This is a genomic window from Micromonospora sp. NPDC047812 (assembly GCF_040704175.1).
GTDB lineage: Bacteria > Actinomycetota > Actinomycetes > Mycobacteriales > Micromonosporaceae > Micromonospora.
This window is the reverse complement of sequence record NZ_JBEYRY010000002.1, coordinates 1,284,610-1,342,280: the sequence shown is the minus strand read 5'-3', so window position 1 is coordinate 1,342,280 and position 57,671 is coordinate 1,284,610. Positions and strand designations below refer to the sequence as shown.

General features: G+C 72.9%; 49 protein-coding genes, 2 tRNA genes and 1 pseudogene (2 of these 52 only partly in view). 30 read left to right on the top strand and 22 right to left on the bottom strand.

Going from position 1 to position 57,671, the window contains the following annotated elements:
- Together AB0883_RS14085 and AB0883_RS14080 are read right to left on the bottom strand one after the other, a co-directional pair.
- Positions 1 to 166, bottom strand: partial view of a methylated-DNA--[protein]-cysteine S-methyltransferase gene (locus AB0883_RS14085; RefSeq protein WP_366641521.1) — the 5' end (the start) only. 314 nt of this gene lie to the left of the window's left edge; only the first 166 of its 480 coding nucleotides appear in the window; it begins with the start codon at positions 164 to 166; its stop codon lies beyond the left edge, outside the window.
- Positions 167 to 264: 98 nt separating this feature from the next.
- Entirely contained in the window at positions 265 to 669 is a 405-nt protein-coding gene (locus AB0883_RS14080; RefSeq protein ID WP_366641520.1) for a hypothetical protein, read from the bottom strand.
- A gap of 119 nt (positions 670 to 788) precedes the next feature.
- Here AB0883_RS14080 and AB0883_RS14075 point away from each other — a divergent pair, with 119 nt between their 5' ends.
- The 4 genes from AB0883_RS14075 (at position 789) to AB0883_RS14060 (ending at position 4,568) form a co-directional block, all read left to right on the top strand.
- Entirely contained in the window at positions 789 to 1,304 is a 516-nt protein-coding gene (locus AB0883_RS14075; protein WP_366641519.1) for a SigE family RNA polymerase sigma factor, read from the top strand.
- Positions 1,301 to 2,437, top strand: a complete 1,137-nt coding sequence (locus AB0883_RS14070; RefSeq protein WP_366641518.1) for a hypothetical protein — start codon at positions 1,301 to 1,303, stop codon at positions 2,435 to 2,437. The genes AB0883_RS14075 and AB0883_RS14070 overlap by 4 nt, the downstream gene beginning before the upstream one ends.
- Before the next feature lie 62 nt (positions 2,438 to 2,499).
- Positions 2,500 to 3,021: a hypothetical protein gene (locus AB0883_RS14065; RefSeq protein ID WP_366641739.1), complete on the top strand. Its 522-nt coding sequence runs from the start codon at positions 2,500 to 2,502 to the stop codon at positions 3,019 to 3,021.
- A gap of 29 nt (positions 3,022 to 3,050) precedes the next feature.
- Positions 3,051 to 4,568 carry a flotillin family protein gene (locus tag AB0883_RS14060; RefSeq protein ID WP_101413437.1) on the top strand — a complete coding sequence of 506 codons (1,518 nt, stop codon included), beginning with the start codon at positions 3,051 to 3,053 and terminating at the stop codon, positions 4,566 to 4,568.
- A gap of 153 nt (positions 4,569 to 4,721) precedes the next feature.
- On the opposite strand, the gene AB0883_RS14055 is transcribed toward AB0883_RS14060, so the two are convergent.
- A complete protein-coding gene (locus AB0883_RS14055) occupies positions 4,722 to 6,182 on the bottom strand; it encodes a CCA tRNA nucleotidyltransferase (RefSeq protein WP_366641517.1) in 1,461 nt (486 codons plus the stop codon).
- A 134-nt stretch (positions 6,183 to 6,316) separates the two neighbouring features.
- Between AB0883_RS14055 and murJ the strand changes: the two genes are divergently transcribed.
- The 7 genes from murJ (at position 6,317) to AB0883_RS14020 (ending at position 14,837) form a co-directional block, all read left to right on the top strand.
- A complete protein-coding gene (gene murJ, locus AB0883_RS14050) occupies positions 6,317 to 8,059 on the top strand; it encodes a murein biosynthesis integral membrane protein MurJ (protein WP_366641516.1) in 1,743 nt (580 codons plus the stop codon).
- A gap of 461 nt (positions 8,060 to 8,520) precedes the next feature.
- The gene (locus AB0883_RS14045) at positions 8,521 to 10,125 is read left to right on the top strand and encodes a protein kinase family protein (protein ID WP_366641515.1); all 1,605 of its coding nucleotides are present in this window, start codon (positions 8,521 to 8,523) and stop codon (positions 10,123 to 10,125) included.
- Between the two features lie 64 nt (positions 10,126 to 10,189).
- A complete protein-coding gene (gene sigM, locus AB0883_RS14040; protein ID WP_366641514.1) occupies positions 10,190 to 10,960 on the top strand; it encodes an RNA polymerase sigma factor SigM in 771 nt (256 codons plus the stop codon).
- Positions 10,957 to 12,036 carry a hypothetical protein gene (locus tag AB0883_RS14035; RefSeq protein WP_366641513.1) on the top strand — a complete coding sequence of 360 codons (1,080 nt, stop codon included), beginning with the start codon at positions 10,957 to 10,959 and terminating at the stop codon, positions 12,034 to 12,036. Before sigM ends, AB0883_RS14035 begins: the two co-directional genes overlap by 4 nt.
- Positions 12,037 to 12,213: 177 nt before the next feature.
- The gene (gene trxB, locus AB0883_RS14030; protein ID WP_121397414.1) at positions 12,214 to 13,167 is read left to right on the top strand and encodes a thioredoxin-disulfide reductase; all 954 of its coding nucleotides are present in this window, start codon (positions 12,214 to 12,216) and stop codon (positions 13,165 to 13,167) included.
- A 32-nt stretch (positions 13,168 to 13,199) separates the two neighbouring features.
- Entirely contained in the window at positions 13,200 to 13,523 is a 324-nt protein-coding gene (gene trxA / locus AB0883_RS14025) for a thioredoxin (RefSeq protein WP_088996685.1), read from the top strand.
- Between the two features lie 150 nt (positions 13,524 to 13,673).
- Positions 13,674 to 14,837, top strand: coding sequence for an N-acetylmuramoyl-L-alanine amidase (locus tag AB0883_RS14020; RefSeq protein WP_366641512.1), 1,164 nt, complete (start codon positions 13,674 to 13,676; stop codon positions 14,835 to 14,837).
- Positions 14,838 to 14,867: 30 nt separating this feature from the next.
- Here the strand turns inward: AB0883_RS14020 and AB0883_RS14015 are convergent, their stop codons facing one another.
- Positions 14,868 to 15,533 carry a GNAT family N-acetyltransferase gene (locus tag AB0883_RS14015; RefSeq protein WP_366641511.1) on the bottom strand — a complete coding sequence of 222 codons (666 nt, stop codon included), beginning with the start codon at positions 15,531 to 15,533 and terminating at the stop codon, positions 14,868 to 14,870.
- Positions 15,534 to 15,827: 294 nt separating this feature from the next.
- On the opposite strand from AB0883_RS14015, the gene AB0883_RS14010 reads away from it, so the two are divergent.
- Both AB0883_RS14010 and AB0883_RS14005 read left to right on the top strand, forming a co-directional pair.
- Complete coding sequence (locus tag AB0883_RS14010; RefSeq protein ID WP_366641510.1) at positions 15,828 to 17,141, top strand: PLP-dependent aminotransferase family protein; 1,314 nt, start codon at positions 15,828 to 15,830, stop codon at positions 17,139 to 17,141.
- Between the two features lie 7 nt (positions 17,142 to 17,148).
- Positions 17,149 to 18,147 (top strand): D-alanine--D-alanine ligase, encoded by a 999-nt coding sequence (locus tag AB0883_RS14005; RefSeq protein ID WP_366641509.1) that lies wholly within the window; start codon positions 17,149 to 17,151, stop codon positions 18,145 to 18,147.
- Between the two features lie 67 nt (positions 18,148 to 18,214).
- Here AB0883_RS14005 and AB0883_RS14000 read toward each other — a convergent pair whose 3' ends face one another.
- The 10 genes and pseudogenes from AB0883_RS14000 to rpmH form a co-directional block, all read right to left on the bottom strand.
- Positions 18,215 to 18,790 carry a DinB family protein gene (locus AB0883_RS14000; protein WP_366641508.1) on the bottom strand — a complete coding sequence of 192 codons (576 nt, stop codon included), beginning with the start codon at positions 18,788 to 18,790 and terminating at the stop codon, positions 18,215 to 18,217.
- Positions 18,791 to 19,010: 220 nt separating this feature from the next.
- Positions 19,011 to 19,604: pseudogene (locus AB0883_RS13995) on the bottom strand (hypothetical protein); the annotation flags it as partial.
- A gap of 1,698 nt (positions 19,605 to 21,302) precedes the next feature.
- Positions 21,303 to 22,349, bottom strand: coding sequence for a ParB/RepB/Spo0J family partition protein (locus tag AB0883_RS13990; RefSeq protein ID WP_366641507.1), 1,047 nt, complete (start codon positions 22,347 to 22,349; stop codon positions 21,303 to 21,305).
- Positions 22,350 to 22,376: 27 nt separating this feature from the next.
- Entirely contained in the window at positions 22,377 to 23,681 is a 1,305-nt protein-coding gene (locus AB0883_RS13985; protein ID WP_366641506.1) for an AAA family ATPase, read from the bottom strand.
- A gap of 276 nt (positions 23,682 to 23,957) precedes the next feature.
- The gene (rsmG, locus tag AB0883_RS13980) at positions 23,958 to 24,677 is read right to left on the bottom strand and encodes a 16S rRNA (guanine(527)-N(7))-methyltransferase RsmG (protein ID WP_366641505.1); all 720 of its coding nucleotides are present in this window, start codon (positions 24,675 to 24,677) and stop codon (positions 23,958 to 23,960) included.
- Positions 24,678 to 24,909: 232 nt separating this feature from the next.
- Positions 24,910 to 25,500, bottom strand: coding sequence for a R3H domain-containing nucleic acid-binding protein (locus tag AB0883_RS13975; protein ID WP_121397405.1), 591 nt, complete (start codon positions 25,498 to 25,500; stop codon positions 24,910 to 24,912).
- 215 nt (positions 25,501 to 25,715) lie between these two features.
- Entirely contained in the window at positions 25,716 to 26,699 is a 984-nt protein-coding gene (gene yidC / locus AB0883_RS13970) for a membrane protein insertase YidC (protein WP_366641504.1), read from the bottom strand.
- A 3-nt stretch (positions 26,700 to 26,702) separates the two neighbouring features.
- On the bottom strand, positions 26,703 to 26,942 hold the full coding sequence (yidD, locus tag AB0883_RS13965; RefSeq protein WP_207914193.1) for a membrane protein insertion efficiency factor YidD: 240 nt from the start codon (positions 26,940 to 26,942) through the stop codon (positions 26,703 to 26,705).
- A gap of 44 nt (positions 26,943 to 26,986) precedes the next feature.
- Complete coding sequence (gene rnpA / locus AB0883_RS13960) at positions 26,987 to 27,403, bottom strand: ribonuclease P protein component (protein WP_366641503.1); 417 nt, start codon at positions 27,401 to 27,403, stop codon at positions 26,987 to 26,989.
- 35 nt (positions 27,404 to 27,438) lie between these two features.
- Complete coding sequence (rpmH, locus tag AB0883_RS13955; protein ID WP_089002791.1) at positions 27,439 to 27,576, bottom strand: 50S ribosomal protein L34; 138 nt, start codon at positions 27,574 to 27,576, stop codon at positions 27,439 to 27,441.
- Positions 27,577 to 28,209: 633 nt separating this feature from the next.
- Between rpmH and dnaA the strand changes: the two genes are divergently transcribed.
- The 5 genes from dnaA to AB0883_RS13930 all read left to right on the top strand — a co-directional run bounded on the left by dnaA (position 28,210) and on the right by AB0883_RS13930 (position 34,681).
- On the top strand, positions 28,210 to 30,048 hold the full coding sequence (gene dnaA / locus AB0883_RS13950; protein WP_366641502.1) for a chromosomal replication initiator protein DnaA: 1,839 nt from the start codon (positions 28,210 to 28,212) through the stop codon (positions 30,046 to 30,048).
- 830 nt (positions 30,049 to 30,878) lie between these two features.
- Positions 30,879 to 32,012 carry a DNA polymerase III subunit beta gene (dnaN, locus tag AB0883_RS13945; protein ID WP_366641501.1) on the top strand — a complete coding sequence of 378 codons (1,134 nt, stop codon included), beginning with the start codon at positions 30,879 to 30,881 and terminating at the stop codon, positions 32,010 to 32,012.
- Positions 32,013 to 32,053: 41 nt separating this feature from the next.
- Positions 32,054 to 32,926, top strand: coding sequence for a phosphogluconate dehydrogenase (NAD(+)-dependent, decarboxylating) (gene gnd / locus AB0883_RS13940; RefSeq protein ID WP_366641500.1), 873 nt, complete (start codon positions 32,054 to 32,056; stop codon positions 32,924 to 32,926).
- A 17-nt stretch (positions 32,927 to 32,943) separates the two neighbouring features.
- Entirely contained in the window at positions 32,944 to 34,077 is a 1,134-nt protein-coding gene (gene recF, locus AB0883_RS13935; RefSeq protein ID WP_366641499.1) for a DNA replication/repair protein RecF, read from the top strand.
- On the top strand, positions 34,067 to 34,681 hold the full coding sequence (locus AB0883_RS13930; RefSeq protein ID WP_366641498.1) for a DciA family protein: 615 nt from the start codon (positions 34,067 to 34,069) through the stop codon (positions 34,679 to 34,681). The genes recF and AB0883_RS13930 overlap by 11 nt, the downstream gene beginning before the upstream one ends.
- Positions 34,682 to 34,684: 3 nt before the next feature.
- Here the strand turns inward: AB0883_RS13930 and AB0883_RS13925 are convergent, their stop codons facing one another.
- Positions 34,685 to 34,912, bottom strand: a complete 228-nt coding sequence (locus AB0883_RS13925) for a hypothetical protein (RefSeq protein WP_121397396.1) — start codon at positions 34,910 to 34,912, stop codon at positions 34,685 to 34,687.
- Positions 34,913 to 35,007: 95 nt separating this feature from the next.
- On the opposite strand from AB0883_RS13925, the gene AB0883_RS13920 reads away from it, so the two are divergent.
- Entirely contained in the window at positions 35,008 to 35,490 is a 483-nt protein-coding gene (locus AB0883_RS13920; protein ID WP_121397395.1) for a MarR family transcriptional regulator, read from the top strand.
- On the opposite strand, the gene AB0883_RS13915 is transcribed toward AB0883_RS13920, so the two are convergent.
- Positions 35,475 to 36,029, bottom strand: a complete 555-nt coding sequence (locus tag AB0883_RS13915) for a hypothetical protein (protein ID WP_366641497.1) — start codon at positions 36,027 to 36,029, stop codon at positions 35,475 to 35,477. The genes AB0883_RS13920 and AB0883_RS13915 overlap by 16 nt on opposite strands.
- A 508-nt stretch (positions 36,030 to 36,537) precedes the next feature.
- On the opposite strand from AB0883_RS13915, the gene gyrB reads away from it, so the two are divergent.
- From gyrB to AB0883_RS13885, 6 genes are all read left to right on the top strand, one after another.
- A complete protein-coding gene (gene gyrB, locus AB0883_RS13910; RefSeq protein WP_366641496.1) occupies positions 36,538 to 38,484 on the top strand; it encodes a DNA topoisomerase (ATP-hydrolyzing) subunit B in 1,947 nt (648 codons plus the stop codon).
- A 130-nt stretch (positions 38,485 to 38,614) separates the two neighbouring features.
- Positions 38,615 to 42,394 carry an intein-containing DNA gyrase subunit A gene (gene gyrA, locus AB0883_RS13905; RefSeq protein WP_366641495.1) on the top strand — a complete coding sequence of 1,260 codons (3,780 nt, stop codon included), beginning with the start codon at positions 38,615 to 38,617 and terminating at the stop codon, positions 42,392 to 42,394.
- A 4-nt stretch (positions 42,395 to 42,398) separates the two neighbouring features.
- On the top strand, positions 42,399 to 43,310 hold the full coding sequence (locus AB0883_RS13900) for a DUF3566 domain-containing protein (RefSeq protein ID WP_366641494.1): 912 nt from the start codon (positions 42,399 to 42,401) through the stop codon (positions 43,308 to 43,310).
- Between the two features lie 209 nt (positions 43,311 to 43,519).
- Positions 43,520 to 43,593, top strand: a tRNA-Ile gene (locus AB0883_RS13895).
- Between the two features lie 42 nt (positions 43,594 to 43,635).
- Positions 43,636 to 43,764 carry a DLW-39 family protein gene (locus AB0883_RS13890; RefSeq protein ID WP_210834795.1) on the top strand — a complete coding sequence of 43 codons (129 nt, stop codon included), beginning with the start codon at positions 43,636 to 43,638 and terminating at the stop codon, positions 43,762 to 43,764.
- Between the two features lie 41 nt (positions 43,765 to 43,805).
- Positions 43,806 to 43,881 (top strand) — tRNA-Ala (locus tag AB0883_RS13885).
- Positions 43,882 to 43,929: 48 nt separating this feature from the next.
- Here the strand turns inward: AB0883_RS13885 and AB0883_RS13880 are convergent.
- The 4 genes from AB0883_RS13880 to sigJ form a co-directional block, all read right to left on the bottom strand.
- The gene (locus AB0883_RS13880) at positions 43,930 to 44,568 is read right to left on the bottom strand and encodes a class I SAM-dependent methyltransferase family protein (protein WP_366641493.1); all 639 of its coding nucleotides are present in this window, start codon (positions 44,566 to 44,568) and stop codon (positions 43,930 to 43,932) included.
- Positions 44,565 to 45,320, bottom strand: coding sequence for an HAD family hydrolase (locus tag AB0883_RS13875; RefSeq protein ID WP_366641492.1), 756 nt, complete (start codon positions 45,318 to 45,320; stop codon positions 44,565 to 44,567). The genes AB0883_RS13880 and AB0883_RS13875 overlap by 4 nt, the downstream gene beginning before the upstream one ends.
- A 134-nt stretch (positions 45,321 to 45,454) precedes the next feature.
- Complete coding sequence (locus AB0883_RS13870; protein WP_366641491.1) at positions 45,455 to 46,645, bottom strand: FAD-dependent oxidoreductase; 1,191 nt, start codon at positions 46,643 to 46,645, stop codon at positions 45,455 to 45,457.
- A 92-nt stretch (positions 46,646 to 46,737) separates the two neighbouring features.
- Positions 46,738 to 47,682 (bottom strand): RNA polymerase sigma factor SigJ, encoded by a 945-nt coding sequence (sigJ, locus tag AB0883_RS13865; RefSeq protein ID WP_366641490.1) that lies wholly within the window; start codon positions 47,680 to 47,682, stop codon positions 46,738 to 46,740.
- An 84-nt stretch (positions 47,683 to 47,766) separates the two neighbouring features.
- Between sigJ and AB0883_RS13860 the strand changes: the two genes are divergently transcribed.
- Positions 47,767 to 48,753: an L-threonylcarbamoyladenylate synthase gene (locus AB0883_RS13860; RefSeq protein ID WP_366641489.1), complete on the top strand. Its 987-nt coding sequence runs from the start codon at positions 47,767 to 47,769 to the stop codon at positions 48,751 to 48,753.
- Positions 48,754 to 48,902: 149 nt separating this feature from the next.
- Complete coding sequence (locus tag AB0883_RS13855) at positions 48,903 to 49,322, top strand: CBS domain-containing protein (protein ID WP_366641488.1); 420 nt, start codon at positions 48,903 to 48,905, stop codon at positions 49,320 to 49,322.
- A 103-nt stretch (positions 49,323 to 49,425) separates the two neighbouring features.
- Here the strand turns inward: AB0883_RS13855 and AB0883_RS13850 are convergent, their stop codons facing one another.
- Both AB0883_RS13850 and AB0883_RS13845 read right to left on the bottom strand, forming a co-directional pair.
- Positions 49,426 to 50,229, bottom strand: a complete 804-nt coding sequence (locus tag AB0883_RS13850; protein ID WP_366641487.1) for an MBL fold metallo-hydrolase — start codon at positions 50,227 to 50,229, stop codon at positions 49,426 to 49,428.
- A 58-nt stretch (positions 50,230 to 50,287) separates the two neighbouring features.
- Positions 50,288 to 54,739, bottom strand: coding sequence for an HAD-IC family P-type ATPase (locus AB0883_RS13845; protein ID WP_366641738.1), 4,452 nt, complete (start codon positions 54,737 to 54,739; stop codon positions 50,288 to 50,290).
- 310 nt (positions 54,740 to 55,049) lie between these two features.
- Here AB0883_RS13845 and AB0883_RS13840 point away from each other — a divergent pair, with 310 nt between their 5' ends.
- The 3 genes from AB0883_RS13840 to AB0883_RS13830 form a co-directional block, all read left to right on the top strand.
- Positions 55,050 to 56,444, top strand: coding sequence for an MFS transporter (locus AB0883_RS13840; RefSeq protein WP_366641486.1), 1,395 nt, complete (start codon positions 55,050 to 55,052; stop codon positions 56,442 to 56,444).
- 139 nt (positions 56,445 to 56,583) lie between these two features.
- Positions 56,584 to 57,222 carry a GAP family protein gene (locus AB0883_RS13835; RefSeq protein ID WP_366641485.1) on the top strand — a complete coding sequence of 213 codons (639 nt, stop codon included), beginning with the start codon at positions 56,584 to 56,586 and terminating at the stop codon, positions 57,220 to 57,222.
- A gap of 126 nt (positions 57,223 to 57,348) precedes the next feature.
- On the top strand, positions 57,349 to 57,671 hold the start of the coding sequence (locus AB0883_RS13830; RefSeq protein ID WP_366641484.1) for an NAD(P)H-binding protein. 463 nt of this gene lie beyond the right edge of the window; only the first 323 of its 786 coding nucleotides appear in the window; its start codon is at positions 57,349 to 57,351; its stop codon lies beyond the right edge, outside the window.

Here is a 57,671-nt window from a genome sequence, read left to right as displayed (position 1 = left end):
CGCCCGCGAAGTACGCCCGCAGCTCCGCCAGCGCCTGTCGGGCCGCCTCGTCGCCCGGTTCCTCGGTGGCTCCGTCGACCCGGCCGAAGTGGGCCCGGCGCACATGGGTCCCGTCGGTGGCGACGGAGAACTCGCCGATCGGGGAGTCGAGCACGGTCCAGCGCATCCCCCCATTGTCCCCCGGCGCCCCGACAGGGCTCCCGCCCGAGCCGCCGGGGGGGGGTCACCGTGCATCCGGGCCGCCGACGGGAGACGTCCGGCCGGTCAGAGCAGGGTGAAGCCGAGCAGCAGGGCACCGGCGCCGAGGCTGGCACCGCCCGCCACGGTCAGCCAGATCAGCTTGTTCGGCTTCGTGTCCCGCGGCCGGGCCACGGAGAGGAAGAAGCCGAGCGGCATCAGGATGGGCGCGGCCACGAGCAGGGTGCGGATGAGCGTACGCGTGCCGTCGGACGCGTCGGCCTGGTCCACGTAGGGCAGCACGGCCAGCGCGAAGAGGACCAGCACCCCGGCGTGCGCGTGCCCGGCCGTCCAGAGCCCCCGGCGCACCGGATTGTCCAGGTAGCCGGCCTTGCGCCGGGTGAGGTGCATGAGCAGGGTCAGCCCGCCGTACGCGATCGTGACGACGGTGATCAGCAGGATGCCGGCGGTGGTCAGGGTTGCCGAGGACACGGGAACCTCCTTCTTGTCGATGTCAAGATTGGTGCTCCGCCCGAATCTTGTCAACAGCTAGATTGCTGGCGAGGCAAAGTTCGGACGCCGGTAGGCGTCAGAGCTACCGGAGGTGGGCGGTGACCGAAGGGACCGACGGGGAGTTCACCGCGTTCGTCAACGAACGGGGAAACGTCCTGCTGCGCATCGCGTACGCCCTGGCCGGCGACCAGCACGGCGCCGAGGACCTGCTGCAGAACGCGCTGGCCAAGGCGTACGCCCGGTGGCCCCGGATCCGCGGCGACGCCGAGCCGTACGTGCGACGGATCCTCTACCACGACCAGGTCTCCGGATGGCGGCGCCGGTCCCGGCGGCCGGAGGTGCCGGTCGCGGTGCTGCCCGAGCGGGTCGGGAGCCGGGACAGCGGGCAGGACGCCGACCTGCGGATGCTGCTGCGCGACGCGCTGCTGTCGCTGCCGCCCCGACAGCGCGCCGTGCTGACCCTGCGCTACCTGGAGGACCTCAGCGTCGAGCAGACCGCCGCGCTGCTCGGCTGCCGGGCGGGCACCGTCGCCAGCCAGACCTCGAAGGCGCTGGCCAGACTGCGACGACTGGTACCCGCCCTCGACGACAGCGTCACGGAGGAGGTCCCATGAACGGCTCCGGGGAGGACGTCCTGCGTTCCGCCGTACGGGAGATCGCGGCCGAGGCCCGGGCGGTGCCCGACCTCGCCGACCGGGCCCTGCTCCGGGGCCGACGGCTGCGTCGCCGACGCCGCACGGCCGCGGCCGGCGGCGCCCTCGCGGCACTGGTCGCCCTCGTCGGGCCGTACGTCTGGCTGCGCCCCGGCGCCACCCAGGACACGGCCGCCGCGCCGGTCGTCACCTTGGCGGCGACGGTGTCGGCCGCTCCGCGCACGATGCCCGTCGTTCCCGCGCCGACCGGCGACTGGACGCGCGCGGTCGTGACGCTGCCCGGCGACTGGGTGCTCACCGGCGCCACCTCCACCGGCACCCCCGCCGAGCGTGGGTACGCCCTGGACCGCGAACGCGGCCGGTACGTCGCCGTCGACCGCCGGTACGAGGAGACCTGGGCCGCGCCCCGGGGCGGGACCGCCGCCGTCGTCGACTACGAACGCGCCGGCCAGATCGGCCTGCTCGACCTGCGCGACGGGACGGTCCGCTGGGTCCGCACCGGCAGCCACATCATGACCCCGCACTGGTCGCCCGACGGGCGGCGGCTGGCGCTGACGCTGCTGGACAAGGAGAGCGCCCGGTTCTCCCTCGGCGTGCTCGACGCGGCCACCGGCGCCTACCGCACCTTCCCGGTGGACACGAACCGTTACTTCTGCACCGACCAGTGCTTCTTCACCTGGGCCCGGGACGGCCGGGAGGTCGCGCTCCAGCAGACCGACCCGGACGTCCCCCGCTCGGAGTCCCGGCCGCACGCGCGGCGGGGCGTGCAGTTCTTCTCCGCCACCGACGGCCGGCCGACGCGGTTCGTGCCCGTCCCCGGCGACCCCGCCGGCCCCTGGTCGTGGTCGCCGAACGGCCGGCTCGTGGTGATCAAGGGCCAGGACGGCCCGGAGGTGGCGGAGGTGGCGACCGGGCGGGTGATCGGCCCGGCCCCCGCCCAGGACGCCGTGTGGGTGGCCGACGACCAGCTGCTGTACCGCGTCGGCTGGACGGCCGAGATGGCGCTGGTCGACCTCGACGGACGGGAACTGGCGCGGCAGGCCCTCCCCCCGTCGCTGGAGGTCAACCTCACCCTGGCGGTCGCGCCCCGCTGAGCGCCCGGGTCGCGGCCCGGGCGAGCCGACGCCCCCGGCCGACGTTGCGGGCCACCGATACCGTGCAGGCCGTGGCCACGGGGACGCTGATCTTCCTCATCATCGGCGGCGCGGGCGTCGCGGTGCTGGCGCTCGCCCTGCTCGGCGGCGAGCTGCTCCACTTCGGCAACCCGGACTTCGACGGTCCGGTGTCGGTGGAGGCGGTCGCCGGGTTCACCGGAGCGCTCGGCTTCGGCGCCGCAATCGTCAACGAGCTGATCGGTGGGCGTACCCCCGGCATGATCGCGGTGGCCCTGGCCGGCGGCGTCGTCGCGGCCGTGCCCACCGCCTGGGCCGCGGCCCGGCTGAGCCGGGCGGCCCGCGACATGCGCACCGATCCCACCCCCACCCGCCACCACCTGGTCGGCGCCCTCGGCCTGGTGGTCACCCCGGTGCCCGCCGACGGCTACGGCGAGGTCCGGGTCCGGGTGGCGGGCCAGCCGGTCAAGCTCAACGCCCGCGCCGACCGACCGATCCCGGTCGGCGCCCAGATCTTCGTGGTCGAGGCGCTCAGCGAGACCAGCGTGCACGTCGAGACCTACTGAACCCCCTCGTAAAGAAACAGGACGGTCACATGCCCCTACTCATCGCCATCGGCGGCGCGGTCCTCCTCGTCCTCGTGCTCGTGCTCTTCGTGCTCTCCCGCATCAAGGTCGCCGGGCCGAACGAGGCCTTCATCGTCACCGGCCGCAAGGGCCGCACCACGCAGACCGCCGACGGCGGCCGGTCGACCGACAACTCCGGGCAGAAGGTCGTGCTCGGCGCGTCCGTGTTCGTCCTGCCCGTGGTGCAGAAGCTCCAGTCGCTCGACCTGTCCAGCCGGCGGATCGACGTCGGCATCAAGGGCGCGGTCAGCAAGCAGGGCATCCGCGCCGACCTGCACGGCGTCGCGATCGTCAAGGTCGGCGGCACCGAGGACGCCATCCGCGCCGCCGCGCAGCGCTTCCTGCACCAGCAGGACGAGATCGAGGACTTCACCCGGGAGGTGCTGGCCGGCGCGCTGCGCTCGATCGTCGGCCGGCTCACCGTCGAGGAGGTCATCCGGGACCGGGCGGCGTTCGCCAGCGCGGTCGCCGAGGAGGCCGAGCACTCGATGACCAACCAGGGCCTGGTGCTGGACACCTTCCAGCTCCAGGACATCCTGGCCGAGGGTTCCTACCTCCAGGACCTGGGCCGGCCGGAGGCGGCCCGGGTGCTCAAGGACGCGGCCATCGCCGAGGCGCGGGCCCGGCAGCAGGCCGAGCAGGAGCGGCTGCTCGCCGAGGAGGCGATCGCCGAGGCCAACCGGAACCTGTCGCTGAAGCAGGCCGCCATCCAGGCGGAGATCGACGCGGCCAAGGCGAAGTCCGCCGCCGCCGGGCCGCTGGCCCAGGCCGAGCGCGACCAGGCGATCCTCTCCGAGCAGCAGAAGGTCGCCGAGCGCAACGCCGAACTCAAGCAGCGTCAGCTCGACACCGAGGTGCGCAAGCCGGCCGACGCCGCCCGGTACAAGGTGGAGCAGGAGGCCGAGGCGTCGCGCAACGCGGCCGTGCTCAACGCCGACGCGCAGCGCCAAGCCGTCATCGCCGCCGCCCAGGCCGCCGCCGAGCAGGCCCGGCTCACGGGTGAGGGCGAGCGGGCCCGCCGGGCCGCGCTGGCCGAGGCCAACGCGATCGAGGGCGCCAAGGAGGGTGAGGCCGAGCAGCGCCGCCGCTCCGCCATCGCCGAGGCGGTCGAGCGGGAGGGTGCGGCCGAGGCCGCGGCCATCCTGGCCAAGGGGCAGGCCGAGGCCGACGCGATGGCCCGCAAGGCCGAGGCCTTCGCGGCGTACGGCGAGGCCGCCGTGCTGGACCTGCTGGTCAAGGTGCTGCCGCAGGTGGTCGAGGCGGCCAGCGCCCCGATCGGCGCGATCGACAAGATGACGGTCATCTCCACCGACGGCGCCTCGTCGCTGACCAAGTCGGTGGCGGGCAACGTGGCCCAGGGGCTCCAGCTCGGCAGCGACCTGACCGGCATCGACCTGGCCGGCCTGCTGGGGAAGCTCGGCTCGGCGGCGGCGACCACCGGCAACGGCAAGCCGCCGGTCGACGGCACGGCGGTCGAGACCCGCTGACGCGACCCGGCAGCGGTCGGATCCGCTGAGTGCGGAAGGGCGCCGTCCCCGGCCGGGGGCGGCGCCCTGCTCGTCTCGTCGGGCGCGGTCCGCGGCGGACCGGCTCGTGGAGGTCGACGTGGCCGGTGCGAGGTCCCGTGGCGCCTGGCGGGACTACTCGACGATGCCCTCGTCGCGGGCCCAGCGCAGCAGCTCCACCTCGGCCTCGTCGCGGTCCAGCGGGCCGCGCTCCAGGCGCAGCTCCTTGAGGTGCTTCCAGGCCTGTCCGACGACGGGTCCCGGCGGCACGCCCAGCAGCTCCATGATGGCGTTGCCGTCCAGGTCGGGCCGGACCCGCGCCAGGTCCTCCTCGGCGGCGATCCGGGCGATCCGCTCCTCCAGCGCGTCGTAGTCGGCGGCGAGCTGGGCCGCCTTGCGCCGGTTGCGGGTGGTGCAGTCCGACCGGGTCAGCTTGTGCAGGCGCGGCAGCAGGTCACCGGCGTCGGCGACGTAGCGGCGCACCGCCGAGTCGGTCCACTCGCCCCGGCCGTAGCCGTAGAAGCGCAGGTGCAGCGCCACCAGCGCGGTGACCTTGGAGGTGATCTCCTTCGGGTAGCGCAGCGCCTTCATCCGGACCTTGGTGAGCCGGGCGCCGACCACCTCGTGGTGGTGGAAGCTGACCCGGCCGTCCGAGCCCACCGCCTTCGTCGCCGGCTTGCCGACGTCGTGCATGAGCGCGGCCATCCGCAGGACGAAGTCCGGCCCCTCCGTCTCGTACGAGACGGCGTTGCTCACCACGGTCAGGGTGTGCTCGTAGACGTCCTTGTGCTGGGCGTGCTCGTCGATCTCCAGCTTGAGCCCGGTCAGCTCGGGCAGGAAGCGCTCGGCGAGCCCGGTGTCGACCAGCAGCCGCAGCCCGGTGATCGGGTCCGCGCCGCAGAGCAGCTTGGTGAACTCGTCGCGGATCCGCTCGGCCGTGATCCGGTCCAGGTCGCCGGCCATCCGGGTCATCGCCGCGTACGCGTCGGGGTGCACCGCGAAGCGCAACTGGGCGGCGAACCGGGCCGCGCGCAGCATCCGCAGCGGGTCGTCGCCGAACGACTCCGCCGGGGTGCCCGGGGTGCGGATCACCTTGGCGGCCAGGTCGTCGAGCCCGCCGTGCGGGTCGGTGAACCGGTGCTCGGGCAGGCTGACCGCCATCGCGTTGATGGTGAAGTCGCGCCGCCGCAGGTCCTCGGCGAGGTCGGTGCCGTACTCGACGACGGGGTTGCGGCTGACCTGGTCGTAGGACTCGGCGCGGAAGGTGGTGATCTCCAGCCGCAGCCCGTCGCGCTGGCATCCGATGGTGCCGAACTCTCGGCCGGTCTCCCAGATCGACTCGGCCCAGCCGCGCACGATGCGCAGGGTCTCGTCGGGGTGCGCGTCGGTGCAGAAGTCGAGGTCGTCGCCGAGGCGGCCGAGCAGGGCGTCGCGTACCGAACCGCCCACCAGGTGCAGCTCGTGGCCGGCCCGCGCGAACCGGCGGCCCAACTCGTCGGCGACCGGGGAGACCCGGAGCAGTTCGGCGACGGCGTTGCGCTGTGCGGCGGTGAGTTCGCGGCGGTCGGCGGCGTGGGGAGCGGAGGCTTCGGACATGGGAGCGCCAGACTATCGGTCCCGGCGGGGATGCGGTCCGCCGGGCGCGGGTAACGGGTGGCCGTTGACTATCGTCTGTGACGTGCGGGCCGTGCCCCGGCTCCGACGTACCTCTCTGCCTTGGAGGCGACAAGATGAGCGGCGGTCTCTACCGCAGCGCGAACGCCGCGCAGGGAGGCGGGCCGCCGCCGGGCGACGACGCCACCTTCATCTCCGCCGACCCGCTGAACCAGCCCGGCGTGGAGGCCACCGCGCCCCCGCAGGAGGTGGTCGCGGAAACCAGCGCCGCGGCGAACAGCGCGGTGATGGCGGCCGGCAGCCTGGTCAGCCGGGGTACCGGCTTCATTCGCAACCTGATGATCGGCGCGGCGCTCGGCAGCCTGGTCGGTGACGCGTTCACCACCGCTGTGTTCCTGCCCAACCAGGTGTACGAGTTCCTACTCGGTGGCGTGCTCACCAGCGTGCTGATCCCGGTGCTGGTACGCCGCCGCAAGGCCGACCCCGACCGGGGCGAGGCGTACGCGCAGCGACTGCTCACGCTGGCGGTGCTCGCGCTGGCCGCGGCGGTGCTGATCGCGCTGGCCCTGGCTCCGGCGCTGACCGCCCTCTACGCCGGCGGCAAGGACGAGAACTACACCGACCTGGTCACCAACCTGTCGTACCTGATGCTGCCGATGTTGTTCTTCACCGGCGTGAGCGCGCTGATCGCTGCGGTGCTGAATACCCGGGGGCACTTCGCCGCACCGATGTGGGCGCCGATCCTGAACAACCTCGTGGTGATCGGCATCTTCGGCCTCTACATCGTGGTCTACGGCGCGAAGGTGATTCGCCCGGACCAGATGGGGTGGGGCCAGATCCTGCTGGTCGGCGGGGGCACCCTGCTCGGCGTGGCCGTGCAGACCGCAGGCCTGCTTCCGGCGCTGCGCAAGGTGGGTTTCCGCTGGAAGTGGCGCTTCGACTTCCGTGAGCTGGGGCTGAGCGAGCTGGCCAAGCTCGGCGCCTGGATGTTCTGCTATGTCGCGGTCAACCAGCTCGGTCTCTTCGTGGTGGTCAACCTGCTCACCCGCGCGGCCGGCGAGAACAGCGCCGGCCTGCTGATCTACAACAACGTCTTCCTGCTCCTGATGATGGCGCACGGCATCATCGCCGTCTCGATCATCACCGCGCTGATGCCCCGGATGAGCGGAGCCGCCGCCGACGGTCGGTTCCACGACCTCACCGCCGACCTGTCCCGGGGCACCCGGATGGTCACCGCGGTGCTCGCCCCGATCGCGGTCTGTTACGCGGTGCTGGCCGCGCCGATCTCGGTGGTGGTCTTCCGGTACGGAGCCTTCACCGGCGACAACGCGCTGGCCACCTCGACGGTGCTGCTGGTCGCCGCGGTGGGGCTGGTGCCGTTCGCGATCAGCCAGCTCTTCACCTTCGCCTTCTACGCCCTGCCGGACACCCGCACCCCGGCGCTGGTCAACATCCCGGTGGTAGCGCTGCGGGTGCTGGTCCAGGTCGGCCTCTTCATCGTCTTCTCGCCGACCTTCGCGGCGGCGGGCATGATGCTCGGCAACGCGATCTCGTACGTGGCCGCGGCGGTGATCTCCGCCATGCTGCTCCGGCCCCGGGTGGGGCGGATCGGCCTGGGCCTGATCACGCGAACGATGGGCAAGGTGCTGGTGGCCGCGCTCGGGGCGGCTCTGGTCGGGCTGCTGGTAGTGAACCTGCTGCCCGGCGACCCGGAGAATCTGAGCTGGTTGGCGGCGGCGGTCCAGCTCGTGGTCGGTGGCGCGGTGATCGGCGGGACGTACCTCGGGCTGGCGATGGTCCTGCGGATCGGCGAGATCACCGAGGTCGTGGGCATGGTCCGCCGCCGGCTCGGCCGCTGACCGAATCCCGACTGCCCGGCTGGCGGCCGTCCTGCGGGCGGACTCCACTCTCTGTGAACGAGGATCACCAGCCTGGGGATGCGCCTGTGGATAACTCTGTGATTCACCGCTCAGGCACCGAAAAGGCCTGTGGATAACCAGCCGTACGGCTGAGCATGGTGGCCCGGTCGGCGGGAACCCGGCAGCGTCGGCGCGATCGCCGCGTTGGCCGGCCCCCTCTCTGTGGTCGCTTGCGGTCAACCTCTAGATTGGCCAGTACATGTGCCAGCAACGTGGCTGACAACGGTAGCAACCGGACAAGTCGGCCGCCTGCCGGCAGCTCGGCCCGGGAGCGGCGCGAAGATGACATGTCGGGGAGACGGCCAACCCGGGTAAGGTCGCTCTCGACGGGTACGGCAGGCGCCGACGCTCCGCGTCGACACCGGTCGGCCGGTTCCTTCGAAGGCAGAGCGGGAAGCCACATGCCCAGCAGCGCGGGTCCATCGATCGACACGATCACCGAGGGAGGACGGGTGACCCAGGTCGGCGAAGGTCAGGAGGCGGAGGAGAGCGCTCCTCAGGTCATGACCTTCGGTGCTCCCACGGCCGGTGAGGTCCTCGCCGAGCGTTACGAGCTGGTCGAGCACATCAACAACGACAGCGCGGGTCGGCTGGTCTGGCGCGGGGTCGACGTCATCCTGCGCCGTCCCGTCGCGGTCGTGCTGCGCTACCCGGGTGGCGACTCGGCCACCGAGATGCTCCAGGGCGCCGTCGCGGCCAGCCGCGTCATCCACCCCAACCTGGTCGGCGTCTACGACGCGATCGACGAGGCCGAGCGGGCGTACGTGGTGCGGGAGTGGGTCGACGGGCAGTCGCTGCGCGAGCTGGTCACCGACGGGCCGCTGGACCCGGCGCGCGCCACCACCATCGGCAACGCGGTCGCCAGCGCCCTCGCCGCGGTGCACGCCACCGGCATGGTGCACGGCAACGTCCACCCCGGCACGGTGATGATCAGTGACGACGGCCGGGTGGTGCTGGCCGACGCGCGCACCGACGGCGCCGACAGCCAGCAGAGCGACGTCCGCGCGATCGGCGGGGTCCTCTACTTCGCCCTGACCGGGCACTGGCCGCACGCCGAGGCCCCGCTGCGTGGCGCCACCGCCGGCCACGGCCGGGCCGCCATCCCCGACGCCGTACGCGACGCGGGGGGCGCGCTCGCCGCGCCCCGGCAGGTGCGGGCGGGCGTGCCCGCGTACCTCGACGACCTCACCATGGACCTGCTCGACGCCGAGATCGAGCCGCCCTCGTCGGACGTGCTCGCGGCCGAACTGGCCCGGCTGGACGTGCCGGCCGACGAGCAGTTCCTCGACAACGGCGGCCCGCTGCGCTTCACGGCCGACACGGGCGAGGAGCCGTCGCCACTCGCCGCCGCCGGCGGACGCAAGGTCGCGATCGGCATCGCCGGCCTCCTCGCGGTCGCCCTGGTCGGCCTCCTGATCGGCATCACCGCCCTGGGTGGCGGTGACGACGGCCCACAGCCCAACCCGGTCGCCGCGCCCTCGTCGAACGCGCCCGCCGGAAACGCCACCCCGGCCGCCGTCACCGCCGGGCCGCTGAAGATCAGCAACGCCCGGATCATCGACCCGGAGGGCGACCGCACCGAGGTCAGGAACGCCGACAGGGTGTTCGACGGGAACGAGGACGAGGGCTGGGAGACCCAGACCTACCGGGGACGCGCCAACTTCGGCAACCTCAAGCAGGGCATGGGCGTGTGGATCGACCTCGGCGGCGAGCACACCGTCAAGTCCGTGCAGGTCCTCCTCTCCGCCCGGGGCGCCTCCGCCCAGCTCTACGCCGGCACCACCGACCGGCCGTCGTCGTCCTCCGGCGACGCCCAGCTCTTCGCGGACTACAAGAAGACGGCGATCGGCCAGCCGTTCGAGGAGCACGAAGGCACCAAGATGACCTTCAACGGCTTCAACGCCGACGTGAAGTACCGCTACCTGCTGTTCTGGATCACCGAGCTGCCTTCGAGCGACGGCGGCTTCAAGCTCGGCGTCCAGGAGATCACGGTCCAGGGATCGTGAGGCGGCCACCGCGCTCCGGGCACCGCATCCGCCGGACGTGGTGATGGGCGTACGCGGGGAACGGGTGACCGGTGGACCAGCGGGTCCGCCGGTCTCGTCGTCGGCGCCGCCGCCCGGGGCTGCGGACCTCGACCTCCTGCACGCCCACGTGGCCGGCGATCCGCACGCCTTCGCCGAGCTCTTCCACCGTCACCGGGACCGGCTCTGGGCGGTGGCCCTGCGCACGGTCGGCGACCGCGAGGAGGCCGCCGACGCCCTCCAGGACGCCCTGCTGTCCGCCCACCGCGCCGCCGGCCGGTTCCGGGGCGACTCGGCGGTCACCACCTGGCTGCACCGGATCGTGGTGAACGCGTGCCTGGACCGGATCCGCCGTCGCCAGGCGCACCCGACGGTGCCGCTGCCGGACGGGGTCCGGGACACCGATTCCGGCACCGGGGGCGTCGAGCCGGCGGCACCCGTCCAGGACCACGACACGGCGCTCGTGGTCCGGCAGGCGCTCGCCGAGCTGCCGCCCGAGCAGCGCGCGGCGCTGATCCTGGTCGACGTGCAGGGCTACCCCGTCGCCGAGGTGGCCCGGATCCTCGACGTGGCCGAGGGGACGGTCAAGAGCCGGTGTGCCCGGGGCCGGGCCCGCCTGGCGACGCAGCTCGGGCACCTGCGCCCCCGCCCCACGACGCAGCAGACGGAGCCACGGTCCACTCCGCAGCGGGCGGAGCCGGCCCCGACGACGGATCCGAACGTGCCGGCCGTCACCCGAGGGAACCCGCGGTCGCCCGAGGGCGTCCCATCGGGGTCGGGACGGTCCCGGCGGGATCTCCACCAGGAGGACGCGTGACTGCCGGGGGGTACAGGGAGGTCGACCACGACCTGCTCGCCGACTACCTCGGCGGGGCGTTGGACGGCACCCCGGACGAGGATCTCGTCGCCCGACTGGTCGACAAGGACGCCGACTGGGCGCAGGCGTACGCGCTGCTGGCCCCGGCCGTGACGGACGTCCGCGCGGACCTGGCCGCCTGGGGCGCGTCCGCGCCCGAGATGCCGGCCGACGTCGCCGACCGGATCGTCGCCGCCCTGGCCCACGCCACCGCGTCCGAGCCCGGTGCCGTGGGCTCCGCCGCTCCGGACCCGTCCGAGCCGGACCCGGCCGAGCCGGGCCGCCGTGAGGCGGAGGACGACGCGGCGTCCGCCGAGGAACGGCCCGCGGGACAGCCGGCGGTCAGGACGGGCGTCGGGGCGGTGCCGACACAGCCGCTCGGCGGGTCCGGGAGACGTCCTGCCGGCGTACCCCGGTCGGAGCCGGGCCGCGGCGGGGCCACCGGGCCGGGCCGACGGCGGCGCCGCTGGACCCGGCTGGCCGGGCCGGTCGCGCTGGCCGCCGTGTCGATCGCGGCGGTCGGGCTCGGCGTCAGCCAGCTCACCGGCGACCAGCAGACGGGCGGAGCCGCGGACACGGCGTTGCCCGGGGCCGTGCCCCGTGAGGACGCCGACCCCGCCGCCGCCACGCCGTTCCGGATCTCGGGCGAGCCGTCGGTGCGCAGCGGGACGGACTACACGCCCGAGTCCCTGGCCGCCCTTCCGTCGTCGCCGAAGTCACGACCGTTCACCGGCGGTCCGTCCGCGGAGCAGCCCGGCGTGCAGGCGGAGGGCGGGCGGCTGCCCGGCTCCGTCACCGGGCTCGACCGGCTCACCGACCCCGCCGCACTGGGCGCCTGCATCGGCGAGATCAAGGCCGAGCACGGCCGGGGCCCGCTGGTGGTCGAGGTGGTCGACTACGCCCGGTTCCAGGGCCGGCCGGCGCTGGTCGTACGCTTCACCGACGCCACGGGAGCCCGCTGGGCCTGGGCGAGCGGGCCGGAATGCGGTGTGCCCGGGTCCGGCTCGGACAGCCGTTACCGCACGCGGGTAGGGTGAATTCGCGGTCACCGGGCGTTTGACCGTCCACGTGACCTGACCCACCGGATGACCGGCTCGGGAATCCCCGGTTCGTACGATGACGTTCTGCACATCGAAGTGCCGGCACCGAGGGGCGTCGGCATCGGATCGGCATCGGTGCGCGCCGATGGCGAACAACACAATCGGGAGACGGCAGTGGACGAGGTCCGCAACCTGATCATCATCGGCTCCGGGCCGGCCGGTTACACGGCGGCGGTCTACGCGGCGCGCGCCAACCTCAAGCCGCTCATCATCGAGGGCGTGCAGTCCGGCGGTGCGCTGATGACGACGACCGAGGTGGAGAACTTCCCCGGTTTCGCCGACGGCATTCTCGGCCCCGAGCTGATGGACAACATGCGCAAGCAGGCCGAGCGGTTCGGCGCGGAGTTCCTCACCGACGACGTGACGCGGGTCGAGCTGAAGGACACCGGCAGCCTGGGTTCCGACGCCGTCAGCACCGTCTGGGTGGGCCAGACCGCGTACCGGGCCAGGGCGGTCATCCTCACCACCGGCTCCGCGTGGCGTCCGCTCGGCGTGCCCGGCGAGCAGGAGTACCTGGGCCACGGCGTCTCGTCCTGCGCGACCTGTGACGGCTTCTTCTTCCGCAACCAGCACATCGTGGTCGTCGGCGGCGGTGACTCCGCGATGGAGGAGGCCAGCTTCCTCACCCGGTTCGCCGACTCGGTCACCATCATCCACCGCCGGGACTCCTTCCGGGCCAGCAAGATCATGGCCGAGCGGGCACTTAGCAACGACAAGATCAAGGTCGAGTGGAACACGGTGGTCGAGGAGATCCTCGGCGACGACGGCAAGGTCTGCGGGGTGCGGGTGCGCAACACGCACACCGGCGAGTCCAAGGTCCTCGACGTCACCGGCGTCTTCGTGGCCATCGGTCACGACCCGCGCAGCGAGCTCTTCCGGGGGCAGGTGGAACTCGACGACGAGGGCTACGTGAAGGTCCAGGCGCCCAGCACCCGGACCAGCGTGCCCGGTGTCTTCGCCGCCGGCGACCTGGTGGACCACACGTACCGGCAGGCGATCACCGCCGCCGGCACGGGCTGTGCCGCCGCGCTGGACGCCGAGCGCTTCATCGCCACGCTGCAGGGCTGAACAACCGAAACACATCCCGGAGGAGGGTCATAGTGGGAGCAACGAAGTCGGTCACCGACGCGAGTTTCGCCGCCGACGTGCTGAAGTCCGACAAGCCGGTTCTGGTGGACTTCTGGGCCGAGTGGTGCGGCCCGTGCCGCAAGGTGTCGCCGCTGCTGGAGGAGATCGCCGGCGAGATGGGCGACCAGGTCACCATCGTCAAGCTCAACATCGACGAGAACCCGGAGACCGCCCGCACCTACCGGGTGATGTCGGTCCCCACCCTCACCGTCTTCAAGAACGGCGAGCCGGTGCAGTCGATCGCCGGCGCGAAGCCGAAGGGCGAGCTCGTCAAGCTCATCGAATCGGCGCTCTGAGCAGCACCGACACGCGTCGACCCCGTACCCGGTCCGCCGGGCACGGGGTCGACGCGTTTTTCCCGACGTGGGGCACCCGGAGCCCCCGGAGCGCATAACCTCAAGCCGGGGCCGCCCGGCCAGCAACCGTCCGTGCAGAGGGGGTCGTGCGTGCGTCCGATCCGACCCGGTGACCGTGGACCCGCCGTCACCGAGATCCGTACGGTGCTGACCGGCCTCGACCTGCTCCCCCCGACGACCCCCGGCGCCGACGAGTTCGACACGCACACCGAACGGGCCGTGCGGGCCTTCCAGCAGTCGCGTGGGCTCAGCGTGGACGGCCGGGTCGGTGCGGAGACCTGGCGGGCCCTCGACGCCGCACGCTGGCGGCTCGGCGCCCGCACGCTCTACCACGCCGTCCCGGAGCCGCTCACCGGTGAGGACGTCCGCTCGCTCCAGGAGCGGTTGCTGGAGATGGGGTACGACGTCGGGCGCGCGGACGCCATCTACGGCGTACGGACCTCCCGGGCGGTCGCCCAGTTCCAGCGCGAGGTCGGGCTCACGCCCGACGGCTCGTGCGGCCCGCACACCATGAACGCGCTGCGCCGGCTCGGCCGCAAGGTCGTCGGCGGGCGACCGCAGTGGCTGCGCGAGTCCGACGCCATCCGGCAGTCCGGCCCGACGCTGGTGGGCCGGACCGTCGTCATCGACCCCGGGCACGGGGGCACCGACCCGGGCGTGGTGGTGCCGGACGGATCGCTGCGGTGGACCGAGGCGGATCTCGTGCACGACCTGGCCAGCCGCTTGGAGGGCAGGCTCGCCGCCGCCGGCGTCCGGGTGCAGCTCACCCGCGGGCCGTCCCCCGAGGACTGCCTGCCCGACGTCGGCCGGGCGGAGCTGGCCAACTCGCTCGGCGCCGACGTGTTCATCTCGCTGCACGTCGACGGGCACGTCAACCCGGAGGCCGAGGGGGTGGCGACCTACCACTACGGCACCGACAACGGGGTGACCTCGGCGACCGGGGAGCGGCTGGCCGGGCTGGTGCAGCGGGAGATCGTCGCCCGCACCGGGCTGCGCGACTGCCGCACGCACGCGAAGGCGTGGGACCTGCTCCGGCTCACCCGGATGCCGGCCGTACGCGTCGAGGTCGGTTACCTCACCTCGCCCGCCGACCGGGCCCGACTGGTCGACCCCCGGTTCCGGGACAGAGTGGTCGAGGCCGTCGTCGCCGCCGTGCAGCGCATGTACTTCCCCGTCGAGCGGGACGTCCCCACCGGCTCGATCGACGTGAGCGCCCTGCGGGCCGTGGTGGCCGCCGGCACAGTGGTGGACTGATCCCGCTGCCGCCTGCCGCCCGAAGTGGGGTCAGCCGGTGGTCGAGCGGGTGGCCGGGGCCGGACGGACCGGGCGGAGCAGCGTCTCGGGGCTCATCGAGCCGAGCAGCTTCTCCAGCGCGTACTCGACGTCGGACTTCCAGCTCAACGCCGTACGCAGCTCCAGCCGCAGGCGGGGGAAGCGCGGGTGCGGGCGGACCGTCTTGAAGCCCACGGAGAGGAAGAAGTCGGCCGGGGCGACGCAGGTGCCGGCGGGGTCGGCCGCGTCGCCGAACTTGGCGTCGCCGAATGCCTCGATCGCCTTGATGCCGCGCTTGGTGAGGTCCCGGGCGACGCCCTGGACCAGCATCCGGCCCAGTCCGCCGCCGGCGAAGGCGGGCACCACGTTGGCCGTCATCAGCAGCGCGGCGTCGGCGGAGACCGGGGAGGTGGGGAAGGCCATCGAGCGGGGCACGTAGGCCGGCGGGGCGTACAGGACGAAGCCGGCCGGCATGCCGTCGACGTAGACGAGCTTGCCGCAGGAGCCCCACTCCAGCAGCGTCTGCGAGACCCAGGCCTCCTTCTCCAGCCCCGGGTCGCCCGCGGCGCAGGCCCGGTCCGCCGATACCGGATCAAGCTCCCAGTAGACGCACTGCCGGCACGGACGGGGCAGGTCCTCCAGGGTGTCGAGGGTCAAGCTGACCAGACGTCGCGACATTGGTGCATCCCCACACTAGGCTCGGAGGTGAGACCGGCACGGAACGACAACGCCGCCTTCCTGCCCCCGACGAGCGATCGTACGCCGCAAACGGACGCCGCGGGAGGGGACGCGCGAATGCCCCTCCTTCCGGGGCGTCGGCCGGGGCCCGCGATGTGGACGCCGCTCACGTCGCGGTTACGCCCCTGGCAGACGGCGACTAGGATCGACACTCGGCGTCCCGCGTCGCCATGGTCGCAGGTGCCCCGGGTAGGCCGGGGCGGGAGCCACCCGAGCAGCCATCGAGGTGATGTCATGACCGGCACGACGCTCGACGACTACACCGACCGGTACGCCCGCCGCGTACGGGGCATGACCGCCTCCGAGATCCGCGCGCTCTTCGCGGTGGCCAGTCGGCCGGAGGTGGTGTCGCTCGCCGGTGGCGCCCCCTACATCGCGGCGCTGCCCCTCGACGCGGTCGGCGAGATGCTCGGCCGACTCGGCGCCGAGCACGGCGCCACCACCCTCCAGTACGGCATCGGCCAGGGCACCCTGGAGCTGCGCGAGCGGATCTGCGAGGTGATGTCGCTCTCCGGCATCGACGCCGCCTGCGGCGCCTCCCCGGACGACGTGGTGGTCACCGTGGGCGGGCAGCAGGCCCTCGACCTGGTGGCCCGGCTCTTCCTCGACCCCGGGGACGTGGTGCTCGCCGAGGGCCCGACCTACGTCGGCGCGCTCGGGGTGTTCCAGGCCGCCCAGGCGCAGGTCGTGCACGTGCCGATGGACGGCGACGGGCTGATCCCGGAGGCGCTGGAGGCGGTCATCGCCGAGCAGGCGCGGGCCGGCCGGCGGGTCAAGTTCCTCTACACCATCCCGACCTACCAGAACCCGACCGGCGTGACGCTGACCGAACAGCGGCGGGAGCGGGTGCTCGACATCTGCGAGCGCGCCGGCCTGCTGGTGGTCGAGGACGACCCGTACGGTCAGCTGGGTTTCGAGGGGGACGCGCCGGCGCCGCTGCGCGCCCGGCGCCGCGACGGGGTCTTCTACCTCAGCACCTTCTCCAAGACCTTCGCCCCCGGCCTGCGGGTCGGCTGGATCCTCGCGCCGCACGCCGTCCGCGACAAGCTGGTCATCGCCAGCGAGGCGCAGATCCTCTGCCCGAGCGGCTACGCGCAGGCCGCCGTCTCCACCTACCTCGGCACCATGCCCTGGCGGGAGCAGCTCAAGGTCTACCGCGAGGTCTACCGGGAACGGCGCGACGCGATGCTCACCGCGCTGGACGACCTGATGCCCGCCGGCACGACGTGGACGACGCCCGGCGGCGGCCTCTTCGTCTGGGCGACCCTGCCCGACGGCCTCGACTCCAAGGCGATGATGCCCCGGGCCATCGCCGCCCGGGTGGCGTACGTCCCGGGCACCGGCTTCTACGCCGACGGCACCGGCACCGGCAACATGCGGCTCAACTTCTCGTTCCCGTCCCCGGAGCGGATCCGCGAGGGCGTGCGCCGGTTGGCCGGCGTGATGGAGCAGGACATCGCCATGCGGCGGGTCTTCGGCGCGGTCGGCCGCCCCGGAGCGCGGCGCGGGCAGGCCGGCTCGGACACGCCGGGACCCGACTTGGCATGATTCCGGCATGGTTCCCACCGCTGCCGACCGTTCCGTCGTGACCGACCCCGCCGCCACCGCCGACCTGCGGGTGCTGGTGCTCGCCGGCGGGCTCTCCTACGAACGTGACGTCTCGCTGCGGTCCGGGCGCCGGGTGCTCGACGCGCTGCGCGCGGTCGGGATGGACGCCGAGCTGCGGGACGCCGACGTGGCGTTGCTGCCGGCCCTGAGCGCCGACCCGCCGGACGCCGTCGTGATCGCCCTGCACGGCGCCACGGGTGAGGACGGGTCGCTGCGCGGTGTGCTGGACCTGTGCGGCATCCCGTACGTGGGATGCGACGCGCGTGCGTCCCGGCTCGCCTGGGACAAGCCTTCGGCCAAGGCGGTGCTCCGCGAGGCGGGCATCCCGACCCCGGACTGGGTCGCCCTTCCGCACGACCGCTTCTCCGAACTGGGCGCCGTGGCGGTGCTGGACCGGATCGTCGAGCGGCTCGGACTGCCGCTCATGGTGAAGCCCGCCCAGGGCGGTTCGGGGCTGGGCGCCGCCGTCGTCCGGGACGCCGCGTCCCTGCCGGCCGCGATGGTCGGCTGCTTCGCGTACGACCCGACGGCGCTGGTCGAACGGTACGTGCCCGGCATGGACGTGGCGGTCTCGGTGGTCGACCTGGGCGACGGGCCGCGCGCCCTGCCCGCTGTGGAGATCGTGCCCCGCAACGGCGTCTACGACTACGCCGCCCGCTACACCGCCGGCCGCACGACCTGGCACACCCCCGCCCGGCTGGAGCCGGAGGTGGCCGGCGCGGTGGCCGACGTCGCGCTGGCCGCACACACCGCGCTGGGGCTGCGCGACCTGAGCCGTGTCGACCTGATCGTGGACTCCGCCGGGCGTCCGCACGTGCTGGAGGTCAACGTCTCGCCGGGGATGACCGAGACCTCGCTGCTGCCGCTCGCGGTCCAGGCCGCCGGCCTGGACTTCGGCAGGATGGTCGGCGCCCTGGTGGCCCGCGCCGCGACCCGACGCCCCTGACCGATCGCTCCCCGAGCCGGTGATGCGGGTGCCCGCCGCCATCCGGCTTCCATGATCGGCAGAGAACCTAGTTGCCGCGTCCTTCGGCGTCGAGGGCGGCCTGCTCCACCCGCTGGCGGTGGTCCAGCCACCACGACTCGTCGGCGGGGGGCAGGTTGTCGTTCCTGGGCAGCAGCCCGGCCGCGCCGTCGATGAGTTCGCGCACGATGTCAGCGTGGCCGGCGTGCCGTTGTGTCTCCGCGGTGACGTGGACCAGGACGTGGTGCAACGTGACCGCTGCGTCGCCCCACCACGGCACGCGGCCGACCTCATCGAGTGCGAGGGTTTCAATGGTGGCGTCGGCGTGGGCGATCACGCGACGGTACAGTCCGACGATCTCCTCGCGGGTCTCGTCCGCGGTCGCCCACATGTCGGCGTTGGTCTCGGCTCCGTCGCCGACGTACGGCAGCTCCTGCTCGAACGGACGGCCGAACACCACACCGAAGTAGAGGGACTCGCAGACTGCCGAGTGCTTCACCAGACCGAGCAGGTTGGTCCCGGTCCGGGTCAGCGGGCGGCGGATGTCGTACTCGCTGAGCCCGTCGAGCTTCCACAGCAGCGCGTCGCGGCCGCCATTCAGGTAGCTGTGCAGGTCTGCCTTCATGGCGGCACTATGGCATCCGGTCGAACGTCGCGCTGCCCCGGACGATCCGCAGTGCTCATGATCGCCAGGGGGGCACGCCCTAGGTGCCCGACCGCTCGGCGTCCGTGGCGGACGTCTCGCTCTCCGGCTCCTGTGCCGGCGGGGTCTCCTCGGCGGACTCGATCACGGACACCGCCTCGCCCTCCGTCGGGTCGACCTCCGCCGGGGCCTGCCCCCCCGTGAAGCTGGACGGCGCCTGCCACTGGATACGCGGGGGCTCGGCCAGCGGGCGGCCTCCGAACTCCGCCAGCCAGGCGGCGACCATGGCAAGGTTCTCCCGCCACCGCGCCTCGGAGATGGGCGGCAGGATCGAATCCCACAGGGAGAGGAAGGTCCCCCGCAACTGGAGCTGCCCGTAGGGCCGGGCGAGGAACCACATGTGCAGGTGCGCCGAGCCGTCGCCCCAGCGGTTGACGTGCACCCGGGCGACCCCGTCGAGGGACCGGATGGCCCGCTCCAGCCGTACGGTCATCACCCCCAGTTCGGCGGCGAGCAGGTTCGGCAGGTCGCCGAGGTCCAGATGTGAGCGGGATTCCAGGATCAGCACCATCGGCAGACCGGTGGGGCGGTCCATGGCGCGTACCCGCCATCGCTCACCCACCCAGATGTAGGCGTCGTCGGGGGCGTTGCAGGCGGTGCATTCCCGGTGTCCCTCGCCCTTGCGCGGCGGCTCGACCGGGACCGGATCATCGAGTTGCTTGACACGAAGGTCGCCCTCGAAGGGAAAGGACGGCCACTGGGTGAAGTCCGGAACGGAGGGAGGGGTGTCGTGCACGACGCTGACACTAACCGGTTCCGGCACCGCTGTCCCTACCCGAACGATCGACCGGGCGGCCCCGCTCCGGCCGTGACGGGAGAGCCGGGAGCGGCCCTGTCCACAGGTATCCACAGTCATCCACAGGCTGATGAGACGCCGGACACACGCCGTCATCCACAGGCTGCCACCCCATTCCACGCGGGGTTTCACGTGAAACGGGGCTGCCTGTGGATAACCGCTGTGGATAACTTTCGGGCTCGATCCCGGATTCTCACGCCGAGGTGGAGTCGCCGGTTCCACGTGAAACCGGAGGCTGCGTCGGGCGGTTCCGTCCTGGCGCGCCGGCCCCAGCCCTCGGCGGTCCCAACCTCTGACGTCTCGCGGGTGGCTGCCCGGTGGTCCCGACCTCTGACGGCTCGCGAGCGGCGCTCGGTGGTCCCGACCTTTGACGCTCGCTAGCGGCCGCCCGGAAGTCCGGGGCGGCTTGCGGGGCGGCCGGCTCCAGCGGCGGTCGGCGAGCTGGGAGTGGTTCGAGGCGCGCCGGCCGCGGGAACGACAGACAGGCCCGCAGGCGTCTTCGCCGAGGTCGCTCATGCTTCCCCATGGCCCCCTCCCCATCGCCGCCACGACCGTCCGCATCGTCGCCGGGGTGGCAGTGGTCGGCATCGCCATCGGCGGGAATCGCCGTCGGCTTCAGGGCCCGAACTTCGCCGTTCCACGTCGTCGCCGCGAACCACCGGGAACCGTCCGTCGCTTTCGCGCTCGACACCTACAGAACCCACTGTGCCGTGCTGCGTCGCGACCGACCGCGGACGGCCGAGACGACGGAACAGTCGAGACAGAGAAGGCTGAGCAGAGGGCAGCCGAGACATCGGAACGATCACCTGGACCGCAACGTGCCGGGCGGCGGTGGCCGCGACAGAGAAGGCCCAGCAGAGAGCGGCCGAGACACGGAACCGCCGGACAACAAAACGGTCAGGGCGACGGGTCGGCGGGCGACAAGACATCAGGCCATCGGTGGAGGCGTGAGCAATGGGCACCACGTCTTGTCAGCGGTCCGCCGGCGGCTCCTCGCCGGGCGGCACGTCGAGCAAGACGGCGAAGGCGGCGCCACGCAACTCCGACGGCTCCTGACCGCGCGAGTCGTTCAGCGGGTAGCGACGTGCCGGGCATGGAGGCGCCGGTGTGGCGAGCCCGGGTCTCTCGCGGTGCTGGGCGGTCCTGCCGGGCCCGTCCCACCCCTGCGGTACCGCTCGCATCGCCGAAGCCCTCAACGCGCACTGAGGACGTCGCCGGCGCAGGTGGAGGTTCCCGCTCCAGGCAGCGCTTCCGCCACCGGCCTCGTGTTCACCGAAGGGCGCGGCAAGGGTCGGCCCCGATCAAGACTCCTCGGGCCTCGGGGTTCCGCCCTCATCCGTGCTGACCTCCCACCGCATCGCGAATCGCAGAACCGGCCGAGTTTCACGTGAAACCGTCCAAGAGGGCTCAAGAACCGCTCCGACCCAGGTCCCGGGTTTCACGTGAAACGCCGCCGCTCGCCCTCAGTTGCTGGAGCGCGCTGGTCCGGGTAGCGGCCAACGCATCTCGACCTCGCCGCACATGGAAACGGCCGCAGCACACGAAACGGCCGCGTGATCCGGGGATCACGCGGCCGGCGGTGGTGCCGTACTCGGCGGCGCGGGACCCGGCCGTGGAGCCGAGCCGCGCCGATCGGGGTCAGGCCTCCGGGTCCTCCTCCTGGCCGACGCCGATGAGGCCGACGATCCGCTCCAGGTCGTCGACCGTCGCGAACTCGATGGTGATCTTGCCCTTGCTCCGGCCGATGTCCACCTTCACGCGGGTGTCGAACCGGTCGGAGAGCCGATCGGCCAGATCCGTGAGAGCGGGGGCATGCGGCTTCGGGCGACGCTTGGCGGCTTCCTTCTTGCTCGTACCGTCGCTCAGGGCCAGCGCGACGATCTCCTCGGTCGCGCGGACCGACAGGCCCTCGGCGACGATCCGGAGTGCGAGCTGCTCCTGCGCCTCGGGCTCGTCGAGGCTCAGCAGCGCCCGGGCGTGCCCGGCGGAGAGTACGCCGGCCGCGACCCGCTTCTGCACCGGCGCGGGCAGGTTGAGCAGTCGGATGGTGTTCGAAATCTGCGGCCGGCTCCGCCCGATGCGTCGGGCGAGTTCCTCGTGGGTGGCGCCGAACTCGTCGAGCAACTGCTGGTACGCGGCTGCCTCTTCCAGCGGGTTCAAGTTCGCCCGGTGGATGTTCTCCAGCAGCGCGTCGCGCAGCATGGCGTCGTCCCGGGTGTCCCGGACGATCGCCGGGATGCTCTCCCGCCCGACGGCCTGCGCGGCCCGCCAGCGCCGCTCGCCCATCACCAGCTCGTACTTTTCCTCGTCGAGCTGACGTACGACGATCGGCTGGAGAAAGCCGACCTCCTGGATCGAGGTCTTCAGCTCCTCCAGGGCGTCCTCGTCGAAGACCTGGCGCGGCTGCTTGGGGTTCGGCACGATCGCGTCGACCGGGATCTCGGCGAACCGGGCCCCCGGCACGGGGCTGAGTTCGGGCTGCGGCTCGGGCTGCGCCACCACGGGCGGAGTCGCCGCGGCGGGCAGAGCCTCCGTCGGCGTACCGGCGGCGGCACCGGTCGACGTCTCTGCCGTCACCGACGGCTCGACGGCCGTGGTCGGCTCAACTGCCGCGGTCGGCGCCGGCCCGGTCGGGATGAGCGCCCCCAGGCCTCGTCCCAGACCGCCCCGAGGACGGTTCTTCATGCCACGCCTCCCAGCGACTGTTCCGCACTACGCATTCCGGCCCACCGGCTCCTTGACGCCACGCTCGGCGATCTCCTGGGCGGCTTCGAAGTAGCTCGTCGCCCCCCGCGATCCCGGATCGTAGGTCATCACCGACTGGCCGTAGCTGGGTGCCTCCGAGACGCGGACGTTGCGGGGGATGACCGCCTGGAGCACCTTGTCGCCGAAGTGGTTCCGCACGTCCTGCTCGACCGCGTCGGCCAGCCGGGTGCGCCGGTCGTACATGGTGAGCAGGATGGTGGAGACGTCGAGCTTCGGGTTCAGGTGCTGGCGCACCAGGTTGATGTTGTTGATCAGCTGGTTCAGCCCCTCCAGCGCGTAGTACTCGCACTGGATCGGAATGAGCACCTCCTGCGCGGCCACGAGCGCGTTGACCGTGAGCAGGCCGAGCGAGGGCGGGCAGTCGATGAAGACGTAGTCGAAGTGGCCGGGGTAGGCGGCGATCGCCCGGGCCAGCCGGGACTCGCGGGCGACCACCGAAACCAACTCGATCTCCGCGCCGGCGAGGTCGATCGTCGCCGGTACGCACCAGAGGTTGGGGATGCCCTCGACGCCCTGGGCGACCTCCTCCAGCGGCACGCTGTTGATGAGGCAGTCGTAGACGTCCGGCACACCGGTGTGGTGCGGGACGTTCAGCCCGGTAGAGGCGTTTCCCTGCGGATCCAGGTCGACCACCAGCACCCGGTTGCCGTGCAGGGCGAGCGCCACCGCAAGGTTGACCGTGGTCGTGGTCTTTCCCACGCCGCCCTTCTGGTTCGCGACGCACATGACCCGGGTCCGTTCCGGCCGAGGCATCGTCACCTCGCCACTCGGATTAAGGATCTGCACGGCGCGCATCGCCTCCATAGCCAACGGTGGGTCATCCTCTTCGCGCGTCGGGGTTTCACGTGAAACGTACGCGGCCTCGGCGGCAGCGGCTCCGGGGGAGCCGACCGGGGACGCGGACGGGTCGGTGAAGGGAACGGGTTCGGGAATCGCATCCGGCACGGAGTCCGGGGTGGGCTGCGGCGGCACGGCGGACTCGAACCGGGCCGAGGCCGAAGCGTTGCGCCGGATGGGGATCACCCGGCCGCCGGCAGAATTGCCGGCCCGCGGCACGTCGGGTGCGGCGCGGGCCGCCGGAGGCTCCGGCACGACCGGCTCGACGCCGCCCGGCCGGGCCGCCGCGCCCCGGTCCGGCGGCCGGCTCGCAGGCCCTTCGGGCGACCAGCTCGGGTAGTCGGTTTCACGTGAAACGGGGTCGCCCGCTGACCCGGTCACGCGTGGATCGTCGTACCTTCCGTCGTCATGCACCTGTCATCCCTGCCCGCTTCGGATGGTCGGTCCGCACCCCGTCAACTGGCCGTACGCGATCGCACCGCGGAGCGTACGGCCCGGCGGGAGCGGCGGGACCGGTGAACGTCCGTTGCCGCCCGCTCCACACTATCGACGCGCAGCCAGCCTACGGCTCACGGGCGCAGCCGGTCCACGTCGGGTTCTCATCCTTCCGTCCACCCGTACCGGTTCAACGAACCAACCGCCGGCCGGGAAGCCGGTAGGCGGAGATCCCGCGCGGTGTCCGAGAGGGACTCAACGCCGCCGGGACCGGCCGCCGCGCGACCTCTTCGCGGCCTTCGGCCGGGCCGGCCCAACCACCCGCTCCCGCACGATCTCCACGACCGTCGTCGGCGGATCGATCACTCCCTCACCGCAACGGTGCACCTCGGGCTCACCGCCACCGAGTCGGGCCACGGTCTGCGCGTGCTCGGCAATCTCCTCGGCGGCGGACGCCCCCTTGAGGGCGATCAGTCGACCGCCGGGCACGGCCAGCGGCAGGCACCACGTCGAGAGCCGGTCCAGCGGTGCGACGGCGCGCGCGGTGACCACGTCCCCGCTCAACGGACCAACGCCCGTCGCCCCGGTCGCCGCCTCGTCGGCGCGCCCCCGGAAGACCCGGACCATCTTCGCCAGCCCGAGGTGCTGCACCGCCTCGATAAGGAAGGAGGTGCGCCGGGAGAGCGGTTCGATCAGGGTCACCGTCAGGTCGGGCCGGGCGATGGCCAGCACCAGGCCGGGCAGGCCGGCCCCGGAACCGACGTCGAGCACCGTCGAGCCCTCCGGGATGCGCTCGGCCACCGCCGCGCAGTTGAGCAGGTGGCGATCCCAGATCCGGGGCGCCTCGCGCGGGCCGATCAGGCCGCGGACCACGCCGTCGGTGGCGAGCAGTTCGGCGTACGCGGCGGCCAGGTCGATGCGGTCGCCGAAGAGGGTGCGCGCCGCACCGGCCAACTCCGGCGGCAGCACCGCCACGGTCGCGGACGCGCCCCCAGGGGCAACGGCCGAGGGCGGCCCGTCCTCGGAAGCGTCGGTCGGAGACGCGCCCTCAGGGGCACCCGCCAAGGGCGGTGCGCTCTCGGCGGCGTCGATCGACGGCGCGGTGTCGGGGGTCACGGTCGGCTCGGGCCGGACAGGCGACGGCCCGGGCGGCGTGCCACCCGGGCCGTCCACGGCACCGGCCGTGGTGTCGTCGTGGGTCACCCGGTCAGTCCGCCGGCCGGACGATGATGCGCCGGTTCGGCTCGACGCCCTCGGACTCGCTCTCCACGCCGCTCATGGCGTTGACCACGTCGTGCACGCACTTGCGCTCGAACGCGGACATCGGCTCCAGGCGCACGGGCTCGCCGTACTCCTTGACCTTCTCCACGGCGTTCTTGGCGACGGCGGCAAGTTCCTTGCGACGGGTCGCCCGGTAGCCGCCGACGTCGAGCAGCAGCCGGCTCGGGGTGCCGGTCTGCCGGAAGACGGCCAGCCGGGCGAGTTCCTGGAGCGCCTCCAGGGTGGCGCCGCGCTGGCCGACGAGGTTCTGCAGCCGGCCGCCGACCACCTCGACGACGGGGCGACCGCCGGAGACCAGCTCGTCGATGTCGCCGTCGTAGTCGAGGATGTCGAGCAGGCCCTCGACGTAGTCGGCCGCGATCTCGCTCTGCCGGAACAGCTCGCTCTCGCCGACGGCCTTCTTCTCCCGGGTGCCCGACTCCTCGTCGGTCTCCTCGGTCTCGCCGTTCACCGCGGTCGGCTCGGTCCCCTCCTCGTCCAGGGACTCGTCGGCGCGGGGGGTGCTGGTGTCGGTCACGGTCTCATCTCCGTACTCGCTCGGCCGGACCGTCGGGTCCGCTGGTTTCCCGGGGCCGGCGGGAGGTCGCCGGTGCCCCCCGGGCACGTCTGTCGTACGGGCAGTCTCGCCCGTGGCCGCGCCGCGCGCGGCGGTTCCGCCCGGCGCCGGCCGTACGGCGGCTGCACGGTGCGGAACGGGCCGCCGCCGGTCTCCCGACGGCGGCCCGGATGTCCTCAGCCCTGCCGCTTGGCGGGGCCCTTCTTGGGGTTGACCGGCTTGGCGCCCGGCTTGGGCCCGGCGACCTTCGGCGCGGTCGGCTTGGCCGGGGCCGGCGGGGCCGACTTGGCGCGGCCCAGCAGGCCGCCCGTCTTCGCCGGCTGCACCGGGTTGCGGGCCGAGGTGCCCGGCTTGCCCATGGTGGGCGGCGGCGGGAACTTCCGCAGCACCCACTGCTGCTGCGCCAGGGTGAAGAGGTTGTTCGTGACCCAGTAGATGATCACACCGATGGGGAAGATGGCACCGGAGATGAGCAGCGACAGCGGGATGCCGTAGAGCATCAGCTTCTGGATCATCCGCTGCTGCGGGTCCTCGGCCCAGCCGGTCTTGAGAATCATCTGGCGGCTGGTGAGGTACGTGGTGCCCATCATCACCAGGACGAGGATGCCGGCGATGATCTTCACGGTGGTGCCGTTGGCGCCGAGCCGCGCCAGTTCCTCGGCGGTGGAGCCGAACTTGCCGGCGATCGGGGCGGTGAAGAGCTTCGCGGACGAGGCGCTCTCGAACTGGCTGATCGTCCAGCCGTAGAGGGTCTTCCCGGCCTCGCTCTTGTCCGGGTTGAGCCGACGGAGCACGTGGAAGAGGCCCAGGAAGACGGGGATCTGGAGGAACATCGGAAGGCAGCCCATGAGCGGGTTGGCCTTTTCCTTCCGGTAGAGCTCCATCATCTCTTTCTGGAGCGTCTCCCGGTCACCCTTATGCTTCTCCTGCAGGGCCTTCACCTGCGGCTGGAGCGCCTGCATCGCCCGCTGCGACTTGATCTGCTTGACGAAGACGGGGAAGAGGATCACCCGGACGGTGACCACCAGGAAGATGATGGCGAGGATCCAGGCCCAGTTGGTGCCGATCACCGCCGGATCCGGCACCCCGACGAAGTCCCAGGCCCCGTGCCAGACCAGCAGGATCCACGAAATCGCGTAGTAGATCCAGTCCAGACTCAATTCTCAGGCTCCAGTCACATCGGCGCGGCGGCGGCCGCCCGGCTTCGGCACCGGGTCGTGTCCACCTGGGTGAAAGGGGTGGCAGCGCAACAGCCGCCGGGCCGTCAGGCCAGCTCCCCGGATCGCGCCGTGCACCGCCACCGCCTCCAGGGCGTAGGCGCTGCACGACGGGTAGAACCGACAGCGGGCCGGCAGAGCCGGACTTATCCACCGACGGTACGCGATGACGGGCCCGCTCAGCACCCGGGCACCGATCGTCGTCGGCCGGGGCCCGGCCGGTCCCGTGGTCACCGGGACCGCCGCCCGCGGGGCGCCTTCGCGGCGACGATCGCCGCGTCCAGGTCGGCGCCGAGTCGCGGGTACGAGGCGTCGGCCGCGGCGGGCTGCGCGCGTACGACCAGGGTGCTTCCCGCGGGCAGACCGGCCAGCCGCTCGCGGACCAGGTGTCGCAGGCGACGCCGGACCCGGTTGCGGACCACGGCGTTCCCGACGGCCTTGGACACGACGAAGCCGGCGCGGGCAGGTGCGGAGGGTTGCTCCGTACCGCTGCTCCGCGCCGGCTCCGGCGAGGTTGCTGTCGCGGCGTCGGGGGTTGTCGGCAGGCTCAGGTGGACGACGACCGCGCCACGGCCGGCGCGTCGACCACCCCGGACCGCTGCGGCGAAGTCAGTGCTGCGCCGCAGTCGCTGTGCGGCCGCCAGCACGACTGCCCACGTCCCCCGGACCTGACCGGTCGGCCTCAGGCCGACAGGCGGGCGCGGCCCTTGGAGCGACGGGTCGAAAGGATGGCGCGGCCGGCACGGGTGCGCATGCGCAGCCGGAAGCCGTGGGTCTTCGCGCGCCGGCGGTTGTTCGGCTGGTAGGTGCGCTTGCTCACGTCAGGCTCTCCGTTTTCGTACGCCCCGGGCGAGGGGTCGCCGGGATCGTGTGGTGGTCCAGGCCACCTCGGCGGTGGCCCCCGATCGGTGCTGCCCGGTGGCGCGGGACCTCGGCGATGCGGGGAAGCGACCGCGGACAGCAAGCACCTAACACCCTAGCAGAGGGCGAGAGAGCAGCCATTCCAGCCTACGCAGGGCGGCAACCACCGTCAAACACCCTCAGCAGGGCGGACACCGGGCCTTCCCGGCGACCGAAGCGACGGTTTTCGCTGATGTCGGCAAGGGTCGCCGCGCGTCGGCGGTTGATGGCGCGCCGACAACGCTGTTACCGTGCCCGATTGCGGTCAGCGTCGAAAGGTCCGGTCGTCGCCGGCGGGCAAGACCGGACAAGGTAGTGAATCGTTCGGCACGGTGAACCCGCTTCAGCGCCCGTTCAGGCAGGGGGCAGGTCCGACCCGCGTCCGGCGGGCGGCCACAATCGGTGCGTACACAGGCTGTGGATAACTTGTGGACGAGGACCGGTCGGCCGTCCGGTGGGTGTCGTTCCACCCGCGCGTACGCGGCGGGCCCGGGACGGCCGACCGGAGAAGACGGCGGCGTCGGCGGAGCAGAGGCGAGGGGGTGGCACGACGGTGACCGGTACGACCGACCTTGCCGCGGTGTGGACAGCGACGACCGACGAACTCGCCGACGAGATCATCTCCGCGCAGCAGCGGGCGTACCTGCGGCTGACCCGGCTGCGGGCCATCGTCGAGGACACGGCGCTGCTCTCCGTCCCGGACGCCTTCACCCGGGACGTGATCGAGTCCCGCCTGCGCCCGGCGATCACGGATGCGCTCACCCGCCGGCTGGGCCGGCCGATCCAGGTCGCGGTGACCGTACGCCTGCCCGAGGACGGCTCCGGCCGCCCGGCGGGCACCGTCTACCGCAGTGTTCCCGAGCCGGGGCCGGCCGACCACGACGGCGGGCCGCGCGGCTACGCCGACGCCGACTACGACGGGATGGCCGGGCAGCGCGACGGCGGGGCCCACGACGCCGCGCAGCCGCCGCTCATCCCCGAGCAGGCGCACCCGCAGCGCCGGCCCGACGCGTCGTCGCCCACGCCCGGCGACGACGGGCACCGGCCGGGCGACCGTGGCGGGCAGGAGGCCCTGTTCAGCACCGCCTTCGCCGAGCCGCCGCGCCCCGACCGGTCGGCGCCGCCGCGGCACCCGTCCGAGCGCCGGGGCTACGACGAGCAGGCCGCCCGGCTGGACCCGCCGGCCGCCGACAACCGGGGGTACGAGCCGCGCTACCGCGAGGACGCCGTCTCCCCCCGGGACCAGCACGTGATCCGGGCCCTGCCCCGCGACACCGGCACCGACAACGGGCCCGGACGAAGTGGCGCGGATCACCGGCCCGGTGGCCGGGACGACCGCCGCATGCCCGGCGCCGACGGCGGGGGCAACCGGCTCAACCCGAAGTACATGTTCGAGACGTTCGTCATCGGCTCGTCCAACCGCTTCGCCCACGCGGCGAGCGTCGCGGTCGCCGAGTCGCCGGCGAAGGCGTACAACCCGCTGTTCATCTACGGCAGCTCGGGGCTGGGCAAGACGCACCTGCTGCACGCCATCGGGCACTACGCCACGACGCTGGGCAACGCGCGCTCGGTCCGGTACGTCTCGACCGAGGAGTTCACCAACGACTTCATCAACTCGCTGCGGGACGACAAGACCAGTGCGTTCCAGCGGCGCTACCGCGACGTCGACATCCTGCTGATCGACGACATCCAGTTCCTGGAGAACCGCGAGCGTACGCAGGAGGAGTTCTTCCACACGTTCAACACCCTGCACAACGCCAACAAGCAGATCGTGATCACCTCCGACCGGTCGCCGAAGCAGCTCGCGACCCTGGAGGACCGGCTGCGTACCCGCTTCGAGTGGGGGCTGCTCGCCGACATCCAGCCGCCGGACCTGGAGACCCGGATCGCGATCCTGCAGAAGAAGGCGGCGCAGGAGCGCCTCTACGCCCCGCCGGACGTGCTGGAGTTCATCGCCTCGCGGGTGTCGAACTCGATCCGGGAGTTGGAGGGCGCGCTGATCCGGGTGACGGCGTTCGCCAGCCTGACCCGCTCCACGGTCGAGCTGGCGCTGGCCGAGGAGGTGCTGCGGGACTTCATCCCGGACGGCGCCGGGCCGGAGATCACCGCCGACCAGATCATGGTCTCCACCGCCGACTACTTCGGGGTGAGCCTGGAGGACCTGCGCGGCCACTCCCGCTCCCGGGTGCTGGTGAACGCCCGTCAGGTGGCCATGTACCTGTGCCGGGAGCTGACGGACCTGTCGCTGCCCCGGATCGGACAGGCCTTCGGCGGCCGTGACCACACGACCGTGATGCACGCCGACCGCAAGATCCGCCAGCAGATGGCCGAGCGTCGGTCGCTCTACAACCAGATCGCGGAGCTGACCAACCGGATCAAGCAGAACACCTGAGCGACGGCCTCAGCTCGCGACGCGGCGTCGTACGCGCCGAACCGAAGCCGTCGTGTCCGCCCACCGCGCCAGGCGGACGACGGACGCGCCCGACCGGACCACCGGTCGGGCGCTTTTTCGTTCTCCACAGCCGGCCCGGCTTGACCCTCGACATGGTCCAGGCCACAGCATCTGAGCCGTGACCGTCCACCGTCCCGATCGTTGTCCACATCTCGTTGTCCACCGCCTGTGGAAAACTACCGTCCGTCCACCCCCTGGTTACCCACAGGTTGTGGACAAACCCTGGGGACGAGCCTGTGGACGCCTGGGGACAACCCGGTGGTTGTCCACCGACGACGGTCGACCTGTGGGGAACCTGTTGAAGGTTCTGGGGATGACGCCGTCCGTACGGCTTCCGCCTGTCCACAGGTCTGGGGAGAAAGTCGGTGGATTACCGGTGGATAACCGGTGGATAACGGTGGACAACCTGGGGGTGCCGGCCGCCTGTGGACCGGGAGGCGAGTTGTACCCCGGGTTCTCCACAGGTAAACCACCGGTGGATAACGTGTCTGAGCTGCGCAGACGCGGGTTCTCCACAGTTTGCACAGGTGCGATGAAGATGACGAGTTATCTCTTCTAAGAGAACAAAAACCAATCATCACCGTTGGACTTCCTGTGGATCGGGCCGTGCGCCGCCGTCGGCGGTCGCCCCGGCACCTGGATCCACGGGGTCGGACGCACGGCCGATGCCCGCGCGCCATAAGGTGCGATGGGTACCCGCACGGACAGGCGGGTCGGTACGCAGCGGTCGGCATGAGAGAGTTGTCGCTGACGTCGACGCGGAGGCATTGATGAAGTTCCGAGTGGAGCGCGACGCGCTCGCCGAGGCCGTGGCCTGGACCGCGAAGAGCCTGCCCAACCGGCCGTCCGTACCGGTGCTCGCCGGCGTGATGCTGCGCGTCACCGACGGCAACCTGCAGGTCTCGGGCTTCGACTACGAGGTCTCCAGCCAGGTGACCGTCGAGGTGCAGGGGGACGCCGACGGCGCCGCCCTCGTCTCCGGCCGGCTGCTGGCCGAGATCACCAAGGCGCTGCCCGCCAAGCCGGTGGACATCGCCGCCGTCGGCGCCCACCTCGAGCTGGTCTGCGGCAGCGCCCGGTTCACCCTGCCCACCATGCCGGTCGAGGACTACCCGTCCCTGCCGGAGATGCCGGAGAGCACCGGCACCGTCGACGCCGCCGCCTTCGCCGCCGCGGTCGCGCAGGTCGCCGTCGCCGCCGGGCGCGACGAGACGCTGCCGATGATGACCGGCGTACGCATCGAGCTCTCCGGCGGCACGCTGGCCATGCTCGCCACCGACCGCTACCGGCTGGCCCTGCGCGAGATGGAGTGGAACCCGGACGACCCCGAGGTGAGCGTCAACGCCCTCGTGCCGGCCCGGACCCTGCACGACACCGCCAAGGCCCTCGGCCCGATCGGTGGCCAGGTCATCATGGCGCTTTCCCAGGGTGCGGCCGGCGAGGGGATGATCGGCTTCGCCGGCGGCACCCGGCGCACCACCAGCCGCCTGCTCGACGGGGCGAACTACCCGCCGGTGCGCTCGCTCTTCCCGGCCACCCACAACGCCGAGACGCGGGTGCCCGTCAGCACCCTGATCGAGGTCGTGAAGCGGGTCGCCCTGGTGGCCGAGCGGACCACCCCGGTGCTGCTCAGCTTCAGCACCGACGGCCTGGTGGTCGAGGCCGGAGGCACCGAGGAGGCGCGGGCCAGCGAGGCCATGGAGGCCACCTTCACCGGCGACCCGCTGACCATCGGCTTCAACCCCCAGTACCTGATCGACGGCCTGACCAACCTGGGGGCCCAGTTCGCCGTGCTCTCGTTCGTCGATGCCTTCAAGCCCGCGGTGATTTCGCCCGCCGGTGAGGATGGCGAGGTCATCCCCGGGTACCGGTACCTCATCATGCCGATCCGCGTCTCCCGCTGATCGCACCCCGAGAAGACCCCGACGCACGGAGGTAGGAACACATGCAGCTCGGCCTGGTAGGGCTCGGCCGGATGGGCGGCAACATGCGCGAGCGGTTGCGCGCCGCCGGGCACGAGGTGGTCGGCTTCGACCACAACGCGGAGCTGAGCGATGTCGCGACCCTGGCGGAGCTGGCGGAGAAGCTGGAGTCGCCCCGCGCGATCTGGGTCATGGTCCCCGCCGGCGTCACCGACGCGACCATCGACGAACTCGCCGACGTCCTCGGCGAGGGCGACATCATCATCGACGGTGGCAACTCCCGCTTCAGCGACGACGCGCCCCGCGCCGAGCGGCTCAACGAGCGCGGCATCGGCTACCTCGACGCCGGCGTCTCCGGCGGCGTCTGGGGCCGGCAGAACGGCTACGCGCTGATGGTCGGCGGCGCCCAGGAGCACGTCGACCGGCTCATGCCGATCTTCGAGTCGCTGAAGCCGGAGGGTGAGTTCGGCTTCGTGCACGCCGGGCCGGTCGGCGCCGGGCACTACGCCAAGATGGTGCACAACGGCATCGAGTACGGCCTGATGCACGCCTACGCCGAGGGCTACGAGCTGATGGCCAAGTCGGAGCTGGTCACCAACGTGCCGGGCGTGTTCAAGTCCTGGCGCGAGGGCACCGTGGTCCGTTCCTGGCTGCTCGACCTGCTGGACCGGGCCCTCGACGAGGACCCGGAGCTGGCCGAGCTGAGCGGCTACACGGAGGACACGGGCGAGGGCCGGTGGACGGTCGACGAGGCGGTCCGGCTGGCCGTGCCGCTGAACGTGATCACCGCCTCGCTCTTCGCCCGCTTCGCCTCCCGCCAGGACGACTCGCCCGCCATGAAGGCCGTCGCCGCGCTGCGCCAGCAGTTCGGCGGGCACGCCGTCCGCAAGCGCTGACCGGAATCCACGCGCCTGTGTACGTCCGCCGGCTCGAACTGGTCGACTTCCGCTCGTACGAGCGGGTCGGCGTGGACCTGGAGCCGGGGGCGAACGTCCTGACCGGCGCCAACGGCGTCGGCAAGACGAACCTGGTCGAGGCGCTGGGCTACGTGGCGACCCTGGATTCGCACCGGGTCGCCACGGACGCCCCCCTCGTCCGGATGGGCGCCTCCTCGGCGGTGATCCGCTGCGCGGTCGTGCATGAGGGGCGCGAGCTGCTGATCGAGCTGGAGATCGTGCCGGGCAAGGCCAACCGGGCCCGGCTGGGGCGGTCGCCGGCCCGACGGGCGCGGGACGTGCTCGGCGCGCTGCGGCTCGTGCTGTTCGCCCCAGAGGACCTGGAACTCGTCCGGGGCGACCCGGCCGAGCGCCGCCGCTACCTCGACGACCTGCTGGTCAGCCGCCAGCCCCGGTACGCCGGGGTGCGGGCCGACTACGAGCGGGTGGTCAAGCAGCGCAACGCGTTGCTGCGCACCGCGTACCTGGCCCGCAAGACGGGCGGGTCGCGGGGCGGGGACCTGTCGACCCTGGCGGTCTGGGACACGCACCTGGCCCGACACGGCGCCGAACTGCTCGCCGGCCGGCTGGAACTGGTCGCGGCGCTGGGCCCGCACGTGACGAAGGCGTACGACGCGGTGGCGGCGGGACGGGGGGCCGCCGGGATCGCGTACCGGCCGTCGGTGGAGCTGGCGGAGCCCACCACCGACCGGGAGACACTGGCGGCGGCGCTGACCGCCGCGCTCGTCGAGTCCCGGGCCGCCGAGGTGGAGCGGGGCACCACCCTGGTCGGCCCGCACCGCGACGAGCTGGCGCTCACGCTGGGCCCGCTGCCCGCCAAGGGGTACGCGAGCCACGGCGAGTCCTGGTCGTACGCCCTGGCGCTGCGGCTCGCCGGCTACGACCTGCTGCGTTCCGACGGCATCGAGCCCGTGCTGGTGCTCGACGACGTCTTCGCCGAGCTGGACGCCGGGCGGCGGGAGCGGCTGGCGGAACTGGTCGGCGGGGCGAGTCAGCTGCTGGTGACCTGCGCGGTCGACGAGGACGTCCCGGTGTCCCTGCGCGGCACCCGGTACGCCGTGGGCGAGGGGACGGTGCGACGTGTCGGATGAGCAGCTTCCGCCGGCCCGGCTCGGCCCGGGCCGCGGCGGCGCACCGACCGGCGGTGACTCCGGCGGCGCGGCGGGCGGCGACGCGGCCGGGGCGAGCGGCCCCGAGCTTGCGCGGGCCGTGCTGGACGCGGCGCGGGCCCGCCGGGAGTCGGCGGCCCGGACGCGTCGGCGTACCCCCGGCGGGGGTGGCGGCGACGGCGAGGGCGGCCAGCGGCGCCTGCGCGGCTACTCCGGCCCCGGGCCGGACCCGCGCGACCCGCAGCCGCTCGGCGCGGTGCTCAACCGGCTCGTCAAGGCGCGCGGCTGGCAGCAGCCGGCGGCCGAGGCGACGGTGTTCGGCGCCTGGGAGCGGGTGGTGGGCCCGGAGGTGGCCCAGCACAGCCGGCCGGTGAAGCTGGAGGACGGCGAGCTGACCGTGGAGGCCCGCTCGACCGCGTGGGCCACCCAGCTGCGGCTGCTGGCCGCCTCGCTGCTGAAGCAGATCGCCAGCGAGGTCGGCCACAACGTGGTGCGCAAGCTGCACATCCACGGCCCCGCCGCGCCCTCCTGGTCGAAGGGCCCGCGCCGGGTCCGTGGCCGCGGCCCGCGGGACACCTACGGCTGACGGTCAGCGACCCTCGCGTCGGGCCTCCCGCTCGGCGCGCTTGCGTTCCCGCTGCTCGCGGCTCCACTGCTTGCGCCGCTCCAGGTCCCGCTTCCACGCCTCCCGGGCGTGGTTCGAGCCGCCCTGCACCGCTCCCTGGACCTCCGGCGGGCCCGCGAAGCGCCGGAACGCCCAGGCCATCAGGCGGCCGCCCTCGCCCGGGGCCTTCGGGGTGGGCTTCTCGTCGGTCATCGCCTGGCCTCCGGAACGACGGTAACGTTTGGTGTACAAATCATTGGTACACCAATCATTGGTACGCTCGCAACGACGACGAGGAGGGCCCGCCCGTGACCGACCAGCTCGACGGGGATCCCCTGGCGCTGGAACAGCAGGTGTGCTTCGCGCTCTCCGTCGCCGCGCGCGGCGTCGTCGCCGTCTACCGGCCGCTGCTGGAGCCGATGGGGCTCACCCACCCGCAGTACCTGGTGATGCTCGCGCTCTGGCAGCACGCGCCGCTGTCCGTACGCGACCTCAGCCGCCTGCTCCAGCTCGACCCGGGCACACTGTCGCCCCTGCTCAAGCGGCTGGAGGCGGCCGGCTACGTCCGGCGCGAGCGGGACCCCGCCGACGAGCGGAGCCTCGCGGTGACGCTGACCGCCGCCGGCCGGGCCCTGCGGGAGAGGGCCGAGCAGATCCCGCCCGCGATCGTCGAACGGCTCGGCATGCCGGTCGAGGACCTGCGCCACCTGCACGCCGTGCTGACCCGCGTCATCGACGCCGCCAACCGCGCGGGCGGGTCCGCCGCCGGAAGAGGTCAGGCGTCGGCGTAGACGGCGAAGCCGCGGTCGGCGCAGCGCCGGTAGAACGCCGCCAGCACCGCCAGCTCGGCGCAGGTGAAGTTCCACTGCGGCGGCTCGCCGCTCTCGTCGCGCAGCGCGTCCAGGCGGCTGTCGAGCCAGCGCAGCTGCTGCTCGGCCAGCCGCCCGTCGGCGAGCAGCGACCGCAGCACCTGGCTCACCGAGTCGAAGGTGACGGCCTCGCCGTACGGGCGGTGGCCCGCCACGAACCGCTCGATGCCGCCGGCGACCCAGGCGCAGCCGTCGGGATCGATCACCGGATCCTCGTCCTCGGCCGCCGCGTCCGTGGCGTAGAGCACACCCTCCAGGCCGAGCAGGAGGTCGACCAGTTCGGTGTACGCGGTCGCCCGCACGGTGCCGGTCTTGGCGATCAGCTCGGCGAGCGCCGCGGTCGGCGCGGAGATGCGGGGCATGTCGACGATGTCGCCGAAGTCGACGAACTCGGCCGGCGCGACCGGGTCGTAGAAGCGGCCGGTCCGCGGCCACTGCACCGCGACGTTGTCCAGCCCCATCTGGCGTCACCTCTTCGAGAGCACGGGTAGTTCGTATCGGCTCGATCGTCCGGTTCCGGCCCGAAAAGATCAAGGCCGGGCCGACGGCGTGGCGTCGGTGGCGTTCCCGGCCGTCCGACCGGCACCGATCGTCAGGCGGCGGCGCCCCCGATCGCCCCCTGGCGTGTAGGGGGAGTCGCGGGCGGCGCGGTTCGGCCGGCTACGTCGGTCTCAGCCCTCTCGCAGGGGGTGCCGAGTGGTGGTTCTGTCGTCCGCGCACAGTAAGATTGACCCTGAGACGAAGACCCGGTGCGGAGCGACGAGTCACGGGCCCGGAGCGGGGCCCGCGATCATTGTCCACGTCGGGTCGAGCCGATCGCGATCCGCGGGCAACCGCGGCGACCGGCGCGTTCGACCCGTACCCCGGAATTGTCCCCGGTGCCGGTCTGCGCGTCGACGTCGCGTCCTGTCCGCCGAACCCGCGCCCGACGCGCCACCAGGTGCGGACGGCGCGAGAAAGTGGCCGAGGGTGGCAGCGCAGGACAAGCAGGAGTACGGCGCCGGGTCGATCACCGTTCTCGAAGGGCTGGAGGCGGTCCGGAAGCGCCCCGGTATGTACATCGGGTCGACCGGTGAGCGCGGTCTGCACCACCTGGTGTGGGAGGTCGTCGACAACGCGGTGGACGAGGCGCTGGCCGGCCACTGCGACACCATCGACGTGGTGCTGCTCGCCGACGGCGGGGTCCGGGTCACCGACAACGGCCGGGGTTTCCCGGTCGACCTGCACCCGAAGCTGAAGAAGCCGGGTGTCGAGGTGGCGCTGACCGTGCTGCACGCGGGCGGCAAGTTCGACGGCAAGGCGTACGCGGTCTCCGGCGGTCTGCACGGCGTCGGCGTCTCCGTGGTGAACGCCCTCTCCACGAAGATGGCGGTGGAGATTCACAAGTCCGGCTTCGTCTGGCGGCAGCAGTACCACAACTCCAAGCCGACCCCGCTGGAGAAGGGCGAGCCCACCGACCGCACCGGCTCCGCGGTGGCCTTCTGGCCCGACGCCGACGTGTTCGAGACGGTCGACTTCGACTTCCAGACCATCTACCGGCGGCTCCAGGAGATGGCCTTCCTCAACCGGGGTCTCACCATCCACCTGCTCGACGAGCGGGTCCCGGAGGGCGAGGAGGGCAAGCCGCGCGAGGTCACCTTCTGCTACAAGGGCGGCATCGCCGACTTCGTCCGGCACCTCAACGCCTCGAAGAACCCGATCCACAAGACCGTGGTCGAGTTCGGCTCCGAGGAGGAGGGCATGTCGGTCGAGATCGCCATGCAGTGGAACGAGTCGTACGGCGAGTCGGTCTACACCTTCGCCAACACCATCAACACGCACGAGGGCGGCACCCACGAGGAGGGCTTCCGGGCCGCGCTGACCAGCGTCGTCAACCGCTACGGCACCGACAAGAAGCTGCTCAAGGGCGACGAGAAGCTCTCCGGCGAGGACATCCGGGAGGGCCTGGCCGCGATCATCTCGGTCAAGCTGGCCAACCCGCAGTTCGAGGGCCAGACCAAGACCAAGCTGGGCAACACCCCGGTGAAGAGCTTCGTGCAGCGGGTCTGCAACGAGTGGCTGGTCGACTGGTTCGACCGCAATCCGGCCGAGGCGAAGATCATCATCCAGAAGGCGTCCCAGGCCGCCCGGGCCCGGATCGCCGCGCAGCAGGCGCGCAAGCTGGCCCGGCGCAAGTCCCTGCTGGAGTCCGGCTCGATGCCGGGCAAGCTGGCCGACTGCCAGTCCACCGACCCGCGCGAGTCCGAGGTCTTCATCGTCGAGGGCGACTCGGCCGGCGGCTCGGCCAAGCAGGGCCGCGACCCCCGGACGCAGGCGATCCTGCCGATCCGCGGCAAGATCCTCAACGTGGAGAAGGCCCGGATCGACCGGGTGCTGAAGAACAACGAGGTCCAGGCGCTGATCACCGCGCTGGGCACCGGCATCCACGACGACTTCGACATGGAGAAGCTGCGCTACCACAAGGTGGTGCTGATGGCCGACGCCGACGTCGACGGCCAGCACATCCAGACGCTGCTGCTCACGCTGCTCTTCCGCTTCATGCGCCCGCTGGTCGAGATGGGGCACGTCTACCTGGCCGCCCCGCCGCTCTACAAGATCAAGTGGAACAAGCGCGGCGACGACGCGCAGTACGCGTACTCGGACCGCGAGCGGGACGGCCTGATCGCGCTGCGCCAGCAGAAGAAGCCGAACGCGAAGCCGGACGACATCCAGCGGTTCAAGGGCCTCGGCGAGATGAACTACCCCGAACTGTGGGAGACCACGATGAACCCGGCAACGCGTACGCTGCGTCAGGTCACGCTCGACGACGCGGCCACCGCCGACGAGTTGTTCAGCGTGCTGATGGGTGAGGACGTCGAGGCGCGCCGCTCGTTCATCCAGCGCAACGCCAAGGACGTCCGGTTCCTGGACATCTGACGGGTCCCGGCGGGCCGGCCGGTCGTCCACCGGCCAGCCCGCCGATCCACAGAGTTATCCACAGAGCGGCCGGTATCCACAGCCGTTATCCACAGCACGAAAACGACTCTGAGTCTGATAAGGGTTAACAGTGACCGATATCCCCGAGTCCACACCCAACGAGCCCGAGCTCCCCGAGACCGTCGCCGCAGTCGTCGCGCACGACCGCATCGAGCCGGTCGGGCTCGAGGTGGAGATGCAGCGCTCCTACCTCGACTACGCGATGAGCGTCATCGTCGGGCGGGCGCTGCCGGACGTCCGGGACGGGCTCAAGCCGGTCCACCGCAAGATCCTCTACGCCATGTTCGACTCCGGCTACCGGCCGGACCGGGGCTACGTGAAGTGCTCCCGCGTGGTCGGCGACGTGATGGGTCAGTTCCACCCGCACGGCGACTCGGCGATCTACGACGCGCTGGTCCGGATGGCGCAGCCCTGGTCGCTGCGCTACCCGCTGGTCGACGGCAACGGCAACTTCGGCTCGCCCGGAAATGATCCGGCTGCGGCGATGAGGTACTGTCTGACCGGAGATGTCCGCATTCGCGCCGCCGGCGGTAGTGTGCGAATCGGTGAGATCGTGCCCGACGCGGCGCCGAGCAGCGAGACGGACATCGACCTCAAGGTCCGCGACCGCAACGGCGACCTGGTCCGCGCCTCGAAGTTCTTCCACTCCGGCGAGCACCCGACGCTGAGGCTGCGCACCCGCGAGGGGTACGAGCTGACCGGCACCCACAACCACCCGGTGCTCTGCCTGGTGGACGTGGCCGGCGTGCCGACCCTGCTGTGGAAGCTGCTCGCCGAGATCTCCCCGGGCGACCGGGTGGTGCTCCAGCGCACGGTGCCCGACGAGATCGGCTACCCGATGCTGGAGCACGTCGAGGCGGCCGTGCTGGCCGGCGCCTTCGTCAGCGAAGGCTGGGTCTCGGAGGGCCGGGCGGGTTTCAACAACGTCGACCGCGAGTTCTTCGTCCGGGTCCTCGCGGCCTACGACCTGGCGGTGGGCGGCCCGCGGTACGTCAGCCAGCGCACCATCGCCTCCGGCAGCCTGCTGCACGAACTCGACGTCCAGGACCTCTCGGCCCTTCGGAAGAGCCTTCTCGGCGAGCTGGTCGGGGCGCGCAGCGCCGCCAAGTTCGTGCCCGAGTTCGTCTGGCAGGGGCCGGCGGCGGTCAAGCGGGCCTTCCTCCAGGCGCTGTTCGAGGGCGACGGCTCCTCGTCGCTGCTGCCGCGCAACACCATCCAGGTCTCGTACTCGACCCGCAGCGAGCGGCTGGCCCGCGAGGTCCAGCAGCTGCTGCTGGAGTTCGGCGTGGTCAGCCGGCAGTGCCGGTACGACAACGGCGAGATCAAGGTCGTGGTGACCAACCGTCGCGACGCGCGGATCTTCGCCGCCCACGTCGGCTTCCTCGGCCGCAAGCAGGCCAAGCTGGAGTCCGAGCTGGCATCGGTCCCGGCGACCAGCACCGCGCTCTCCGGTGACCACGTGCCGCTGGTGGGTGACTTCATCCGGGAGCACGGCGCGACGCGCTGGACCGAGCGGGACTGGCTCCGCCGGCACAACGTCGACCGCATCGAGCGCTGGGAGCGGGACCGCGACGAGATCGCGGCCCGGATCACCGAGACCGAGGTGCTCGACGTGGTCGAGCCGCTGGTCGACGGCCGCTTCTACTACGCCGAGGTCGCCGACGTCGTCGACGCCGGGGTCCAGCCGGTCTACAGCATCCGGGTGGACACCGACGACCACTCGTTCGTCTCGGACGGCTTTGTCAGCCACAACACCGAGTGCAAGCTCGACCCGCTGGCGATGGAGATGCTGCGGGACATCGACGAGGACACCGTCGACCTCCAGGACAACTACGACGGCCGGGCCAAGGAGCCCACCATCCTGCCGTCGCGGATCCCGAACCTCCTCGTCAACGGCTCGGAGGGCATCGCGGTCGGCATGGCCACCAAGATCCCGCCGCACAACCTGCGTGAGATCGGCGCGGCCGTGCAGTGGTGCCTGGAGCACCCGGAGGAGGACGAGGCCACCACCCTCGACGCGCTGCTGGAGATCGTCAAGGGGCCCGACTTCCCCACCCACGGCCTGATCGTGGGCACGCAGGCGATCCAGGACGCGTACCGCACCGGGCGCGGGTCGATCCGGATGCGGGCCGTGGTGGAGGTCGAGGAGGACAAGCGGGGCCGCCCCTGCCTGGTCGTCAGCGAGCTGCCCTACCAGGTGAACCCGGACAACCTGGCCGAGCGGATCGCCGAGCTGATCAAGGAGGGCAAGCTCGCCGGCATCGCCGACATCCGCGACGAGTCCTCCGGGCGTACGGGCATGCGGATCGTGCTCGTGCTCAAGCGCGACGCGGTCGCCAAGGTGGTGCTGAACAACCTCTACAAGCACACCCAGCTCCAGGAGACCTTCGGCGCCAACATGCTGGCGCTGGTCGACGGGGTGCCGCGCACGCTGAACCTGGCCCAGTTCATCCGCTACTACGTCGAGCACCAGATCGACGTGATCCGCCGGCGGACGGCGTTCCGGCTACGCAAGGCGGAGGAGCGGGCGCACATCCTGCGCGGCCTGTCCAAGGCCCTGGACGCCCTAGACGAGGTGATCGCCCTGATCCGGCGCTCGCCCACCGTCGAGGACGCCCGGCAGGGCCTGATCCGGCTGCTGGAGATCGACGAGATCCAGGCGACCGCGATCCTCGACATGCAGCTGCGCCGGCTCGCCGCGCTGGAGCGGCAGCGGATCCTCGACGACCTGGCCAAGCTGGAGCTGGAGATCGCCGACCTCAAGGACATCCTCGCCAAGCCCGAGCGGCAGCGCAGGATCGTCTCCGAGGAGCTTGGCGAGATCGTCGCCAAGTGGGGCGACGAGCGGCGCACCAAGATCGTGCCGTTCGAGGGCGAGGTCTCCATGGAGGACCTCATCGCCCGCGAGGACGTGGTGGTCACCATCACCCGTACGGGCTACGCGAAGCGGACCAAGGTCGACCTCTACCGGTCCCAGCGCCGCGGCGGCAAGGGTGTCAGCGGGGCGACCCTCCGGCAGGACGACATCGTCAGCCACTTCTTCGTATGCTCGACGCACGACTGGATGCTCTTCTTCACCAACAAGGGGCGCGTCTACCGGGCGAAGGCGTACGAGCTTCCCGAGGCCAGTAGGGTGGCCAAGGGCCAGCACGTGGCCAACCTGCTCGCGTTCCAGCCCGACGAGCAGATCGCGCAGATCATCGAGATTCCGAACTACCAGGTGGCCCCCTACCTGGTACTTGCCACGAAGAACGGCCTGGTGAAGAAGACTCGCCTCGAGGAGTTCGACTCCCCCCGGTCCGGCGGCATCATCGCGATCAACCTGCGCGACGAGGACGAGCTGGTCGGGGCGGCGCTGGTCGCGCCGGAGGAGGATCTGCTGCTGGTCTCGAAGAACGCGCAGGCGATCCGGTTCAACGCGAGCGACGAGGCGCTGCGCCCGATGGGGCGGGCCACCTCGGGCGTCATCGGCATGCGCTTCAGCGAGGACGACGTCCTGCTGGCCATGGAGGTGGTCCGCGAGGGGCTGGACGTCCTCGTGGCCACGAACGGGGGATTCGCGAAACGCACCCCGATCGAGGAATACCCCGTGCAGGGCCGGGGAGGTAAGGGCGTGCTGACTGCGAAGATCACCGAGCGGCGCGGTGGTCTGGTCGGCGCGGTGGTGATCGACCCGGACGACGAGCTGTTCGCGATCACCAGCAACGGTGGTGTCATCCGGACTCCGGTGAAGCCTGTACGCCGTACGCGTGACCGGAACACAATGGGGGTCAAGCTGATGGACCTTCCGGATGGCGTGACTATCGTGGCGATTGCTCGCAATGCCGACGAGCCTGACGAACAGGACTAGTTGAATGACGGAGACACAGGCGAAGTCGGGGAACACGGGGACCTCGGCCACCCCGGTCGACGAGGAGGCCGCTAAGAGCGGCACACCAGCGACCGGCCGCGCGGCCGTGGGTCGGGCCACCGTCCCCGCCGACGCGCCTGCCCCGAAATTCACCCGGGCTCCCGGAATGACACCGCCTCCGGACAAGCCCTCGGAGGACGGGGACGCGCCGGAGCGGACCGAAGCGGTGGGGGTCGACAAGCCGGCCCCCGCCGCCAAGCCGGCCGCCGCCACACCGACGACGACGCAGCCGCTGAAGGTCGGTGCCGGTCAGTCGACCGGCACCACCGGGACACAGCCGCGGATCACGGGCACCACGGGCACCCAGCCCCGCGTCACGGGCACCGCGAAGCCGCAGTCGGACGGCGCGCGCCCGACCGCCGCCGGCCGCCCCGCCAACGGGGGCGGCCTGCCGCCGGGGGTCGGTGGCGCCGCAGCCGTCGGGGCGGCCCGCGTGGGTGACGCGGTACGCGCCGCGCGTACGTCGGTCAGCTCGGCCGCGTCGCGCGGGCCGCGCCGGGCCCGGCTGAACCTCAAGCGGATCGACCCCTGGTCCGTCATGAAGTTCGCGTTCGCGGTCTCGGTGGTGCTCTTCATCGTCGTGGTGGTGGCCACCTCGGTGCTCTACCTGGCCCTCGACGCGATGGGCGTGTTCACAAGCGTCAACGACAGCCTGACCGACCTGGTCAGCGCGGGCGGCGGCCAGAGCACCAGCGGCTTCCAGATCACCGCCAAGGGCGTGATCCTCAGCTCGGCGCTGATCGGCCTGGTCAACGTCGTGCTGTTCACGGCGCTCGCCACGCTCGGGGCGTTCGTCTACAACGTCTGCGCGGACCTGGTCGGCGGCATTGAGCTGACCCTCGCAGAGCGCGACTGAACCACATCGGAAGCCGGGGCACCGCCGACTGCGGAGCCCCGGCTTCCGTGCATCTTGAGGCACGTCACCGGGCCGCACGGCGGCGTAATCGGGTGGGCCGGGTGCGGAGCCTCCGGTAGGTTCAGAGGCGACGACAACGCCCGGACGTCGCGGCGGCCCCCGATTTGGGGCCGGACGGACGGATGGGTTAACCTTGCTCGTCGCCACGCGGGGCTATAGCTCAGTCGGTTAGAGCGCAGAGCTGATAACTCTGAGGTCGCTGGTTCGATTCCAGCTAGCCCCACCGCACATCGTCCGACGGCAGTCGAGCGCGAGGGTAGGCCCCATGTTCAAGAAGCTTCTGATCCTGGCCGGCGTCGTCGGTGTGGCAGCCGTGGTGGCCAGGAAGGTCAAGGCTTCCAACGACGAGCGCGCCCTCTGGCACGAGGCGACCACCGCGCCCGACCTGCGCTGATCCCGCTGGCACTGCCGGCACCGGCGGCGTCGTCCGCCCCGGGGGCCCTAGCTCAACTGGCAGAGCACTGCCTTTGCAAGGCAGGGGTTAGGGGTTCGAGTCCCCTGGGCTCCACCAGCACCACCTTCGGTTGACCTCGGCTTCGGCGTGCAGCAGCAAATCCGGTCAGCGCAGGAACGTGAAGAGCGTTCCCGTGGCGTCCAGGGGTCGCGGTAGGCCTGCGAACCGGTGGACGCCGACGGAGAACCGCACGTCGTCCGGAGCGTGGAACGCCTCCTCGACGAAGCCGGCGTCGCGAAGCCATCTCCGTACGGCGGGCGTCAGGTCCGGCGTCCGCCGCGCCCGGGTCCAGATCACTGTGGCGCCCGCTGCGCAGAACTGAGGCAGAGCAGCGACCGTTCGCTCCACGTCGGCGTCCGAGATGTTGCCGAAGACGCCGACCATGAGCACCAGATCTGCCGGGACCGCCCCGGCATAGGAGGAGGGCCGGCCCGCGTCCGCCTGCCTGATCACGAGGTGGGAGAGCCCGGCCCGGTCGGCGGCGGCCCGCGCGGCGGTTACGTTGCCGGCGTCGTACTCGAGCAGGGTCACGCGCAGGCGTCGGGCGTCGGGCCGTGCGGCCAGGACGCCGATGAGGTCGTGGCCCTGCCCCGCGCAGACGCTGACCACCGTCAGCCGTTCCTCGGCGCGCTCGTCGAGCCACGAGGCGATGTGCCGCTGCACCAGCCGCAGTCGACGTGACAGCGGGGAGTTCGCGTCGGCGTAGGGCTCGTGCCACGCCTGCCAGTCGGTTCGGAGAGTCACGGGCGGGCGTGCTCCCGCAGCAGCGCGAGGAGCCCGTGGCCGTCCTCGATCCGCGCGTCCGGTTCGACTCCCGGCAGCGCTGCCTCCCGGTCGGTGCGGGGCGAGCGCATGAGGATCGCGGCGGCGGTGCCGGCGCGGCGGGCGCAGACGACGTCGCGGTGCACGGTGTCGCCGACGAACCAGCAGTCGCCGATCGGCACCGCGATGGCGCGGGCCGCCAGCAGCGCCAGTTCCGGGTTCGGCTTCCGGGGCCCGGCCTCGTCGCTGTAGAACTCGGCCCCGAACAGCCCGGAGAGCCCCGCGGCGGCGAGGAAGTCCCGGTGGGCGGCGCCGCAGAGCGTGTTGCTGACGACCGCCATCGGCAGGCCGGCGTCGGCGGCGTGCCGCAGGGCCTCGGGGATGCCGGGGCGCACGGCCCACTCCTGGCGCCAGGTCCAGGCGTACGCCAGCGGGGTCGCCTCCCGCTCGACGGCGGCGCGGGCCTCCCGCGGCCAGGACCGGGTCACGAAGTCGGCCCACACCTGGCCGTGCGGCAGCTCGACGGGGGCGTCCGTCCTGCCCACGTCGTCGCGCCACAGGGCGTACGCCCGCGCGCCCTCGCCCAGGTCCCGGGCGATCTGCCCGTCCGGCACCGCGCCGTCGACGAGCTCGGACAGCCGCCGCACCAGCCCCGGCGGGGCCGGCGGTTGGGGTGGCGCGTCGGCCAGGACGCCGCCGAAGTCCAGCAGGAGAGCCCGAGGGGTACGAAGCATGTTCGTCATCCTCGCGCACCGGGACGGGAAACGAGAGGTCCCGCGGCCCGGTGGGCGTGACCGCAGGATCCCCCTCGTCGTGGTCGGGCTGCCTGGAACGGTTGGCTGCTGCTGGTGGACCGGCAGGGTGAGCCCTACGCCAGCACGTCGACGGTCGAGGCCGCCGTCGTCCGCGTGACGCGGCGACGCCGGGTGGGCAGCCCGAGCGTCGGGTTGGCGACGCCCCAGGCGGCACCCTTGCAGACCAACTCCTTGTAGACGGCCGCGAGGCGTCCGGTCAGCGCCGCCCGCACGGCCCGGTCCTCGGCGGTGACGTACTGGATCAGGCCCTCGCTGCGGCCGAGCGAGATGCACTGGTTGAAGTAGCGGATCCGGCTGGTCGGTGGCTTTCCCCCGGTCAGGTGCGCCGCGATCGCGTCGGCGGCCTGCCAGGCGGTCGGGACTCCCGAGGCGCACGACATCCGCAGCGGCTTGTCCCCGGGGCCCATCACCATGGCGGCGTCGCCGACGGCGTACACGTCGGGGTGGGAGACCGACCGCATGGTCCCGTCGACCACGATCTGGCCGGAGCCGGTGACCTCCAGGGCGGTCGCCCGCGCGATCGGGTGGACCGCGAAGCCGGTGGTCCACACGGCCACCGCCGCCGGGACGGCCCCGCCGTCGGCGGTGACGACGCGGTCGGCTTCGACGCCGGTGACGGTGGTGTGCTCGTACGCGGTGATGCCGAGCTTGTCGAAGACCTTCCGCAGGTGCTCGCGGCCCCTGGGGGAGAGCCAGTCGCCGAGACCGCCACGGGCGGCGAGGGCGACGTCGAGGTCCGGGCGGGCCTCGGCGATCTCCGTCACGGCCTCCAGGCCGGTGAGGCCGCCCCCGACGACGAGCACGGTCTGCCCGGCGTCGAGGCGGGCCAGGCGCTCGCGTAGCCGGAGTGCTCCGGGGCGGCTGGAGATCTCGTGGGCGTACTCGGCCGCCCCCGGGACGTCCCGTGAGTCCCAGCCGCTGCCGAGGGCGTAGACGAGCGTGTCGTAGGCGAGCTCCTCGACGCCGTTCGCGTCGACGACGGCGACTGTCCTGCGGTCGACGTCGACGCCGGTGACCCTCGCGGGCCGCAGGCCGACGCCGGTGCCCGCGAACATCTCACGCAACGGTCGGGGCCTGAGGTCCTGACCGGCCGCCAGTTGGTGCATGCGGACGCGTTCGACGAAGTCGGCCCCTTCGTTGACGACGGTGATGGAGACGTCCTCACGGTGGAGCCGTCTGGCGACGCGCCCGGCGACGACGGCTCCGGTGTATCCGGCTCCGAGGACGATGATGCGGTGCTGCATGTCCAAGCTCCTGTCTCGCGCGGGTTGCCCCTTGAACCGGGTGGCCCGGCGTTTCCTGACAGGAACTGCTCGTGAAGCACGTCACATGACGGTCAGAAGGCATGGAACAGGGGCTCGCCGTGGTCGGTGGCACCCCACTGCACGGTTGCCCGTTCCAGCTTGTCCGGGTTGCCCTGGCTGCGGAACGCGGCGATGCCCTCGGCGGTGACCTCCAGGCAGATGACGCCGACGACCCGGCCGTCCACGACGGCCACGACGGCGGGACCGCCGTTGGCGGTCCAGGCGTAGACCTCGGGCGTGCCACCGACCAGGGCGCGCTTGGCCTTGCCGGGCCTGAACAGGCCCCACAGGAACTTCGCGACCGCGACCGCGCCCTCGAACGCCCTGGCGCGGGCCGGGACCTTCCCGCCGCCGTCGCCGATCGCGACGATGTCCTCGGTGAGCAGGCGCAGGAGCGGCTCCATCCGGCCGCCGGTGGCGGCGGCCAGGAACTCCTCGACGACCCGCCGGGCGGCGGCCCCGTCGATCTCGGCACGGGCCCTGCCGTCCGCGACGTGCTTCTTGGCGCGGTGGAGGATCTGCTGGCTGGCGGACTCGGTGATGTCGAGGATCGCGGCGATGTCGCGGTGCGGGTAGTCGAACGCCTCCCGCAGCACGTACACCGCCCGCTCCCCGGGAGAGAGACGCTCCAGGAGGGTGAGGACCGCGTACGAGACCGACTCGCGCTGCTCGGCGGTCTCGGCCGGGCCGAGCATCGAATCCCCGGCGAGCAGCGGCTCGGGAAGCCACTGGCCCGGGTAGGTCTCCCGGCGCGCCCGCGCGGAGGCGAGCTGGTTGAGGCACAGGTTGGTGAGGACCTTCGTCAGCCAGGCCTCGGGAACCTCGATGCGCTCGACGTCGGCGCCCTGCCAGCGCAGGAACGTCTCCTGCACGGCGTCCTCGGCCTCGGTGGCGGAGCCGAGGAGACGGTAGGCGATGGCTTCCAGGCGGGGCCTGGCGGCCTCGAACCGCTCGACGTCGTCCGCCGTCAAGGACATGGCCCGATCCTAGGCCGCGCCGCACAGATCGGAACCGGGCCACCGCGGAGCCGACGCCACCCCGGGCAGGTTAGCGTCGCAGGTGTGACCACCGGATCCCCACGCGTGCTACCGGCCGACAGCGGCATCGCCGAGGCGGCCTCCGTCCTGCGTACCGGCGGGTTGGTGGCCTTTCCCACCGAGACCGTCTACGGGCTCGGCGCGAACGCGCTGGACGCCTGGGCCGCCGCCCGGATCTTCGAGGCGAAGGCGCGGCCCAGCTTCGACCCGCTGATCACGCACCTCGCGGACGCGGCCGAGCTGGAGAAGCTGGTGGGTACGGTGCCGGCGGCGGTGGCGGCGTTGGCCGGGCGTTTCTGGCCCGGGCCGCTCACGCTGATCGTGGACCGGCCGGCGGCGATCCCGCCGATCGTCACCTCCGGACTGGCGACGATGGCGGTCCGCGTGCCGGACAACGCGTACGCGCGGGCGCTCATCGCCGAGGCCGGCGTGCCGGTGGCGGCGCCGAGCGCGAACCGGTTCGGCCAGCTCAGCCCGACGCGGGCCGAACACGTGGTGCGGGGCCTGGGTGCCGCCGTGGACGTGGTGCTCGACGGCGGGCCGACGCGGTGCGGCATCGAGTCGACCATCGTGGACGCCCGGGTCGGGCGGCCGGTGGTGCTGCGCCTCGGCGCGCTGCCGGTCGAGGCGCTGGAGGAGGCGGCCGGCCCGGTGACCGTACGCCCGGGCAGCTCCGGGCAGCCCGTCGCGCCCGGCACGCTGGCGGCGCACTACGCCCCGCGTACGCCGCTGCGGTTGGTCCCGGGCGGCGAGCCGCCGGCGGCCGACGGGGTCCGGCGCGGCTTCCTGGCCTTCCGGGACCGGCCGGCGGGCGACTGGGCGGCCGTGGAGGTGCTCTCCGCCGCCGGTGACCTGACCGAGGCCGCCGCGCGGCTGTTCGACGCGCTGCACGAGCTGGACGCCACGGGGGTCGGCGAGATCCTCGTCGAGCCGGTCCCCGAGGTGGGCGTCGGCCGGGCGGTCAACGACCGGCTGCGCCGCGCCGCCGCCACCTGGCATCCGGCGGGATGAGGCGGGGGGCGGGACGCGGCCCGGCTCGATGACGGGACGCCGCCCGGCTCGGCGACGTCGCGTCGGCGGTCCCAGCTTCCGCGTGCATGGGCGGGGAGGACGAGGGTAGGAGAAACGGCAACGACCCCCTGGAAGTGAGGTGTCAGCCAATGCCGACCGCACGCGAGATCATGACGAACGACGTGACCTGCATCCGTGAGCAGGACGACCTCAAGACGGCCGCCAGGCAGATGGCCCAGCTGGGCGTCGGCTCGCTGCCGATCTGCGGGGACGACAACCGGCTCAAGGGAATGCTGACCGACCGCGACATCGTGGTGAAGGTCCTCGCCGAGGGCCGCGACCCGGGCCGTGTCACCGCCGGTGAACTCGCCCAGGGCGAGGCGGTGACGATCGGCGCCGACGACGACGCGGCGGAGATCCTGCGGACCATGAGCCAGCACAAGGTGCGCCGGCTGCCGGTGATCGACGGGCACGATCTCGTCGGCATCGTGGCCGTCGCGGACGTGGCCCGCTCCCTGCCCGAGCGCCCGGTGGGCGACCTCATCGAGGCCATCTCCGAGCGCGCCTGACCGCACGTCACGACCGATCGCCGCCCTCCGGCTCCGGCCGGGAGGCGGCGATCGGCGTACGCGAGCGCACCGCGGACCGGCCGGACGCGCGGGAGGGCGGCGGTCAGTCCGGCGGGGTCAGCGGGACGGTCTCGCCCCGGGCGATGGTGCGGACGCTCCCGGCGAGGCCGCGCCGCCGTACCTCCGCCACGAAGTGGCCCAGCGGCGAGCGGAACACCGGGTAGTCGTCGTAGTGGATCGGCACGGTCAGCTTCGGCCGGACCAGCTCGACCAGGTCGATACCCTGCCGCGCGTCCATGGTGAGCAGGATGCCGGCGATCCGGGTGCCGCCGAGGTGGATCAGCATCGCGTCGATGTCCGGGTACCGCTCGGGGATGTCGGCGAGCATCGGCCGGTTCAGCGTGTCGCCGGTGACGTAGAGGCGGAACTGGCGGCTGCCCCCGCGCTCCAGGTCGATCATCGTGCCCATCACGTCGGGCATCAGCAGGTCCAGCGCGCCCGGTCCGTGCCTGCCCGGCATCGAGGTCAGCCGCAGCGTCTCGCCGTCGCGGCGCAGCTCCCGGGAGTTCCAGGTGGGCAGCCCCTCGGCGGCCCGGAAGCCCCAGCGGCGCAGCTTCCGCTCGGCGGCGGGGGTGGTGACGATCGGCAGCTCCCGGTCGAGTTCCCGGCGGGCCACCCGGTCGAAGTGGTCGCCGTGCAGGTGGGAGAGGACGACAGCGTCCAGCGACGGCAGTTGGGCGATCCGCAACGCGGGATCGGTGCGCCGCCGCGACCAGAGCCCCTTGCCCAGGTACGCGCGTTGGCCCAGGTGCAGGAAGTTCGGGTCGGTGAGCAGGGTGAACCCGCCGATCCGCAGCACCGTGGTGGCGGTGCCGACGAACGTGACCTCAGGCTGCGTCGTCAACATGCGTACCTCCCTCCGCAGCCGTACCCGTGATCGGCACGGCCATGCCGATCGGCGGCGGTCACGCCCGCGCCGGCCCGTCGCGGTCCGCCCGGTCCGCCGGCGGGGACCCCGACTGGGGCAGGCGTTCCACCAGGCGGGTGAGCGCGCCGTTCGCGAAGGTGGCGCCGAGCGCGGAGCCCGTCGCGATGGTCCAGCCGACCGGGCCGAGCGGTGTACAGCCGAAGAAGTGGCTGACCCCCGGCGTCTGGACGACCACCACCAGCACCCCGAGCGACGCGGCGGTGGAGGCCAGTACGGCCGGGCTGGTGCCGCCGGCCAGCACCGTCTGTCCGAGCTGGGTGCCGACCAGCGAGACCAGCGCGACGGTGCCCGCCCGCCTGCGTCGCCCGGTGTGGCGGGCCAAGGTCCAGCCGGCTGTGGCGCCCAGCGTCGTGGCGGCGGCGCGCAGCCCGATCTCCCGGGTCATCGTCTCGCCCAGCGAGGTGTCGGGGCCCTCCCGGAGCAGGCCGTCGGCATGGTGCGCGCCGGGTGGCCGGACCGCGATCGCCAACGCCGGCGCCAGGTCGGTGAGCAGGTTGACCAGGAGCAGTTGCCGGCCGGTGAGCGCCGAGCGGCCGGTCGCGGCGGCGGTCAGCACGCTGAACGCGATCTCGCCGAGGTTCCCGCCGACCAGGATGCTGAGCGCGTGGCGTACCGAGGACCACATCGCCCGGCCCTCGACCAGGGTGGCGATGATGGTCTCCAGCCGGTCGTCGGTGACCACCAGGTCGGCCGCCGCCCGGGCCGCCGGGGTGCCCCGCTGACCGAGGGCGATGCCCACGTCGGCCAGCCGGATCGCCGCGGCGTCGTTGGCGCCGTCGCCGGTCATCGCCACCGTACGTCCGCACTTCTGCAACGCCTGGATGATCCGGACCTTGTGCGCCGGGGTGCACCGGGCCACCACGTCCGTGGCGGCGAGCCGCGCGCCGAGGGCCTCGTCGTCGAGCTGGTCGAGTTCCGCCGCGGTGACCACCCGCTGGTCCTCGTGGTGGCTGATGGTGGCCGCGATCGCCTCGGCGGTCGCCGGATGGTCACCGGTGATCATGATGGTGTGCACGCCGGCCTGGCGGATCCGGCGTACGGCGGGGGCGGCGCTCTCGCGTACCCCGTCGGCGAGGGCCAGGAAGCCGACGAAGGTCAGGTCCTGCACCTGATCGTCGGTGACGTCGGGCGAGGAGACCCGACACTCGGCCACGGCGAGGATCCGGTGACCCGCCCCCGCCCGGTCGGCGAGCATGGCGTGCAGCCCGTCGCGGCCCGAGTCGTCGAGCGGCTCGTCGCGTCCCCCCGGCGTACGCCAGCCCGAGCACCGGGGCAACACCGACTCCGGCGCCCCCTTCACGCTGAGCAGCAGCCGGTCCCCGGCCCGGCCGATGGTGGCGTGGTAGCCACGGGACGGCTCGAACGGCAGCCCACCCACCGGCTCCCATTCCTGGGCGCCGGTCTGCTCGGTCACCCCGGCGGCCTGCGCGCCGGACCGGACCGCCCGGTCGGTCTGCTGGGCCAGGTCGTGGGGGGCGTCGGCGCCCGGGGTGGCGCGCAGCGCGGCCGAGAGGGTGAGCCGCAGGCCGTCGTCGAGGCGGTCCATCGGTGCGTACCGGCCGTCGTCGCCGACCCCGGCGAGCATCAGCTGCCCCTCGGTGAGGGTGCCGGTCTTGTCGAAGCAGAGCACGTCCACCCGCCCGAGCGCCTCGATGGTGCGCGGGTTGCGGACCAACGCGCCGTGCTCCGCCAGCCGCCGCGCGGCGGCGAGCTGTGCGGCGCTGACCAGGAAGGGCAGCCCTTCCGGCACGGACGCGACGGCCAGGTTCGCGGCGGTCGCGGCGGTCTGGGCCAGGGGTACGCCCCGCAGCAGCCCCGCGCCGGCCACCGCCACCGCCGAGCCGGCAGCCAGCGGGATCGCCGCCCGGGTCAACCGGCCCAGTCGCGCCTCCACGCCGCTCGTCGGCGGGGCCTGCCGGGCCATCGCCAGGCTCCGCCCCGCCTCGGTGCCCGCGCCGGTCGCCACCACCACCGCCGTCCCGTGGCCGGCGGCGACGCTGGTGCCCTCGTAGAGCATCGAGCGCCGGTCGGCGACGGCGGCGGCGACCACCGGCTGGTCGGTCTTGCCGACCGGCAGCGACTCGCCGGTGAGCGAGGACTCGTCCATCTCCAGCCCGGCCGACTCCAGCACCCGGCAGTCGGCCGGGACGGCGTCCCCCGATTCGAGGAGGACGACGTCCCCGGGTACCAGGTCCTCGGCCGGCAGGATCCGCTCCGCGCCGTCCCGGCGTACCCGGGCGGTCACCGCCGAGCGGGACAGCAGCTCGGCCAGCGACCGCTCGGTGTTGTGCTGGTGCACCGCCCCGAGCAGCGCCGACCCGCCGAGCACGCCGCCCACCAGGGCGGCGTCGACGGGCGAGCCGAAGGTGGCGGAGAGCACCGCCCCGACGGCCAGCACCGGGGTGAGCGGGTTGGCCAGCTCGTCGACGAAGGCGCGGAGCAGCCCCGTCGGCCCCGACGGCCGTACGCTCCCGTCGCCCCGGCGGCGCTCGGCCTCGTCGGTGGCGAGCCCGTCCGGGCCGGTGTCGAGCTGGTCCAGCACGGTCGAGGACGGCATCAGGTGCCATGCGGTGATGGCCGGTGCCGGGGAGTCCGCCGGGCCGGGCAGCCGGTGCGCCCGCAGGACGCCGTGGGCGAACGCAAGTGCCGCCGCCCCGTTGACGGCCGCGACGGCGCGGCCGGGCAGCCGCGCCCGCGGGGCGGTGAGCGCCCCCAGCGCGCCGAGGCCGGTGCCGGCCATGGCCAGGCCGATGTTCTGCCGTGCCATCCGGCGGGCCACCCCGGCCGCCTCGACCACCAGCGCCGCCACCCGCAGGTCGGCGCCGACCAGCAGGTGCGCGCCCCAGGGCGGCAGGTCCTCGTCGGCGGAGAGCCCCAGCCCGCAGTCGGCGGCGCCGAGCGCGGCGCGGTCGCCGGAGACCACCATCACCACGGCCCCGTCGCGTTGCAGCTCCCGCACGGACTCGGCCAGCCGGTCGCGCCCGGGCAGGTGGGCGTCGGCGAAGTCGTACCGCCGCTCGTCGTCGCCGGCCACGACCAGCCGCAGGCCGGCCTGGCGGGCGGCGGCCGGCAGGGCGTCGACGCCCGGCGCCGGCTCCGGCTCGACCCGCAGCACGGCGACGAGGGTGCCGCCGTCGGACAGGCCGAGCAGGGGGCCGCCCGCGTCGCGCAGTCGCCGGCTGTCGGCGGTGTCGCCCGGGTCCTCGACGTCCAGCGCGTCCAGCGGCCCGAGCCGCCAGCCGTCGGCGTGCTGCGGCTCCCGGGGCGCGGCGGGGTCGAAGAGGGCGAACGCGCGCGCCGCCACCTGCCCGGTGTCCGCACCGGCCAGCGGCGCCAGGTCCGCCAGCACGCCCCGGTCGGAGCCGAGCACGGCGGCGTCCAGCACCAGGGTGTCGATCCGGTCGAGTTCGCGCAGCACGCCGCGGTCCATCGCGATCACCCCGCGCCGGGCGAGGATCCGGCCGAGCTGCGCGGCGTACCCCTCGCGTCCGCTGCCGGGGGCCTTGGGGAGCGTGGAGAGGCCCAGCGCGGCGGCCCGCTTCCAACCCACGACCGGCGTCGCGGCGGCCACCGCGACGGCGCCCGCGTCGAGCGTCCGGGACACGTACTTCTCGACGGGGCCGTCCGGCTTCGGCCGGGGGCGCTCGACCTTCGGCGCGGGGGCGGCGGCCCGCTCCGGACGCCCGGTCAGCCGGGGTTCGGCCCGCGCCCACGCGCGGAGCTGGGCGCGGGCCTCGCCCCACTGCACCATCCGGTGCGCGCCGTCGAGCACGAGCCCGGTCCAGCTGCCCGTCAGGCCCTGCACCACCGCCTCGGCGAGCGGGAAGAGCAGATCGGCGCGGGGGTCGGCGCGTAGCCCCCGGTCCGCCAGCGCGTGCAGCTTCGGGTGCAGGTCGACCGCGCCGAGCAGCCCGGCGACCTCCCCGGGCACCGGCGTGAACGGCAGGATCCGGGTGGCCGCGGAGAGGGTCAGGCCCAGGGCGTCGGAGGCCAGCGCGCCGAGGGTGCGCGGCGTGCGCGGCCCCTCCTCGGGCGGGTGCGGCGGTGGGATCTGCGGGTCCGGCTCGTGCGGGCAGGTGCGTTCGGTGCGGGCGACGGTCGCGATGAGGTCCCGCAGGGCGGGCTCCGGCGTACCGACGGCGACGATCACCCGGCCGGACGGGGCGTTGACCCGTGCCCACTGGACGCCGGGCATCCGTTCCAGCGCCGTCTCGACCTGACGCGCGAGGACGTCGCCGCCGTCCTGGCAGACCCCGAGCACCTCGATGTGGTGCCGGCCGGGGCGGGACCAGACCCGACGGCGGCTCAACCCGGCCGCCCGCGCCAGCCGGGCGGCGACGGCACCGACGTTCCGGGAGGCCTCGCCGACGACCGGCGGCACCGTGACCGGCGGAAGGAGTCGGCCGGCCGTGCGGACCAGCGAGATCATCGAGGCGTACGACCGCACAGGCGCCCGTCGGGCCCCTCGCCGCCGCTGCTGCCGCCGTACGCCATCTCGCCTCCCACGCCTCGCGCTCCGGCGGCCTGCCTTCCCGGCTGATCGTCCGTCATGCCCTTTGAGTGGCGGAAGTTCCCCGGGCGGCCCGGAGAGAGTCGGGTCACCCTTGACCTCAATCCGGGTTGAGGTCCGAGGCTGGTCGCATGCTGATCGAGCTGCTCCGCCACGAGGCGGGTCCGGCCGAGCCACGGGCCCGCCTCGTCCACCGACCGCTGTGGCTGCCGCGCCCGGCGGACCGGAGGTGACCGGGACGACGGCGCCGGCCGCCCCGGTCGCCGACGAGGCCGGGCTCTTTGCGCCTCGGCTGCGCGCGATGACGGTGGGCAGCGTCGCGCTGATCTCGCTGCTCGCCTTCGAGGCACTGGCGGTGGGCACCGCCATGCCGACCGTCGCCCGCAGCCTCGACGGGCTGGCCCTCTACGGGATCGCCTTCGGGGGCCCGTTCGCCGCCGGCGTGCTGGCCATGGTCGCCTCCGGCATCTGGTGCGACTCCCGGGGCCCCCGGGCGCCGATGTGGCACGGGCTCGGCTGGTTCGTGCTGGGGCTGGTGCTCGCCGGTGGCGCCACCACCATGGGCGTCCTGGTCGCGGGACGGATCGTGCAGGGCTTCGGCTCCGGCCTGCTCTCGGTGGCGCTCTACGTGATCGTCGGGCAGGCGTACCCGGAGGCGCTGCACCGGCGGATCTTCGCGGCGTTCGCCGCCGCGTGGGTCGTACCGTCGTTGGTCGGGCCGGCGCTGGCCGGGCTGATCGTGGAACACCTCGGCTGGCGCTGGGTCTTCCTGGCGGTGCCGGTGGTGGCGGTGCCGGCGGTGCTGCTGATCCACCCCGGCCTGCGGACGATCGGCGCGGCCACGGTGACCGGGTTGCCGTCCGGCGCGGCGGCCCGGATCGGCTGGGCCTGCGGGGCGGGGGTGAGCGCCGCACTGTTGCACATCGGGGGGCAGCAGCGCGGCGCCGCCGCCGTCGGGCTGGTGGCCCTGGCGCTGGTCGGGCTGCTGGTCTGCGCGCCCCGGCTGCTGCCCGCCGGGTTCCTGCGCGCCGGCCGGGGCCTGCCCACGGTGGTCGGGCTGCGCGGTCTCGCCTCGGCCGCGTTCGTCGGCGCGGAGGTGGTGATCCCGCTGATGCTCTCCCGGGAGCGGGGACTGTCGCCGACCGCCGCCGGCCTGGTCCTGACCACGGGCGCGCTCGCCTGGTCGGCGGGTTCCTGGTTGCAGGGGCGGATGCCCGCGCCGCGCTCCCGGGCCACCCTGCCGAGGGCGGGGCTGACCTGCATCGCCGCCGGTACGGCCGTGGTCACGCTCGCGGTCGCGCCGGCGGTGCCGGTCTGGGTCGGCGTGCTGGGCTGGGCCGGCGCGGGTCTCGGCATGGGGCTGCTCTACCCCTCGTTGTCGGTGCTCACGCTGGAGCTGTCCGCCCCCGGCGAGCAGGGCCGCAACAGCTCTTCGCTGCAACTGGGCGACTCGCTCTTCGCGGCGACGGTGCTGGCGCTCACCGGCGCGGTGCTCGCGGCCGGTGCGGTCCCGGGACCGGCCAGCTACGCCGGCACGCTCGCGGTGGCCTGCGGGCTGGCCCTGCTGGGTGCGGCGCTCGCCGGCCGGGTGGTGCCCGGCGCGGCCGGGATCCGCGCCGGCTGACCGCCCGCCCAGGTACCCGATCCGGCCGCCCGCCGGGCCTGATCCGGCCGACCGCCCGCCGGGCCCGACCCGGTACGGCCGGCGGCGATGTGCCGATTCGGTCCGGTGGCGACCGCCGGCCCGGGAGGATGGGCGGGCGATGAACTTCCTGACCATCCTGCCGATGGCCGTGGTGATGGTCGCCGGGACGCAGCTGGTCGCGGCGGTCTTTCTCGCCTCGGCGGACCGGCCGCGTGCCGCGTCGCTGGGCTACCTGAGCGGGGCGGGGCTCGTGGTGGCGGGCGGGGTGACGGCGAGCTGGCTGGTCACCCGGGCCGTCAAGGTCGACGTCGGTGCCGGGCTCGGGCGGCGCGCGGTCGAGAGCCGAATCGACGTGGTCGTACTGGCGTCGCTGGTCGTCCTGGCGGTGGTCGTCCTCCTGCGCCGGCACACCGCCGGCCCGCCGAAGTGGATGAGCGGCCTCCAGCGGGCGAGCCCGGCGTACGCGCTGCGGCTCGGCGTGCTGCTCTTCCTGGCCATGCCGACCGACGACCTCACCATGCTCACCGTCGGGGCGAGCGCCGCCCGGCACGACCTGTCCTGGTGGCACCTGCTGCCGTTCGTCCTGCTCACCCTGGCGCTGCTAGCCCTGCCGCTGCTGGCGCTGCTGCTGCTCGGTCGCCGGGCCGAGGCGGTGCTGCCCCCGATCCGGGACTGGGCCGGACGGCACTCCTGGGTGGTCAGCGAGATCGTCGTCGGGTTCTTCGTGGTGCTGACGGCGGCCGACCTGCTCCGGTGAGCCGGCCTGCTGCCGTGAGCCGGCCTGTCGCGGTGAGTCGACGCGCAGCCGGTCACACGCGTGGGCCGGGCGCCGTCACCACCACGTCGCGCGGCGGACGCGCGACGGCCGGAGAGGGAGGGAACCATGCGGGTGCTGGTCACCGGGGCGGGCGGTCGGCTCGGGCGGGTGGTGCTGCCCCGGCTGCGCGCCGAGGGTTGGGACGTCCGGGCGACGAGCCGGCGGGCGCGTACCGGCTCGTCGGTGCGGTGGGTGGTGGCCGACCTGGCCACCGGGGAGGGGGTAATCGAGGCGGTGGCCGGCGTGGACGGCGTACTACACCTGGCCTCGGCACCGAACCGGGGGCGGCAGACCCACCGGGTCGACGTGCTCGGCACCCGCCGGCTGGTCGTCGCCGCCGGCCAGGCGGGCGTACGGCACCTGGTCTTCGTCTCGATCGTCGGGGTGGA

Coding starts and splice junctions, on each gene's coding strand:
- AB0883_RS14070 (WP_366641518.1), top strand. CDS start 1,301: ATGAACGGCTCCGGGGAGGACGTCCTGCGTTCCGCCGTACGGGAGATC.
- AB0883_RS14060 (WP_101413437.1), top strand. CDS start 3,051: ATGCCCCTACTCATCGCCATCGGCGGCGCGGTCCTCCTCGTCCTCGTG.
- AB0883_RS14055 (WP_366641517.1), bottom strand. CDS start 6,182: ATGTCCGAAGCCTCCGCTCCCCACGCCGCCGACCGCCGCGAACTCACC.
- murJ (WP_366641516.1), top strand. CDS start 6,317: ATGAGCGGCGGTCTCTACCGCAGCGCGAACGCCGCGCAGGGAGGCGGG.
- AB0883_RS14045 (WP_366641515.1), top strand. CDS start 8,521: ATGCCCAGCAGCGCGGGTCCATCGATCGACACGATCACCGAGGGAGGA.
- AB0883_RS14015 (WP_366641511.1), bottom strand. CDS start 15,533: ATGTCGCGACGTCTGGTCAGCTTGACCCTCGACACCCTGGAGGACCTG.
- AB0883_RS14010 (WP_366641510.1), top strand. CDS start 15,828: ATGACCGGCACGACGCTCGACGACTACACCGACCGGTACGCCCGCCGC.
- AB0883_RS14005 (WP_366641509.1), top strand. CDS start 17,149: ATGGTTCCCACCGCTGCCGACCGTTCCGTCGTGACCGACCCCGCCGCC.
- AB0883_RS14000 (WP_366641508.1), bottom strand. CDS start 18,790: ATGAAGGCAGACCTGCACAGCTACCTGAATGGCGGCCGCGACGCGCTG.
- AB0883_RS13990 (WP_366641507.1), bottom strand. CDS start 22,349: ATGAAGAACCGTCCTCGGGGCGGTCTGGGACGAGGCCTGGGGGCGCTC.
- dnaN (WP_366641501.1), top strand. CDS start 30,879: ATGAAGTTCCGAGTGGAGCGCGACGCGCTCGCCGAGGCCGTGGCCTGG.
- gnd (WP_366641500.1), top strand. CDS start 32,054: ATGCAGCTCGGCCTGGTAGGGCTCGGCCGGATGGGCGGCAACATGCGC.
- AB0883_RS13925 (WP_121397396.1), bottom strand. CDS start 34,912: ATGACCGACGAGAAGCCCACCCCGAAGGCCCCGGGCGAGGGCGGCCGC.
- AB0883_RS13915 (WP_366641497.1), bottom strand. CDS start 36,029: ATGGGGCTGGACAACGTCGCGGTGCAGTGGCCGCGGACCGGCCGCTTC.
- AB0883_RS13900 (WP_366641494.1), top strand. CDS start 42,399: ATGACGGAGACACAGGCGAAGTCGGGGAACACGGGGACCTCGGCCACC.
- AB0883_RS13890 (WP_210834795.1), top strand. CDS start 43,636: ATGTTCAAGAAGCTTCTGATCCTGGCCGGCGTCGTCGGTGTGGCAGCC.
- AB0883_RS13875 (WP_366641492.1), bottom strand. CDS start 45,320: ATGCTTCGTACCCCTCGGGCTCTCCTGCTGGACTTCGGCGGCGTCCTG.
- AB0883_RS13870 (WP_366641491.1), bottom strand. CDS start 46,645: ATGCAGCACCGCATCATCGTCCTCGGAGCCGGATACACCGGAGCCGTC.
- sigJ (WP_366641490.1), bottom strand. CDS start 47,682: ATGTCCTTGACGGCGGACGACGTCGAGCGGTTCGAGGCCGCCAGGCCC.
- AB0883_RS13855 (WP_366641488.1), top strand. CDS start 48,903: ATGCCGACCGCACGCGAGATCATGACGAACGACGTGACCTGCATCCGT.
- AB0883_RS13850 (WP_366641487.1), bottom strand. CDS start 50,229: ATGTTGACGACGCAGCCTGAGGTCACGTTCGTCGGCACCGCCACCACG.
- AB0883_RS13845 (WP_366641738.1), bottom strand. CDS start 54,739: ATGATCTCGCTGGTCCGCACGGCCGGCCGACTCCTTCCGCCGGTCACG.
- AB0883_RS13835 (WP_366641485.1), top strand. CDS start 56,584: ATGAACTTCCTGACCATCCTGCCGATGGCCGTGGTGATGGTCGCCGGG.